The organism is Acetobacter sp. JWB, assembly GCF_003323795.1.
Lineage (GTDB): Bacteria > Pseudomonadota > Alphaproteobacteria > Acetobacterales > Acetobacteraceae > Acetobacter > Acetobacter oryzifermentans.
In genome coordinates this window covers 1,565,001-1,622,671 of sequence record NZ_CP030871.1, presented here as the reverse complement: position 1 = coordinate 1,622,671, position 57,671 = coordinate 1,565,001, and the positions used below count along the sequence as shown (strand labels likewise).

Below are 57,671 nucleotides of genomic sequence, written 5' to 3'. Positions count from 1 at the left end.
GCCAATATTTGCACCATAGGAGCGCAGGCGGCGGCGCAGATTAGGAGATGCTTGCCCCAGAATAGCCCCGGATTCTGCAGAATAACGGATTAGGCAGCCGGTTTTAAGTGCGTGGAGGTGGCGGACTTCTGCAAGAGGGAGTGCGCGGCCTTCGCCTTCCATATCAATCATCTGGCCGCCCACCATACCAGCAGCGCCAGATGCTTCGGCAAAAGCGGAAATCAGATCAATACGCACGTTTGCATCCGCATGGGTCTGGCTGGCCGCCAGAATTTCGAATGCTTTGGTCTGAAGGGCATCTCCAGCCAGAATGGCTGTGGCTTCATCAAACTTGCGGTGTGTGGAAGGTTGGCCCCGCCGCATATCATCATCATCCATGGCTGGAAGATCATCATGCACGAGGGAATAAGCATGCAGCATTTCAACAGAGGCGGCGACGCGTGCGGACTGGCTTTCTGGAACGCCAAAAAGGCTGGCCGTTACAATGGCAAGATAACCGCGTAACCGCTTACCTCCCCCAAGTGTTGCGTAGCGCATGGCTTCGATCAGCCGCGCATCGCCTCCTGTTGTAAGGGGGAGCAAGGTATCAATCGTGTGTTCAATGACACGGGCGCGCGCGCCCATATCCTGCTTAAGCAGGGCGCCATTATCTGATGCACGATTGATAGAAGGGTGTGTCGGGTTTGTCATCGACATCTCAGTCCATAGGTTTCATGTTCAGCGTTCCATCAGAACGCTGCACGATCGCCTGCACGCGGGCTTCAGCCTCGCTAAGCTTGGCCTCACAATGTTGCCGTAGGGCAGCCCCGCGTTCGTAGGCCGTTATTGCATCTTCCAGCTTTAGCTGCCCACCTTCCAAGCCGCGCACAATTTTTTCCAGCTCGGAAAGCGCATCTTCGAAAGACAGTGATTTGATGTTGTCCGACATGGCGCGGGGGTTCCTATCCGTCATGAGGGGCAGGCAATAGCCCGATATGCAGGGGTCTGCCAAGTCTTGGGTGGTGTGTGGCAGGCAGGATTTTTTTAGTTTGGCTTGTTTGCAGGCGCGCTGGTGCGGCATTTTACGGTAAAACAGAATACGCTGTTTTCATCCGTAAAAGCGATAAGGGCATGGCCGGTCTCACGGCAGAATACCTGAAAATCGGTTATGGAAGCGCGGTCTGTTGCTAATATTCGAAGCCGCTCTCCTGGCTGCATGGTTCGGAGAACACGGTTGGCCTTGAGCACGGGAAGTGGACAATTAAGCCCGCGTGCGTCAAGAACAGTTTCATTCATCTTGGCTGGTTCCTGCCGTAGGAGGTTGGTGGCATGTTGTTTGCAAAGTGTGCCATTTTCTTTTGCAACAGGAAACATTCTGTTAAAAGTTTAATAAAAACAGCAGGTTAAAAGTATGTCGGACTACCGTCTGGGAATCGATATTGGGGGCACCAAGATCGAAATCGTCGCTCTTGATGCCGAAGGGCAGGTGGTTTTGCGGCATCGTGTTAGCAACCCTGGTACGTATCAGGGTTTGCTAAGTGACGTGAAAAAATTGGTTGATGATGCGCATAGCCGCACAAATCCGTATGCCACTGTTGGGGTTGGCATTCCCGGTGCTGTAGATGCGCATACCCGCCTTGTAAAAAATGCGAATGCGACATGGCTGAATGGTCAACCTTTTGCAGATGATTTGCAGGATGTTTTAGGGTTTCCCGTTCGTGTTGAAAATGATGCCAACTGCTTTGCTTTGTCAGAAGCAACTGATGGAGCCGCAGCTGGACGCCATGTGGTGTTTGGTGTGATTCTTGGTTCCGGCATGGGCGGTGGTATTATTGTTGATGGTAAGCCCTTAAAAGGCTTGCATGATATTGCCGGAGAATGGGGACACATACCTTTGCCGTGGGTGAGGGAAGATGAATTCCCCATGCCAAAATGCTTTTGTGGTAATTCGGGTTGTCTGGAGCGTTTTCTATGCGGGCCAGCTTTGGCCGAAGCTTGGCAAGGGCCGGGGAACCGCAGCGTGCAGGGTATTGAGGATGCGGCTGCCGCTGGTGACATTGCGGCCCAACGCGCCTTGGATTTGTATGTAGATAGGCTGGGCCGCGCCTGTGCTCTTATCGTGAATATTATTGATCCGGATGCAATTGTTCTGGGTGGCGGAGTTTCAAACCTGAGCTGCCTGTATGAACGTGTGCCGGATGCTATGAAGCGCTATGTGATTACGCCTGAGTGCAAGACAGAGTTGTTGAAAAACAAGCACGGTGATAGCTCAGGCGTAAGAGGTGCTGCTTGGCTTTGGGGCTAATAAAGAGGTTGCAGACCGCGTAAAACTATGCGGTCTGCGCAGTGATGCGGTCTGGACGAAACCCTGTTGCAACCACGTAAAGCTCGCTAGAATCTTTACGGCTTGCGGGCGGTTTGGCGTGCCGAACCTGCGTAAAGGCCTGTTTCATGGTGTTGAGCATGGCTTTTTCGGAGCCGCCCTGAAACACCTTAGCAACAAACCCACCGCCTTCTGCCAGAATATCAAAAGCAAAGTGTAAGGCTTCTTCTGCTAACCCAATAATCCGTACATGGTCTGTTGGGGCGTGGCCCGTTGTATTGGGGGCCATGTCAGAAACAACCAGATCAGCTTTGCCGCCCAGCATGGAAATAAGGCGTGCATCCATTTCTGGGTCTGTAAAATCGCCTTCAATAATTTCTGCACCGGTTACGGGTTCCACAGGCAGAAGATCCACCCCTACAACTTGCGCCGCGCCGCGTTTAACCAGAACCTGTGTCCATCCACCGGGGGCTGCGCCAAGGTCTACAATGCGCATGCCTGGGCGAATAAGGTGGAAGCGATCATCAAGTTCAATCAGCTTGAACGCCGCGCGCGAACGCCAGCCCTGTTTATGAGCGGCCTGCACATAAGGATCATTCAATTGCCGAGAGAGCCAGCGTTGCTGGGCTGTCGTGCGGCCTCGTGCTGTGCGTAATGAAACCGATTGCGCACGCATTTTTTGCGGAGCATCAGAATCGTTTTGCACTAAACGGCTGCCGGGTGTTGCGCTGCTCTTGCGGGCACGGCCAGGCACGCGCAACGTTGAGCTGCCAGTAGGGAGGTTTTTCTTTTCAGTCATAAGCCTGTTGCCTGCATGGATTGGCGAAGGTGAGGGGGGATAGATAAAGACGCACGATTGCGGCGAGAAGCCATACCCGATTTGCCACGGATCATACGCAAAACCATGCCATCGCGCAGCCCTCTGTCTGCAACAATAATATCTTCTACTGGCCAGACATCATGAATGGCCTCAAAGATGGCGCAGCCGGGCAAAACAAAAGGCGCACGATCTGGGCCAATGCATGGGTGACGGGCAATGCCATCAGCACCCATTTTTTGCAAAGTGCGCACAGCCAATCTGGCGCTGGATGCTGGGAGTAGGGAGCCATCTACTGCTGCACGTGCGTAGCGCGGCAAATTTAAGATAAGGCTGGCAAGCGTTGTGACTGTGCCGCTGGTACCTATCAGGCGTGTTTGTTTGCGCCTGATTTCCGGTTTGATCCGATAGACGTTCTCAAACTCACGCAGATGGTGGCGCGTATGTTCCACCATTTTACGATAAGCCCGATCATCCGTGCTGTATGCGTGGCCAAACTGCTCGGAAAGTGTGATGACACCAACCGGTAAGCTGAGATAGCCGATGAGTTCTTCTGTCTGACGCGTGGAATCTGTGCGTACCCATGCAATTTCGGTTGAACCGCCGCCAATATCAAACAGTAAAGCCCGATTGCGGGGAGGCCCAAAGCGAGGGTTATGTAGCAGATTGGCGCAGCTTTCTACCGCAAGGCAGGCTTCTTCCCGTCCGGAAATGATCTTGATATCAAATCCCGTTTGCTGGTGAACCTGCTGAAGAAAGGTTTGTCCGTTTTTTGCGCGTCGGCATGCTTCTGTCGCCACGGCACGGATTTCTCGAACAGGCCATCTGCTTAAACGCTCTGCGCATGTTTGCAGTGCTTCCATGGTGCGTTCCATGGCAGCTTTATGCAGTTTTCCGGTGTGATGCAGACCTTCTCCAAGCCGCACCATACGGCTATAACTATCCACAACCCTAAATCCACCTGCTGTTTGGGTTGCAACCATTAAGCGGCAGTTATTTGTTCCCAGATCGAGCGCGGCAAAAAGATCTTCCTCTCCACTATAAGGTGGAGAGGCCGACACAAATCTACCAGACCGGCCGGTCCAGGGGGGGGGACGATCCATCTGTCCGGTCCTTAAACAAGAGGTTAAACCATATTGTTTCTTATTTTGGGCTCTCACGCGCAGGGAGCAAGACAAATATGTGACAAAATGAAAATTCTTTTGGAAAAGGGGGTTGCATGCCCTGAAGTGGAATGCTAGATGAGCCTCACCGAACGGGAGCGCTCTTTAAAGAGTTTCTGTAAGGCCCAGTTTGCTGGGGGATAGTTTAGCGGTAGAACTACCGGCTCTGACCCGGTCAGCCCTGGTTCGAATCCAGGTCCCCCAGCCAATTTTTTCTGAGAAATAATATTTATATTAAGCAATACTTCTCAATTCTAATATTTATTGGCGCTGCGGTCTTATTTGTTTGCCAAGTAATATTTGAGAATAGACAGAAATTTCATCCAGAAAAACAAAATAACTCTCTTGTGTTTCTGTAAATGGTGCTGTGTTTGGATATGCAGTATTCATTGGTTTTTATGGATTTTTAACTTAAATATTCAATAAGCATAAGATATTTAATTAAGTTGTTAGATGTCTGTATTCTTGTAAATACAGTTAAAAGATAAAATAATGTGATCCGGATCAAAGACGCTTCAGTAAGAAAAATGTAGATAACCTTCATTCTGTTTTTTAATAAAACATCAGGGTGGTTTACATGGCCTTGGGGCGCAGAGAGTTTTTACGGAATACTGGTGCATGTGTGGCGGGTGCCAGTGCTGTTGCGCTTGGTTTTGTGCCGCCAGTTAAAGCTTTGGCGCAAGAAACGCGCCAGTACAAGCTGCTGCGTGCCAAGGAAACCCGCAACAACTGCACTTATTGTTCGGTTGGGTGCGGGTTACTTATGTATTCATTGGGGGATGGCGCTAAAAATGCCAAGCCCAGCATCTTTCATATTGAAGGTGATCCAGACCATCCCGTCAGCCGTGGTTCTTTGTGCCCAAAAGGTGCGGGGTTGGTGGATTTCATTCACAGTGAAACACGCCTGCAATATCCTTCTTACCGTGCCCCTGGGAGCCGAGAGTGGAAACGCATAAGCTGGAAGGAAGCGACTGACCGCATTGCCCGCCTTTTAAAGGATGATCGGGATAAAAACTTCATTCAGCGAAATGAAAAAGGTGAATTGGTTAATCGCTGGCTGAGCACAGGTATGCTGGCATCTTCTGCCGCCAGTAATGAAACCGGACTGCTGGATTTTAAGTTTGCGCGGGCGTTGGGTATTCTGGGGCTGGATTGTCAGGCACGGCTTTGTCATGCGCCTACGGTTTCTGCATTGGGTGCCAGCTTTGGCCGTGGCGCAATGACCAACAATTGGGTGGATATCAAAAACGCCAACGTTGTTCTGATTATGGGCGGCAATCCAGCAGAGGCGCATCCGGTTGGTTTTAAATGGGTTATGGAAGCAAAAACCCGTAATGGTGCCCAGGTTATGGTGGTTGATCCACGGTTTAACCGAAGTGCAGCCGTTGCAGATTTTTATGCGCCAATTCGTGCTGGTTCTGATGCCGCTTTTATGTTGGGTGTTATCAATTATCTGCTGACGCATGATAAAATTCAGCATGAATATGTAAAAGCCTACACAAACGCCGCGTTGATAGTGCGTGAAGACTTTCAGTTTCATGAAGGCCTGTTTACCGGGTATGATGCCGCTACGCGCAGCTACAATACAACCTCGTGGGATTACGAGCGCGATGAACAAGGGTTTGCCAAACAGGACCCAACATTTCAAAATCCACGTTGTGTTCTAAATCTTTTACGTAACTATACGAACCGCTATACGCCAGAGCTTGTTTCCCAAATTACGGGCACGCCGGAAAAAGATTTTCTGCATGTATGCGAAACACTAGCATCTACGAGTGTGCCAGATCGTACGTCTACGTTCCTATTCGCTCTGGGTTGGACCCATCACACCAACGGGTCTCAGATCATTCGTGCGGCATCTATGGTGCAAATGTTGTTGGGTAACGTGGGGATGCCCGGTGGGGGCCTGAATGCTCTGCGCGGACATTCCAACATTCAGGGTTATACGGATCTTGGGCTGCTTTCAACGCGTCTGCCCGGGTATATGAATCTGCCTAAAGACAGCCAGCAAACATTGGATGCCTACCTGCTGGCAGTTACCCCAAAGGCGGATGAGCCCAAGGAGGTTAATTATTGGCATAATGCGCCCAAGTTTTTTGTAAGTCTGATGAAAACCCTATGGGGGGATCACGCCACAGCTTCCAATAACTGGGGGTATGATTGGCTGCCAAAGTGGGATCGCAGTTACGACATGCTGGCCTATTTTGAACGTATGCAGCAAGGCAAGGTCAACGGTTACATTGCGCAGGGCTTTAACCCGCTTGCTGCCATGCCAGATAAAAACCGTATGCGTGATGGCTTAGCTAAATTGCGTTTCCTTGTAACAATTGATCCGCTGGATACAGAAACATCCAATTTCTGGCAGAACGAGGGCGTTTACAATGATGTAAGGCCTGAAGATATCCAGACAGAAGTTTTCCGCCTGCCTTCTTCCTGTTTTGCAGAAGAAAATGGTTCAGTGGTGAATTCTGCACGTTGGTTGCAGTGGCATTATGCAGGCACGCAACCACCAGGAGAAGCTTGGAATGATGGACGTATTCTGGGCACCATCTTTACCAAGTTGCGCGCTTTGTACGCGAAGGAAGGGGGGATATGCCCAGAACCCGTTCTAAATATGCAGTGGAACTACCGAGACCCGGAAGATCCTACGCCAGAGGAAGTGGCGCAGGAAGCGAATGGTTATGCGTTGGCAGATATTCAGGATGCCGCAGGCAAGGTGGTTGTTAGAAAAGGGGAGCTGCTGCCTGATTTTTCTGTGCTGAAAGATGATGGCACAACAGCCAGCTATTGCTGGGTGTTTGCTGGTTCATGGACAGAGGCCGGCAACCAGATGGCGCGGCGCGATAATACGGATACAGGTCTGGGTAATACACCCGGTTGGGCATGGGCTTGGCCTGCAAACAGGCGCTTGCTTTACAATCGTGCATCGTTGGATCCACAGGGGCGCCCGTGGGACCCGCGCCGCAAGATTATTGAATGGAATGGCCAGCGTTGGGGCGGGGCAGATGTGCCTGATTACCCGCTTACATCTCCGCCGGGTAGCGGTGTTGGGCCATTTATTATGCAAAGTGAAGGTGTAAGCCGTCTTTTTGCGGGGGCATCGTTGGTAGATGGGCCTTTCCCCGAACATTATGAGCCAACAGAAAGCCCGGTATTGGCGCCAGCGTTGGGGAGCAAGGTGCGGCATAACCCAGTGGCCCGACAATTTGCAGATGAAATACCGCGTATGGGCAGCCCGTCAGAGTTTCCATATGTGGCCACAACTTATTCCATTACAGAGCTGTTTCGGCATTGGACAAAGCATTCACATCTAAACGCCATTATGCAGCCAGAGCAGTTTGTGGAAATAGGGGAGCGTCTTGCTGGCAAACTGGGCATTGCCGCGGGTGATACGGTGCGCGTGTCTTCCCGCCGTGGGTATATCGAGGCCAAGGCAGTAGTCACCAAGCGGCTTAAACGCCTGAATGTGATGGGGCAGGAAGTTGATCAGGTTGGAGTGCCCTGCCATTGGGGTTTTAAGGGTGCCACACGTAAAGGCTTTTTAGCCAATACACTGACACCAGCCATGGGCGATGCAAACTCTCAAACCCCAGAGTTCAAGGCCTTCCTTGTTAATGTTGAAAAAGTCTGAGGTGCGCTGATGAGTATGCAGTCACAGGACATCATTCGCCGTTCCGCCACCAATGGGCTTACACCATCACCTCAGGCGCGACGGCATGAGCAGGAAGTCGCCAAACTGATTGACGTTTCTCTCTGCACGGGTTGCAAGGGGTGTCAGGTTGCCTGTTCGGAATGGAATGATCTAAGGGACGAGGTTGGGCACAACGTAGGTGTATATGACAATCCCGCCGACCTAACAGCAGAAACATGGACCGTCATCCGCTTTGATGAAGTGGAGGATGAGGGGGGCAAGCTGGAATGGTTGCTGCGCAAGGAAGGATGTATGCACTGTGAGGATCCGGGCTGCCTGAAGGCCTGCCCAAGCCCCGGTGCTATTTTGCAGTTTGCTAACGGCATTGTGGATTTTCAGTCTGAACAATGCATTGGTTGTGGGTATTGTATTGCGGGGTGTCCGTTTGATATTCCGCGTATCAATACAAAAGATAACAAGGCTTACAAATGCACTTTATGCGCAGATAGGGTTGCTGTAGGGCAGGAACCCGCTTGCGTAAAAACCTGCCCGACCGGTGCTATATCTTTTGGTTCCAAGGCAGACATGAAAGATCTGGCGGCAACGCGTGTGGAAGATCTTAAAAGTCGTGGGCATGAAAGTGCAGGATTGTATGATCCGCCGGGCGTAGGCGGCACGCATGTTATGTATGTGCTGACCCATGCCGATAATCCAACCCTTTATCACAGATTGCCAGCCGAACCTCATATCAGCCCGGTTGTACGTGGCTGGAAGGAATGGCTGAAACCGGTTGGTGCGCTTGGCTTTGTTGCCACATTGGCAGGCGCCTTTGCGCATTACATGGCCGTTGGCCCCAATACCACGGATGAAACATTGCCGAAGGTTTCTGAACAGGAACTGATGGCGACAGATGAAAAGCCGGATCAGAACGGGAGTGATGCGTAATGGATACCCAAAATCTTATACTGCGCACAAAGTTTATGGATCGGCTTTGCCATTGGACAATGGTTGCCTGTTTTTTTCTGGTTGCGCTTTCTGGAATCTCATGGTTTTTCCCTAGCCTGAACTGGCTTGGATATGTGCTTGGGCCACCGCAGATGGCGCGGTTGCTACACCCGTTTCTTGGTATAACAGTATTTGTATTGCTGATGTGTATGTGTGTGCGCTTTGTGCACCACAACCTGTTTGTGCGCACAGATATCACGTGGTTTCGCCATATTGTTGATGTGCTGATGAACAAGCATGGTGAGAAATTACAGATCGGCAAATACAATGCAGGCCAGAAGATATTGTTCTGGGGCATTATGTCACTTATCAGCCTGCTTCTGGTAAGTGGGTTAATAATCTGGCGTGCCTATTTTGCCATGTATTTTCCCATCCCTGTGGTGCGGCTGGCTTTGCTGGCGCATTCTGTTGCAGGGCTTGGGCTTATTCTGTTGGTGTTGGGGCATATCTATATGGGCATATGGGTACGGGGTTCTATTGGTGGTATGATTACAGGCTACGTATCCCGTGCGTGGGCGCGGCAGCATCATGATCGATGGTATGAAGAGGAAGTATTGCCTGCTGAAACATCTTCTGCAAAGCGGCCACATTGATGCGTGCTGAAACCGATATTGTCCCGCTGGATAAACGCACGCCGGGCGTGCAGGCTATTGAGCCACTGATTTTTCCGGTTCTGGAAGCTGTATATACCCGCAGGGAAAAACGGCTACGTTTTCTGGCAGAACAACGGGGTGAGGCGGAGGGAGGATATTTTGAATTTCTTTCTCATCTTGTTTTGGCACAGCAGCAGATTTTGAAACATATGCCGCTGAGTGTGGCAGACGGTTCTGCTATTCGTGCTTTGCCAAAGCAGGGATGTGATCAAGATCAGCTTGAAAAGTTGTTGCTGGCAATACCATACTGGCAACAGGCGTTTTTATTTTTGGTGCAGCAAGTAAAATCTGTTGTTCCAGAAGAAACGCACATAATGTTGGAAAGCTACAGGCAGGATATGCCAGCTTTAAAAAAGTCGGCCATTCACCTGTTGTGCGGGAATTATACGCAGGTTGATGCCGGGTTAGCTGTTATACTATGGGCCGCTTTATCTGTTTCTTGGGCGCAGGCTGTTGGGCAAGACCAGAAGCATATTCAGCAGACACAACCTGTTGGAGAGGCCAGATTATGCCCTTGTTGTGGTGCCCAGCCGGTAGCCAGTCTTGTATTGGGCGGAGACCGTGAGGGGTTACGTTACCTTCAGTGCAGTTTGTGTGAGACACGTTGGCACAGAGTGCGTGGTATCTGCGTGGAGTGCGGTGCATCTGCTCATGTTGAACACTGGACATTTGAAGATTTAAAAGCCCCGGTTCAAGTCGAAAGCTGTGGAGACTGCAAAACATATCTAAAGGTTTTTCGGTTGGATTATAAGCCGGATCTGGATGCCGTTGCAGATGATCTTGATAGCTTTACTTTGGATACAGCTGTAGAACAGCAGGGGTTTTCGCGCGCAGGTTTGAATCCGTTCTCATTTCCGGGATAATGGCTGTATGGTTGGTTCTTTATTAGCCTCCGCCACTCCAGAACAAAAATGCACAGCGCCAGATATGGTGGGGTATGATGAAGCACAAGCATTTCTTGCCGCTTGCATGCAAAACATACCATTACTTCCAATAGAGTTTGTATCTATTGCGCAGGCAGATGGGCGTATTCTTGCAGAGGATGTAAGGGCAGTGATGCCGCGCCCAGAAGCTGATATTTCAGCAATGGATGGGTATGCCTTCCGTTGTGCTGATATGGAAAAAGCGGGGAACACAGGTCTGCCTCTTGCTGGGCAAATAGCGGCGGGGGATACTCCACCACCCTTGGGTCAAGATGTTGCATACAGCATTCTTACGGGGGCACGCCTTCCTGTAGGAGCTGATTGTGTTGTGGCGCAGGAACGCGCATGCATAACGGATGGACGTGTACATCTGCGGGATCAGACCGCCCGAAGTGGTTTGAACATTCGGCGGCAGGGGGAGGAGTTCTGTAAAGGTGATATGCTGCTCGAACACGGCCAAAAACTGGATTGGCGGCATTTACCTATATTGGTGCACCAAGGTAAGAAACAGGTGGCTGTATATAAACGCCCCAAAATTTGTGTTGTGGCCAATGGAGCAGAATTTGGCGCAACAGCAACAGATTACCGAACGGAACTGAATACACAGTTATTAGCAGCAATGCTGCAAAGTAAAGGTGCATTGGTCACGCGTTATGTATGTGGCTCAGACAGTGCGGAGGATTTACATAAACTCCTTGATCAGTGCGTGCAGGAAGCTGATATTCTTATCACCACAGGGGGTATTTCTGTTGGGCAGACTGATCATGTTTTGTCTGTCCTTAACCAGATGGGGGCTAAATGTCTTTTTCGACGTGTTAAAATACGTCCCGGCAAGCCCATGACAGTCATGCAGCTCGGCCAGAAAATGGTATTCTGTCTGCCCGGAAATCCAGCAGCGGCAGCTATATGTGCCCAACTGTTTGTTGTGCCATTTTTGCATTGTCTGGTGGATGAAAAGTATGAGGCAAATGCAAGTATAGCAGCAGAAGGGCAAAGCCGTTTTTCTTATGTTGCGGCAACAGATACAACCTGTTTTCTGCCAGTGCATTTTACAGAAAATAAGGGAGAAAACTCTATTAGCCTTGTGCCGTCTGTTGGGGCCTCTGATATTCTTTGTCTCACACGGGCTACTGGTTTTGTGAAAGTGTCGGCTGGTGAAACTCTACAGGTAGGGGATATGTGTCAGATGATACCTTTTACAAGTTAGTTTGGTAATTTGAACGCATAAGCGTGCGCACGAATATATGCTGCAATAGCCATTGTATCATTCAGATCCAGAACAGTAAGATTGTTTGGAATATTTGGTATGTTGGAATTGTCAGATGCCACAGCAACAACCCCCGGCGTTTGCGGGAATAAAGGGGTTTTCCCTATGGTGGGCCTCCATACTTCCATGCATATAGGCATAGTTGCATGAAAGCCTTCTACCAGTACCAGATCTACCGGTTCCATACGCTGGAGCAAATCAGATATAGTGGGAAGAAGGGTATTGCATTCATGCTGAAGCACCCATCGTTCAGGGGTGGCTAGCATAACTTCTGTAGCGCCATTTTGCCTGTGTACAAACGTATCTTTGCCGGGTTTGTCCATATCTACACCATGATGCGTGTGCTTGATGGTTGAGACGCGCAAACCAAGATGGCAAAAAGCAGGAAGCAACCGTGATATTAAATGCGTTTTACCGGCCCCACTGCGGCCGATAATGCCAAAAATAAGCTGCGTACGTTGAGATGTCATGTTTGCAAAACCAATAAGGCATATAAAAATCCTTTAGATTTTAGAATGTGTAAAAAGTAAAAAGTAAAAACTAGAATCAACAAGAAAGATATTTTCAAAAAGGGTGGAATGGACATGAAAATAGCCGGACTGGTGTTGGCAGGCGGACAAGCGCGCCGAATGCATGGGCAGGATAAGGCATTTTTAGATACAGGGAATGGCTTTTCTCTAGATCGTGTTTTTGCACGGTTGCAGCACGAATGCAGCGCCGTAGCGATTAGCGCTAATGGTGATTTTGCACGCTTTAGTGCCTGGCAATGCCCTGTTTTGCCAGACAGCATACATAATGTAGGGCCATTGGCTGGGGTGTTAAGCGGATTGGAATGGGCAGAAAAGTGCGGTTACGATACACTCATAACAATACCGGTGGATACGCCGTTTATTCCTGTGGGGCTTGTGGCTGCACTTGTGCCAGCCCCTTCGTATGCGTGTTGTGGGGGGCAATCTCACCCATTGGTGGCTGCATGGCCTGTTTCTGCCAAGCCAGTGTTGGCGGCACAGTTATCTTTCCTAACGGCGGAGAATAAAAAGCATCAAACACGTGTGCGTACACTTGCCCATGTTTTGGAAGCACGTGCTGTAGATTTTCCTCTAATAGAGGGAGTGGACCCTTTTATGAATATCAACACGCCTGAAGATCTTATGCGTGCACAAAAATATTGCGCTTCTGTATGTAAGGTTGGTGCTGCAAGAGGAAATGGGTGATGGCAGAAAATATATCCTTTTCTGTAGCGCTTCCGTATGAAGCAGAGCGGATAAGCTGGCCGCAAGGGCATGAAAGCGTAGTTGTGGCGCGAGAGCGCAACTCGCTTATGTTAGCAGAGGAAACACCTCTCGCGTTAATATACAATGGTATTGATTATGCGGTCATGATGATAACACCGCATGATATAGATGATTTTATTGTAGGTTTTTCTTTTACAGAAGATATTATTTCTTCCGGTGCAGATTTACGACAAATAAAAATAACAGCACAGCCTGATAGCTTGCGGGCTGATGTGCGCGTAAATGCAGAATCCTTGCGCAAGGTACTGGCACGCACGCGCCGCCCGATAGCAGGGCGGACAGGGTGTGGGATTTGTGGTGCCGACATGGAAAGCATAACAAACCGTAAAATATGTGGTGTAATAGGGCAGGAGCCTGATGCAAACGCAATCCATAAAGCATTGGAAAACTTACGAAACCATCAGGTTTTGAATAAAGGCGTTGGTATGCTGCATGCTGCCGCGTGGTGTTTGCCTAATGGACATATTGTGCATATGCGAGAGGACGTTGGCCGCCATAATGCCTTGGATAAGCTGATAGGGTATGGGCTCAGGCATCAACTAGATTTCACGCAGGGGTTTTGTTTTTTAACGAGCCGCTGTTCTTATGAGATGGCCGCAAAAGCTGTTGCTGCTGGCATGTCCGCTGTGGTGACTCTTTCTGCGCCTACGGCGCTTGCTGTGCGTACCGCGCGTGCCGCAGGATTGGTGTTGATTTCTCCAGCACGTACAACCGGTATGTATATGGTTTCTCCTGCCCCACAGGATCAAGAAAGTATCTAGCAGGGCAGGAGAGTTGCTGGTTTACACTAAACCTTCTGTCTTAAGGGCGGCCTGTGTGGCAGGGCGGTTAAACACTTTATCTCGTAATGCGCGTGCTTTGGGGTAAGCGGCAAGATCAATATCCAAAGGGGCGGCCCAACTTAAAATCACGGCCATAAGGGCATCAGGCTGACTAAACCCAGCAGGAAGTAAATAGTCTGTGCCATTGCTTTCTAGCAATTGCTCAAGCTGTTCCAACCGCCGGGTTACTGTTTTTTGGCAAAGTGCGCGTGTGGTATCAGGCAGATCGGGGGTGAAGAGTATACCAAAAGCACTATGCACATCTTCACAAAAACCCAGAGCTTCCAGCAGACGTGAGCGATCTAATGAGCCTTCTGCTGGCCGGAAGGCGGCAATATCAGAAAGGTTGCCAATATAGGGGAGAATAGCCACGTTTTGGGTAAGCACTACGCCGGGTGAAATTTCGATGGCAGGAACAGCACCACGTGGATTGATCTTAAGATAATCTCGACCATCTTCCAATGTCTTGGTTTTCAGGTTTACTTTTTCCAGACCGAAGGGCAGGCGTGTTTCATTTAAAATAATATGCGATGCTAAAGAGCAGGCACCCGGAGTGTAATATAATTTTATCATAGTGTTTTTGTCCTTTTTATCGAGTTTATGTCACGCAGAATTTGGCTTCAGCATACTAACGGCTATTTTTGCCCAGCGTTCACCTTCTTATTTCGAATTATCATGAATGCTTCATATGTTGCGTGAAAGCCTTCGGTTTTTCAGGCTCTTGCGGAATGTCGGCGATATTGATACAGAGGCCCCGTTCATTGGGGAGTAGCCACCCTCTGTTGCAGAGGGGTCTTCGTCAACACACTTGGCCAGCAGGCCATGGCGGAGACAGCGTTTTAGAAAAAACGCCCAGCAAGACCAACGGCATCATTGCCTCAACTGTGGCCGGGGGGGCGGTGCGTGCTGTTTTGCGTTTTGCGGCCCTTGGACAAGCTCATGACTGGTATTTTTACACTTGGCGTTTTGGGGCTTTCTCTTTCTGTGGATGCTTTTGCTGCTGCGGTTGGCAAAGGGGCCAGTGTTAAACACGCACGTTGGAATGATGCCCTGCGTATTGGTGCTGTGTTCGGGTTTTTTGAGGCCATTACCCCTGTTGTGGGGTGGGTGCTGGGGTTAGCTTTAAGCACGTGGATTGCCGCAGTAGACCATTGGATAGCCTTTGCACTGCTCTGCGGTATTGGCGGCAACATGATCCGCTTGGCAATGAAAGATGCATCAGAAGAAGCGGCTGAAGTTGAACAGCCTAAAGCTGTAAGCCGTGGCGTGTTGGGGTTGGTTGGAACAGCTTTGGCAACCAGCATAGATGCAACAGCGGTAGGGGTGAGCTTAGGCGTTATGCAGGTGAATATTTTATCGGCCTGCTTGGTTATTGGTGCCGTTACCACGGTTATGGCAACGGCAGGGGTTATGCTAGGGCGGCATGCTAGTGTGTGGATTGGCCGCTATGCAGAGATCTGTGGTGGGATAGCGCTTATACTTATTGGCTGTTCTATCCTATACACACATCTTACCTCTGCTGCCGGGTAAGATAAAAAATTAGCCGGCAGCCGCAGCAGCAGCACGGATACCTGCCGCTGCCATACCCGCTGTAAGATGGGATGTTTGATCAATATCAACCAAAGGGTTGCGCGCAATATACAGTAACCCTTCCAGAGCTGTTGTTAAAACAGCGGCTGCAATAAAATCCATGCGTTCGGGAGATGTATTTTTCATGGGGACCAATCTGAGCAGGTTCTGCTTCAGGTCATCCAACATTTCCCGTGTTTCACTCATATTAAAAAGCTTGGCTCTGATATGGTGCTGATTCAGCTCCAGAAAATGCGGAGCACCATGAATACTGAGAAGTTCCCGGAAAGCTGCGCACTGACTTTTCTGGAGCATTGCATCCAGATTATCTTCTTCGCTCCGTGCCTGGCGTGCTGCACCTCTTACGCGCTGCGCAACTTTTACGAGGATAATATCAAAAATGGCTTCTTTGGTTTTGTAATAATTATAGAAACTGCCCGGAGAGACATTGCTAAGAGCAACAATATCTCTAACCGTCGCTGCATCTAAGCCAATGCCAGAAAAAACTTTCCATGCCGCGCTTTCAAAGGCATCTTGCTTGAATGCGCGTGTCATTTCGCGTTTTTGAGAAGCGCGATAGGACTTTTTGGGTCTGGTTGTTGTTGGTTTAGCCTTGGTAACGGGCTTTTGCGGGTGTTCCGTCAATTTTTTACAAACTCCAGTGTCCTTCTCGCTCTTTGTTTACAGTAAAATTCCTCCGTCTGAAAGCGGCAATAAAATAAGATTAAAAAAAGAGATATTTTTTAATACATTGTAGAGGGGAGTATAATATTTTCATCAATCAAAAATATAACATGAAAAATAACAAACAAACAAAAAATATTATAAATTCAGTATTAAATGGGTATGTAATTTTCATTAATTATTTTTATTCTTATTATTGGTTTGTTTTTAAATAACTATTATAGGTCATGATCCGTTGTGTGATGTTCATCAAAAAAGAGGAGGTCGTTAGGAGTTGGCACTTGCATCATTGCAGTCTTCTTGTTCGGAATTAAGTGTTGAAAATGAGTTTTGTGGAAAACAAAAATGAATAATACGTCAAATTATTATTTTTTAAAATACAGCACTATTTTGGTTCTTATTTTCTTTATGAATAGGAATTATTGTCGAATAATAATTTTTAATGAAAATTATTTGCAAGAAAAATAATTTAAATGAGAAGATATTTCCATCAATTTAAAGTTGACGGATTATTCGATTTTTGTCTTCCTGCACAAAGCGCATTACGGTTCACACATGTGTTTCAGAAATCTGTTCCGTAAATGTGCGTTGCATGCGCACGGCCACTTTGAAATGGCCACGGGGTCGGGAGAGAACCTACATGACTATAAAGCTGCACGACATGACACAGGTCATGCAGGATACAACACGTAGAGGTGTTGGGAGTTCTCGATGGCAAAGACCTGTTTACAAACATTTTTTGCCGCCTTGTAACCATGCCTGTCCTGCGGGGGAGGATATTCAAGGTTGGTTGGCACATGCACAGGCTGGAGATTACGAAAAAGCATGGTACGCACTTACAGAAAATAACCCGATGCCAGCAGTACACGGCAGAGCCTGTTACCACCCATGCGAAGGTGGGTGTAACAGGGGCAGTTTGGATGATGCGGTTTCCATTCATGCTGTAGAGCGCTTTTTGGGTGATTTGGCAGTGCAGAATGGATGGCGTTTTCAGTCTGCTCCATCCACGGGCAAAAAAGTGCTGATTATAGGCAGTGGGCCAGCAGGGCTCTCCTGCGCTTATCATCTTGCCAGACTAGGGCATCAGGTTGAAATACGAGAAGCTGCAGCAGAGCCGGGGGGGATGATGATGCACGGCATCCCGGCCTACAGGTTGCCGAGACAGCCTCTGAAAGATGAAATTGCCAGAATAACGTCTATGCCGGGCGTTACGCTGCGATGTGGTGTGCGGGTTGATGATATTTCTCAAGCGCGTCAGCAAGGCGGGTTTGATGCTGTGTTTGTGGCCGTAGGGGCCCAGTTAGCCAACCATCTGAATATTCCAGCAACAGATGGTAAAAAATTGGTGGATGCCGTGAGCTTGCTGGATGATGTGAGTAAAGGTGAAAAGCCCCAGTTGGGCCGCAGTGTTGCCATTCTTGGCGGGGGTAACGTGGCAATGGATGCCGCCCGTACAGCAGAACGTTTGGGTGCCAAAGATACGGTTCTGCTTTTCCGTTATGATCCCAAGCACATGGAAGCCTTGCCAAGCGAAGCAGATGCAGCCTTTGCAGAAGGAGTTAAAATTGAATGGTTAAGCGTTGCAGACCATTTTGGTGCAGATGGGGTCACAGTTGAAAAAGTGACCATGAACCCAGATGGCAGCGTAACCCCAACGGGGCAGACAACACATTTGCCAGCGGATGCAGTGGTTATGGCCGTTGGAGAGCATAGTGATCTGGCTTTGCTTAAAACAGCGCCAGCTATCACCATAAGTAAGAGTGATACGGTTGTTGTAGATGCCGCAACGCTCATGACTGGGCAGGATGGCATTTTTGCCGGCGGAGATTGCATAGGTGGCGCACGCACCATGACAACCGCAACAGGTCACGGTAAGCTTGCAGCACGTGCCATAGATGCTTATTTGGCCGGGCGTCATTATATGCACCCTGCGGCACACCCGCTTGTCTCATTCGATATGCTGCATTTGCCAGATTACGCACAGGCAGACCGAAGCAAGCAGCCCGAACGCCCCTTAACGGAACGGGCCGGGTTTGATGAAATATTCGCCGGTTTGGATGAAAAAACAGCACGTTATGAAGCCGGTAGATGCCTTTCCTGTGGCAATTGTTTTGAATGCGACAATTGTTATGCCTCTTGCCCCGAACAAGCCATTACGCGGCTAGGGCCGGGGAAGGGATATGCGGTTAGCATGGACCTGTGCACCGGTTGCGCAGTTTGCGCAGAACAGTGCCCTTGCCATGCCATTGAGATGGACCCTGAACCAGTAGAGGCCACGCCAACAAAGGGAAGTTTGGGTGAGCCAACTATGCCTACACGCTTCAAGGTGCGTGCATAAAATGGAGAATGTCATGGCTGAACAACTCCAGACAATGGATGGCAATACATCTGTTGCGCATATTGCTTATCGTGTGAACGAAGTTTGTGCGATTTACCCCATTACGCCGTCTTCCCCTATGGCAGAGCTTGCAGATACGTGGTCTGATCAAGGCGTGCAGAATATTTGGGGGGAAGTGCCCGTTGTACAGGAAATGCAGGCAGAAGGCGGCGCTGCTGGGTGTGTGCATGGTGCTTTGCAAACCGGGGCACTCACCACAACTTTTACGGCCTCTCAGGGTCTCATGCTCATGCTGCCCAACATGTTCAAAATTGCAGGTGAGCTCACATCAACTGTGTTCTATGTGGCAGCGCGCGCATTAGCTGCGGGTGCGTCCTCTATTTTTGGTGATCATCAGGATATCATGGCGGCCCGTACAACAGGGTTTGCTATGCTGGGTGCGGGGTCTGTGCAGGAATCTCACGATCTGGCGCTGGTTGCACAGGTCGCCACTTTGGCTGCACGTATTCCTTTTATCCATTTTGCAGATGGCTTCCGCACTTCGCACGAATACAACAGCCTTTCTGTGGTGCCGGATAATGTTATCCGCCAGATGATAGATGATCGGCTGGTGCATGCGCATCGGCAAAGGGCGCTTAACCCGGAACATCCGTTTATCCGCGGGACGTGGCAAAACCCGGATACCTATTTCCAAACCAGAGAAGCGGTTAATCCGTTTTACGAGCGTGTACCTGCCATTGTGCAGGAAGCCATGGATAAGTTTGCATCGCTAACAGGCCGTCAATACGATCTGTTTCATTACACAGGTGCGCCAGATGCGGAACGTGTGGTTATTTCCATGGGGTCTGGTTCTGAAGTGGTGCGGGAAACTGCAAAATGGCTGAACGCGCATGGCGAGAAAGTGGGGGCGTTGCATGTGCGCCTGTTCCGGCCATTTTCTGCGGAGCATTTTTTAAAAGCCTTGCCAGCAAGTGTAAAATCTATTGCCGTGCTGGATCGGACAAAAGAGCCCGGCGCCCCTATGGAGCCTTTGCATGCAGATATTGTGGGCGTGCTGGCAGAAGGGGTAGGGAATGGCCAGTTCTCGCATATGCCGCGCGTAATTGGTGGGCGCTATGGGCTTTCCTCGCGTGATTTCAGCCCGGCTATGGCGCGAGCCGTTTTTGATGAATTGAAGAAGCCCACACCCAAAAATCATTTTACGGTGGGGATTATAGATGACGTTTCCCATACTCATCTGGAATATGATGAAACTTTTGACATAGAACCAGAAAGCACAGTGCGCTGTCTGTTTTATGGCCTTGGTGCGGATGGCACAGTTGGGGCTAATAAGAACAGTGTTAAAATTCTAAGCGAAAAACCGGGCTGGTATGCTCAGGCTTATTTTGATTATGATTCCCATAAATCTGGGGCAGAAACAGCATCTCATCTGCGGTTTGGTAAATCTCCCATTCAGGCACCTTACCTTATCCGGCATGCTGACTTTGTAGCCTGCCATAAGTTCGATTTTCTGTTCAGGCGCGATATTCTGGGTGCTGCTAATAATGGAGCTACTTTTCTGCTGAACAGCCCCTATGCAGCCGATAAGGTTTGGGAGCAACTGCCGCGTAAAGTGCAGGATCAGATCGTTAATAAAAAACTGCGGTTTTTTGTAATTGATGCCTCAGACGTTGCGCTTAAGCTTGGTTTGGGGCCACGCGTTAATACTATTTTGCAAACATGCTTCTTCCATCTCTCCAACGTTTTGCCATCTGATGAAGCTATTACAGAAATTAAAAAGTCTATTCAGAAAACATATGGCGCAAAGGGTGATAGTATTGTGCAGCTTAACTTCCGTGCAGTAGATGCCGCTGTAGCGGCGCTGCATGAAGTTGCTGTGCCCGCCAAGGCTGATGGCACATTGCCCATGCCGCCGGTTGTGCCTCCATCAGCGCCATTGTTTGTGCAGCAGGTGACTGCAGAAATTATGGCGGGCAGGGGCGAGAGTATTCCTGTAAGTCATATTCCGGCAGATGGCACTTTCCCCGGTGGTACAACGCAGTACGAAAAGCGAAATATTGCCGTAGAGGTGCCAATCTGGAACCCGGATACATGTATCCAGTGCGGCCAGTGTAGTATTGTATGCCCCCATAGTGTCATTCGTGCCAAAACTTACGAAGACAAGGATCTGACAGGCGCTCCGGCAAGCTTCAAATCTGCTCCGGTGAATGCCCGTGGTTATCCAGATGCCCGCTTTACACTCCAGTTTTATGTGGAAGACTGCACAGGCTGTGGTGTGTGTGTTGAAAACTGCCCGGAAATTAGCCCAGATGGTAAAACGCGTGCCATCAACATGGGAGAAAAATTGCCTATTCTGGAACAAGAACGTGGGAATATTGCGTTTTTTGAACACCTTCCAGAAGTAAACCGGGCAGCCATTAACGAAGCCAACGTACGCGGCGTGCAGTTTTTGGAACCTCTATTCGAATTCAGCGGAGCATGCGCAGGATGTGGTGAAACACCTTACCTGAAACTGATCTCTCAACTGTTTGGAGATAGGTTGCAGATTGCCAACGCCACAGGTTGTTCGGCCATTTATGCGGGAAATACTCCAGCACATGCATGGAAATCCAACGCCCAGGGGCGTGGGGTTGCTTGGTCGAACTCATTGTTTGAAGACAATGCAGAATTTGGCCTTGGCTTTCGTCTGGCCGCAGATAAGCAGGAATCTTTGGCACGGCAGTTGTTGCAAAAACAGGCTCAGGTCGTGGGGCAGGATCTGGCAACGGCTATCCTGAATGCGCCTCAGATAACAGAAAGTGAATTTGCGCTACAGCGTGAGCGCGTAGGCGCGCTGCGTAGCAAGTTAGAGGGTGTAAACACGCCTGATGCCGCCATGTTACTTTCTGTGGCAGATTTTCTAATCCGACGTTCTATCTGGATTGTTGGAGGCGATGGCTGGGCGTACGATATTGATTACGGCGGCCTAGACCATGTGTTGGCACAAGGGCGCAATGTAAACGTTATTGTGCTGGATACGGAGGTGTACTCCAACACGGGCGGGCAATCCTCCAAAGCAACACCGCTGGGTGCCTCTGCCAAATTTGCGGCAGGTGGCAAACGTGTGCCGCGGAAGGATCTGGCCTTGCAGACCATTGCTTACGGCAATGTGTATGTGGCCCAAATTGCACTAGGGGCTAATCCGGAGCAGGCTATTATCGCAATGCGAGAAGCAGAAGCGTATGAAGGGCCATCTCTTATTCTGGCGTATTCGCAGTGTATTGCACATGGCATAGATATGCGCACGGGTATGAAGCAGCAGGCTCGTGCCGTGGCATCGGGGTATTGGCCGTTGTTCCGGTTTGATCCCACCATGCGCAAAAGTGGGCTTAATCCGTTCCGGCTTGATTCAACCCGCCCACGTATTCCACTGGAAGATTATGCGTATCGGGAACTGCGCTACAAAACGCTTACTCGCACGCATCCACAAAGTGCCGCGCATTTGTTGCAGCAGGCGCAGGCGGCAGCCAATGAGCGCTACCGGATTTACGAAGATATGGCTGCCCGTGATGGCAGCCGCTTCCTTCCGCATTGGGAAGATGTGAACTGAGGCGATACGGGAGCATTATGGTCATGGATATTCGTACACACTATCTTGGGCTGGAATTGGCCCATCCCGTTGTAGCTTCTGCATCTCCGTTAACGGCAGATCTGGAAGGCATTTTGCGCGTGGCAGATGCCGGGGCTTCTGCCATTGTTATGGCCTCTGTGTTTGAGGAAGACATTCGAGCGCAGGAACTGGCAGAAGCTGCTTTGTGGGAAACGGGAGAAAACTCTCATCCAGAAGCGGCAGGGTATTTTCCTGTCATGCCTCATGCTTCTCCGCTGGATGGAAGGCTGGCTGTGTTGCGCAGTGCGTCAGAAAGGGCGGGCGTGCCTATTATTGCCAGCCTTAATGGCTGCACACCAGCGGGTTGGCTGCGTTTTGCCAAGGATATGGAGCAGGCGGGGGCATCTGCAATAGAGCTGAACTTTTGGCATATTCCAACCAATCCGGATGAAACAGGCGCACAGGTGGAAGAACGTTGCATACAGATATTACGGGATGTACGAGCACAGGTTAAGGTTCCAGTCAGCGTTAAGCTTTCTCCCTTTTTCAGCTCACTGGGCAATATGGTGAAGCGATTATCGGAAAACGGAGCGGATGGTATAGTTCTGTTCAACAGTTTTTATGAGCCGGGGTTGCGTTCCTTAACAGATAGCGCAGAGGTGGATTTTATTCCCAGTTCTGCTTACGAATTACGGCTTCCGCTGATGTGGGCTGTGCTGCTTTCAGAACATTGTCAGGCTGATTTGGCCATTTCTGGTGGCGTGCATTCTGGTATGGATGTTGCCAAATGCCTGCTGGCTGGGGCTGACGTAGCGATGGTGACATCCGTGCTGTTGCAGCAGGGGCCGAGCTATATCTCAACCCTTCTGGAAGAACTGCGTGAATGGATGTCTGTGCAGAAACTGGGGTCTGTAAAGGAGTTTAAAGGGCGCATGGCAGCCAGAGGCACAGCAACCCAAGCTGAAGATTTTTTGCGCACGCAGTATAGGCACATTTTATCTGCTCATTTCACTGATATTGCCGGATAATTGTGAAGATGAATGATATGCACAAGATCCTTTCCAGCAAGACGCAGACTTCACAATATGCGCATGATACTGCGGAAATGCCGGGCAGTGCAGCGTCAACCAGCCATCAGGCATTTGAGCAATTGGTCTCACGCGCTGTTCAATTGCCGGGGCAGGTACCTGTCGGTATTGTCTGGCCGTGTGAAGAACACGCCCTTGAAGGTGCAATGGATGCGGCACAACGGAATATTATAGAGCCTGTCTTGATAGGTGATAAAAGCGCAATCGTATCTGTGGCACAGGCAAGTGGTATTGCATTGGATAAGGCTGTTTTTATTGATGCCACAACACCAGCAGAAGCTGCCCAGAAAGCAACGGCTTTGGTAAAGGAAGGGCGCGTAAAAGCGTTGATGAAAGGCAGCCTGCATACAGATGTTTTTATGCATGCAATTGTTGAGGCCGAGAGTGGTTTACGCACCAACAGGCGTATTAGCCATGTTTTTGTATTAGCTGCACCCGGGTATAAAGATTTACTGTTTGTAACAGATGCAGCCATCAATATTTTCCCAGATCTGAATGTAAAGCGCGATATTGTTCAAAACGCGATAGACCTACACAACGGGCTGGGTTTGGGTGTCCCACGCGTTGCTATTCTTTCTGCGGTGGAAACGGTTAATTCCAAAATACCCGGAACAGTTGATGCGGCATGTTTATGCAAGATGGCAGAACGCGGGCAAATACAAGGGGGTGTTTTAGACGGCCCTTTGGCGATGGATAACGCAGTAAGTATTGAGGCTGCAAAAATAAAAAACATTGTTTCACCCGTAGCAGGACGTGCGCAAATTCTGGTGGCCCCGGATCTGGAATCCGGTAATATGCTGGCAAAAAACATGATTTTTATGTCTGGCGCAGATTCCGCAGGCATTGTTTTGGGGGCAGCCGTTCCCGTATTACTCACCAGTCGAGCAAACAGTGTACAGGCGCGTCTGGCTTCCATAGCCATTGGGGCGCTTTATGCTCATCATCTTACTGGTGGGCAGGGCTGAACGTCGCCTTATAACAAGGAAAAGTATCCGTGCAGGATGTAGTTGTTGTTTTTAATAGTGGTTCTTCAAGCCTGAAGCTGACGATTTACGCTTTCTCAGGCACGCGAGATCCGCAGGTTCTGCTGCACGGAGAAATTGAGGAGTTTCCTGATTATTCTCAATTTACGGCCAAAGATGCGGAGGGGAAGCTTCTTGCGCAGGAAAGATGGCAGGAAACGGGATTGTATATTTTTAGCCATCTTTTCCATTGGTTTGAGCAATATTCCGGCCAAGGACAGGTGCGGGCTGTAGGGCATCGGATTGTGCATGGCGGGGCAGAATTTCTGCAACCCGTTAAAATTACGCTGGATACGCTTAAGCAATTAGACAAACTTACACCGTTTGATCCGCTGCATCAGGCGGCCACGTTGGCCCCTGCAAAAGCTATTTTTGAAAAGCGTCCTGATATTTTGCAGGTGGCCTGTTTTGATACCACCTTTCATCAAACTATCCCGGAAATGGCACGACTGTTACCACTTCCGCGCCGTTATGCAGATCGTGGCATTCGTCGTTACGGGTTTCATGGCATTTCATACAGCTATATTGCGGGCCAATTGGCAGAGGTTGATCCTAAACTGGCGCAGGGGCGTACTATTGTTGCGCATCTGGGAAGTGGTGCGAGCTTGTGTGCGTTGCAAGCAGGCAAAAGTTTGGAAACAACCATGGGGTTTTCTGCTCTGGATGGGTTGATGATGGGGACACGCTGCGGGGCGATAGACCCGGGCGCATTGCTTTACATGGTTCAATCTGAAAAAGCGGATTGGAAAACCCTAGTTAGCACGCTTTATCATCAATCGGGGCTTTTGGGAGTTTCGGGCATATCGTCCGATATGCGCATTTTGCGTGCAACATTGGCGCAAAGTCAGGATGCCGTCCAACGTAAGAATATTTCAGAAGCGCTCGGGTTGTTTGTTTATAGGATTGTACAGGAAATTGGAGCATTAACTGCCATTATGGGTGGTTTGGACGGCATAGTTTTTACCGCAGGTATTGGTGAGCATGATCAGAATTTGCGTGCCGATGTGTGCGAGGCGTTGGCATGGATGGGTGTGCAGATTGATGAAGCCGCCAATGCAGCCCATGCGCGGGTTATCAGCGGAGCAGGTAGTAAAATAAAAGTTTGTGTCATACCTACAAATGAAGAACTACAAATCTACCGCAGTGTTCTTCCTTTTCTTGATACAGAAAAATATATTTAAATATATTTCTGGTTTAGAGAAATATATTTCCATAGAATTTTTTATAATATTTCTGCATTCTACGTCCTCATAAAGGATTGGGAAAGGTACTTGTATGCCCCGTTGGGTATGGTTAGCCGGAAGTGTTCTGGCCGTTTCTACTGTGGCTATTGGCGTGCTGCTTGCTGGCCTTCCACACTATAATCTGGCGCATATTGCTTCAGATAAAATAAGTGCGTCACTTGGACGAAAAACCCAAATAGGGGCATTGCATGTGCGCTTTGGCCGGTGGGTTACGGTGGATCTAGATAATCTGCATCTGGCCAATATCCCCCAAGGTAGTCGTGCAGATATGATAAGTTTGAAGCATCTGCACGCTCAAATCCTGCTTAGTTCCTTATTTAATGGGCAAATGCAGGCGCGAGATGTGAAAATTGATGGATTTTCGGGCTTGTTCGAGCGTACGTCTACGCGCGAACCCAACTGGAGGTTTGGTAAAAAGGCATCTTCTGCGCCAGCCAAGCCAAAGGAACCCAGTGGCAAAATATGGTTTCCCGGCCTGCGTGATGCAGCCATTACGGATAGTGAGGTTATTTACCGTTCAGCGCATGGGCATAGCTATGTAACAGGCCTGAAGGCAGTTGCCCTGCACTCAACAAGTGACACCGCGCCATTGGTGATGAACGTTAACGGGGCGTATAATGGCACGCCCGTAACATTGCAGGCCAATATGCAGCCGATAGATGTTTTGCGCCAAGCGGGTAAGCCTTACGGAACGGATATTCACGCGGCATCAGGGGATTTATCTCTGCATCTCAACGGCACCATGACAGATCTATTTGATTTTGATGGTATTGATGCAAAGCTGGATTTGCAGACAGCAACATCTCGCCCGATCATGGCTTTTGCTGGCGAAGCTGATAGCAAGATTACGCAACCTGTTACGCTATCGGGGCACTTTACGCATAAAGGGGATGTTTGGCATCTGGACCATACAACTGGTTCGCTCAATGAAAGTCCGATTAGCACTGCGGATGTAACATTTACAGAAGGCGCGAAAGGGCAACCTGATAAGGTTGCTGGTTCCATGGCGTTTTCCCGCCTAAATCTGAATGCTCTTTTGGGAAGCCCGTCCGAAAACCCCAAAACATCTACGAGCGGTATTGATGTGCCGCTGTTGGTGCCTTTACACCCTGATCCGCTTATTAATGTTACACTCGCGGCAGATACGGTGCTGTATAATACGCTTGTTTTCAATCAAGCCCAAATCAGCGTAAGCCAAATGCCAGGCCGGGTGGATGTGAACTCCATGAAAATGAATTGGCTTGGAGCCAGTATTCAGGCTTCCGGGCACTTGTTGGCTGGTCAGAAAGGCACGCGCGTACAGGCTACAGTAAATGTAGATAATGGGGATATTGATCAGTTTCGTAAGCAGGCAGGTTTTTCACCTTTTCCGGTGGGCGGAAAGCTGAATATTCGCGTTCTTACGCATGCAGATAATATCCAGACTTTAAACGAAGCCTCGCGCCAGGCCAATGTCACGGCGGCAGTGGGCATGAACACAGGAACAATCTCTCGCGAAGTGATGGATATTGCGACAACAGATGTTGGTGCTCTCTTTCGCCAAAGCAAAGGCAAGGCGAGTGTATCATGCCTGTTGGGAGCGCTCAAAATGCAACAAGGTAAAGGTGTTGTGCAGCCATTACGTATAAAATCGGATGCAGGTAGTATTGTGGGAAAAGCCGAGTTTGATTTGAACAAAAAGGCATTTGAATTGGTTTTTGCCAGCAATGGTGCCAAAGGCATGTTGGCAATGGAAATTCCCGTTATGGTGAGCGGCTCTTTTAGCAACCCACATGTGGGGCTGGCCAAATGGTCTGGCCGCGGACGAGAGCTTTTGAAAGAAGCAGACATGGCATCCTTTTTACCCCCTGAACTGAAAAGCTTTACGGCTGGTTCGGCCTGTAGTCATGGGATGAGCGTAAAACAATGATACCAGAGACATCTGTTTCCGAACAAAAGCCTGAACTTGCTACAGGAACGCGGCCTGTGCTGGTGGCTTTGTTTGCCTGCACCCTTGTGCTGGGGGCAGTGTGGATTTTAGAACCTTTTATTCCCGCTCTTATTTGGGCGGGCACCATTGCTGTAACCATGTGGCCATTATTGCTGCGGTTGCAAGGCTGGTTACATGGTAGCCGTAAAATGGCTATTTCCTGCACGCTTCTGGTTGCTCTGGCCTTATTTGTTCTGCCATTCTGGATGGCAGTTTCTACAGTGGTGAAGCATGCTGATGCGTTCAGTAATATTATTCCCTACATTAAATCTCTAAAATTACCCGATCTGCCAGAAAAACTGCTCCATCTGCCTATGGTGGGTGAGTATCTGGGCAAATGGTGGCAACATCTGCAAAACATGAAGCCAATGGATATTGTGCAGCAGGCTGTGCCGCAACCAGACCAGATTATGCATTATCTTATGTCTTATGCGGGCAGTATTGGTATGCTTGCAGTGCAGTTTTTGCTTACTCTTATTATACTTACAGTGTTTTTGGCAAAAGCTGAATATCTGATTACAACATCAGAAAGGTTGGTAGGAACGTTATCTGGCAAGCGTGGGCAGAATATGCTGGAACTGGCCGTGCGTACTATCAGAGGGGTTGCATTGGGCGTTACCCTTACCGCCATTGTTGAAAGTTTGGTAGGGGGCGGTGGTATGTACCTTACAGGTGTGCCATGGGCCAGCATTCTTACGGCTGTTACCTTTATGGCCTGTTTATTGCAAGCAGGGCCGGGGGTTACTCTTTTCCCGGCGGTAATCTGGGTTTACTTTGATAAGGGAGTGATGCCAGCAATTGTTCTGCTTGCCATAACTTTTTTAACTATCTTTCTAGATAACATGTTGCGGCCTTATCTGATCCGTAAACAAGCAGACGTTCCATTAGTTCTTATCATGATGGGCGTTATTGGCGGATTAGCGGCTTTGGGTTTGGCCGGTATTTTTGTTGGCCCGATGATCCTTTCCATTACCTATACATTGATCAAGCAATGGATGGAAAGTAATCAGGAAGCCTGATTTTAAAATCGAATAACAACCCCAATATCTTAATAAGGATACAAGATATTGGGGTTTATTTAAGAGTTATTTATTTGGCTTTGTGGTGAATACACAAGCGGCCAGAATAATCATAACAATCTGCAAGATACCGCTCTGCACCGCATCCTTTTTATCCTGATGTTGAACAGCTTTACGGCTACGCACACCGGCAATCCCGTGGCTGGCAATAAGGCTAAGGCCTAACCATGGGCGGTATGTTTTGCCCCATCCATCCTTACGCAGGAGACAAAAACCTAGAATACCAACCAGACCAGCAGAGCCCATGGTGGCGAGATGGACGGATTTTTCTTGGCCATCCAGTTCCTTATCCTTGCTACATGCTGCCATAGCTGTCCATGCAGCGCTCAGGCCTATGGCGCTAACTTTAAGTGCGGGGAATATACATTTTTTAATAAGGCTCATGTAAATACATCCTTTTAGCATAATTTTGACCTACTAAAATTTGGGGCTTTGATGCGGCATTTACAAGATTATCAAAGATACCCTGCTATGGCCTGGGAACAAGGCAGGTGGGAAGGTTGCTCCATGAAGGAGGGGAGTAACGGATAACTGCAAAAAATTATGTTGATAATGATTCTTAATAATGTATTTGTGCAACGAGTTCTCCTTTAACTTGTCTGAAAGATAGCGTGGCTTTTCCGCATGAGGTTCATGGCTTTATATAAATGCATACATGGGGCAAGCATAACCATATTTTTTCAGCCCGATCGTAATATTGAGGGGCAGCATGTTGCCTGAATACGTGATGTGGATTGCAACAGGAGCCACTGTTTTTGGGTGCTGTATGCTTTATGCCACTTGCCAGAATCAATATGTATTTACGGTTCCTTTGCGCCCCAAAGGTTTGTTCAGAATGGCGGGGTGGGCAGTGCTGGGGCTTTCTTTTTGTTGTCTTTGGCAGATCAAAAGCGTAGCAACTGCATTATTCATGCAAATACTGTTGATGATGCTTGTATGGCTTCTGTTTCCATTTGCTGTTGCTTTGCTGAGGCAACGGTAGGCATTATGCGTAAATATACTTACACAAGCCAGAACTGGTTTGCCAAAGTTACTGCGGCTGTCGTGCCGGGTAATATTCTTACATTTGGCCTTGTTGGGGTAATTGGCGTTCTCTCTCATGTAGATAGTGACCCAAGAACGGCATCTGCTCAGTTTTTAACATGGCTCACGGTTTTGCTGTGGTGCATTATTTTACCAACCTGCTTTTTGTTTTCTAACGGCAGGCGGGCTTGGAATTACCTATCCATATCTGCCTTATGTGTCTGGGGCCTGTTTTTTGTTTTAAGGGGCCTACAGGCATGAAAATACGCGCAGATATTGTACAAATGTATCGGGATATTCATAGTTGGGTGGGTATTCTGGCAGGGTTGTTTCTTTTTGTGGCGTTTTATGCTGGAGGCATCAGCGTTTTTGAAGGGCCTCTTCAAAACTGGCTCACAAAGCCAGCGGCTTTGCCTGCACCAGTAACTGTGCAGCAGGTGCCGGATCTGATGCAAAAAGCATTTGCAGCTTACCCTGAGGCACAGCAGGAATATACGGTTGTACTGTCGCCCACCGCTTCTTTGCCTGCTAGGCTGATGTGGCCCGTAAAGGCTGGGCAAAGGCATGCCGGACCAGTGGATATGATAGCGGCCTCACTAGATGCACAAGGGCATCTGGTTACGGTAAGACACAAGCCATCTGAAGTGGCGCATTTTATAGATGAGCTCCATGAAAATGTGGGGCTACCCGTTTTTATGCCCTACAGCAGATGGTTCATGGGCAGTATTGCACTGTTGTATGCCGTTGCGCTGGTATCTGGTGTGATTGTGTTTTTGCCTATGCTGGCAAAAAATCTCTTTGCCTTGCGGCTGATCAAAGGGGCATGGAAGAAATGGCTGGATATTCATAATCTTCTAGGCCTCTTTAGCCTGCCTTTTCATGTGGTTATTGCTCTTTCATCCGTGCTTTTTGCTTATCATAGTGTCATTCATAATGTGCAAACCATGATGTTTTCTGCTCCGACGGCTATTCATGATCATCACTTACACGCACGGAATATGAATCATGAGCCGGTTGCGCAGACTTCTATAATGCCTCTTGCTCCGGCAGAGATTGTGCAAGCGTTGCAAAAGCAGGCTCCGGGATTTGTGCCAGATGTTTTAGATTATGCTTCAACAGATAAAGCGCAACAGACTTTACGCGTAATCGGGCATGATGAGCACTATATGATGCGTGGCCCGGCTGGTGGCCTTGCCGAACTTGATCCAGCTTCTGGAAAAATACTTTCCACAGAATATATGCCGGGGCTCCAATCTGAGTCCTTTAGTATTTTAACCACATTTTTTGCGCTGCACTTTGGAAGTTTTGGCGGAAATACAATTAAGTTTGGATATTTGATACTGGGTTTTATAGGGGCATTTCTTTTCTATTCTGGCAACAGATTGTGGCTGATATCGCGGTATCGAAAGGAGCAGAAAAACGGAGCAACAGAGCCTGGAGCGGGTACAAAATTTCTTACGTGTTTAACATATGGCAGTATTTTTGGATGTATTTCCGGCATTTCTGTTCTTATCAGCACAGCGCTTTTAACACCTTATTTCGGAAGTTATTTAAGTGTCAGCCTTCTCTATTATGCTATTTTTTGTATCTGCCTTGGGGGAGCTTTTATAATGCCAGATACAGCGCGCATACGTGTATTGGGGATGTGTGCTGTTATAACAACCTTTGCCATTCCCTTAATTTATGTTTGTAAATGTTTTGTATTTTAGATTTGTGAAGCTGCTGGTGTATATACACCAGCAGCGCGCATTGCATTTTTGGCCTCTACCGCAGGAGGTATTGGTTTAACGCGGCGCCAGCAGGCGGAAAAGTGGCCCGGTTAAAACGGTGGAAACAACTGCCAGCACCATTAAAGATGCAAAAGCAAAATCAGACAACATACCCTGTTCATGCAAAATAGTGGCGGCAACAATTTCCATCAGCCCTTTGCATTGTAACAGCGCTCCAATACCCAAGGCTTGTCTGGGTTTAAGCCCCGGAGCAGGTGGAAACACATAAACTGCGCCAATCTTGCTCAGAATGGAAATACCAACCAGAGCAAAAGACGCAATAATGGAAGGCCATGTCAGGGCGTCTCCGTTTATTCGTAGCCCGCTATGGCCAAAGAACATTGGCGCCAGCCAGATAAGAGCAAACGTTCCAACCTGTTCTATGGGCAGGCGTCTTACCCAACTGGGCGGCATGATTGCACCGGCAAAATATGCGCCTATCAGTTCGTGCAATCCAAGCTGCATGCTGGCCCATGATCCGGCAGCCAAATAAATAGGAACAGTGACCCAGATAACCCATGTGGGAGGGTGACGAAAATGGCGAGAGGCCCAGTTGCCAGCAGAAGCCAGCCCAACCAGCAACGCAACGGCCAGAAACTCCAGCCCTGTCCAGCTATGCAGAGCTGCGGTGCCTCTATGAGCAAACTGTAAAACAGCAAGGCCAACCCATAAGGCAGCATCATCCACCACAGCAAGCTTAAGTGCTAATTGCCCCAACGGACGTTGGGACGCATCAAGTTCTCTTACAACACCAATCAGAACCGGGAGAGCGCTTACGGAAATGCACAAACCGATAGACGCTGCGGCAATAAGAGGTGAGGCCAGAGGAGCTTGCCATCCATGCAAAGGCAGAAAACAAGTGTAGGCCAAGATGGCCCCGAGCAAGAAGGGAATACCTAAAGCAACGCCCGCACCGGCTAACAGACGACCGAAGGTAGGGGAGGCAATGGCATGAACAGATGTATCACCCTCAGGGTGCTGCCACATTTCCAAGCCAGCAGTAAACGCCAAAACCAATACGGCAACCCACCCAATGGTATCACCATAAGAAGAGGGAATGCCCAGTTCTTTTATGGGAGCGTGCCATACAGCCAGCAGAATGCCAATAAGGATAGGTAATACAACAATAGGCAGTGCTTTGTGCAGAAGGCGCCACAGCACCCAAGGAAGGAAAACAAAAATTGTGGCATCTGTGAAAAGCGATGTCATTGCTGTGTCGTTCCGTCCTTTGTTGTTGAAGAGTGATCCTTTGTAATCGAAAACCACGATGGTATGCAAATTGCGCATATCAGTAAGTGTTGATATGTTTTATATGCGCAGGTTTGTGATACATTGCAACAGCATATGCATAAGGAATATATCAAAACTATATTATGAATATAGATATTTGTAATATATGAAAAGCACATAAGTATTTCAGTTTATTCGATTTTTGGAAAATTTTTTAAATACATAATGAATTTGCAAATACCATTATTTCATAATGGGTGCAAAAGTTTCTAACCAACGCACTAGGTAGAGCTGAGGTTGCCTGCGTATTGAACGCGCAAATCCAATATTTTAGCCTCTAAAGAGACAGAGAATGCATTCAACAGAGTAAATTGTGCTGAAATCCATGTTTATTTTGTGGTTAGAGGATTGCCATTTTGCGCACGGCATATTATTTCTAATTCGAAACGTACGTGTTGGTCTTACAATTGCGGTGAAGGCATCATGCTGCTGAATACTTTATTTGTGTTCGGCTGGTGGCAAGTGTGGATCAATACGTTTCGTATTCGTCACTATTTCTGATGCGCAAGAGAAGTGATACATGCGACAGACCAAAACCGATCGAAGTGCCTTCAAATTTGTATTGCTATCATGTTGCGCTGCATTTTTGTGTGAAACAGGTACATCCGTAGCTCACGCACAAACATCTGCGCCTGCACAGGTTCAGGTGGGAGACATCGCCAAAACCCTTAAGCCCGAAGAGGCAGAAAAGGGGGCAGGTACCCCAACAGATGGAGAAGAGCCGCCTGCCACTTCTCTTTCTGAAGAGGAAGAGGCCATGAAGCCCAAGGCAGGCAACCTGTTCCATGTTAAACCCGGGCACACACCTACATACTGGGAAGGTCTGGAAGGGCATGTCTCCATTGAAGCAGGGATTTCAGGAAACCCCTGGACCCGTTCTGGCCGCAACTTTGCGCAGTATTATTCAGATCGTGCCAATACGGTCACGCTGAACCAGATCATTGGCTCTCTGTCTCATCCTGTTACGTCTGTAGGCAGCGGATACGGCATCGGTTTTGTGCTGGAGGCCATGTATGGTTCCGATGCACGGTTTGACCCCACAATCGGGATGGGGTCTGGGTCTTTGCATGGTCTGTATCAATGGGCACCCACACAGGCGCATCTGGATGTACATCTACCGTGGATCTTCAAGCGCGGCATTGATGTGCAGATCGGTCAGATGTACGGCATTATGGGGGCAGAAGGCACACCCGCTCTTGCACGGCCATTCTACACATATAACTACGCCTCAGATTATATCGTACCGTTTCAGACGGTAGGCATTCTGGCCACCATGCATCTGACACGTCATATGGACTGGATTTTGGGGGTGGATGCAGGGAACTCCACAACCTTTGGTGCTTCTGGCAACAACAACAAGCCCAAGGGTTATTTTGGTCTGGCGTGGAACAAGCTGATGGATGGCAAGCTGGATGTGCATGCCATTGGGCATTTTGGGCCGCAGGGCAACAATGGCCGCACCATTGTTTCACCCACAGGGTGGGTGAGTGCAGGCATTGGCAAGCAGGCCAACAGCCTTATGCAGTATAATGCGGATGTGATGGCCTCGTATCATATCAATGATAAGATGACTGTTTCTGTGGATGGTACCTATCTGCACGATGATTCTTCGCGTGATGATGCTTATGGGGTGACAACCTATTTTTCTTACGACATTCATCCTTGGCTGACATTTAATGCACGCGGCGAAATCTTTCGTGACAATACAGGTGGGGTGATTATGGAATATTCCAGCTTTAACTCTCTCACGCAGGCTCTGAGCAACCAGCCTTTCCCATATTACAATGCCTTGCCCACAACCTATGGGGAGCTGACGGTGGGTGTCTCCTACAGGCCCGAGTTCGTGAACAAAAGGCTGGCGCTGGGCGGCTTTACTATCCGGCCTGAAATTCGGCTGGATAAATCCCTTAACGGCACGCATCCATTCAACCAGGCAGGCACTGTGCAAAACCCAACTGTTAATAACGGCACAAACAACATGCTCTGGTTCAGTTGCGATGCAACATGGTCGTTCTAAGGTGTTTTTAAAAATATAGAGGTGATAAGAATACGGGAGATATAAAAACAAAATCTCCCGTTTTTTGAGCTTTCTATTTTATACAGCAAAAGAATGATGCATCTGCCTGAATATGTCGGGCATTGCTATTTTGGCTTCAATAGAACAGTCAGTCTCACCAACTGTCTCACCCATGAGACAATTGGTAACATTTTTTACAAACTCGCGTGAAAAACAGGACAAAAGTGTGACGGCATTGTGTCCTTTTATGTTGTGCAGGGCCATTGGCCGCTGCGTGAGCATGGTATCTCAGGATCATGCCGCCGTAACGGCTCGTGAAACTGTAGAAAGAGCACGAGTATGCGAGAGAGTCAGGCGAGGTTATTCTCGCTCATAACCTCTATTCTGCTTGCCATTGTGGGGCTTTTCCTCTTCTTTGGCGGCGCGGAACTTCTGTTCCTTGGTGGTTCCTGGTTTTATATTATTGCTGGCGGTGTCATGCTGGGGGCCGCTATCAGCGGCTTTCGCAAGCCTGCTCTGGCTATGCGGCTGTATGCAGCTTTGCTGCTTGTGGCCACTATTTGGTCTTTATGCGAAGTCGGGCTGAATATCTGGGGTCTGGAAGTTCGTCTCTTTACGCTTATCGGGCTAGGTGTTTGGCTTCTGCTGCCAGGTGTTTGGCGCTCGGGCAATAGCTGGCTGGGTGATAAGCGCGAAGTTCTGGGTTCTTTGGTGGTTTCCTGCCTTGTTGTTGTGGCAAGTTGCTTCAGTTCTTATTCCATTGATGGCACCGTACCGGCAGACCGCATGGCGGCAAGCGGCCAGTCTGATGAAACATCAGCAGGTGTGCCAGATGGAGATTGGACGGCTTATGGCCGCACTGTTGGCGGGGACCGTTATACTCCATTGGGGCAGATTACGGCTTCCAATATCTCGCACCTCAAACGTGCATGGGTTACCCGCACGGGGGATGTGCAGCAGCAGGGTGAAGGCACTGTAGCTGGGCCAGACCAAGGGCATGAGTTTAATCTGGAACTTACGCCCATTAAAGTTGGTGATACACTTTACATGTGCACACCCCATAGCTGGGTGATGGCGCTGGATGCAGCCACAGGTAAAGTGAAATGGAAGTTTGATCCGCACCCTGCAACGGCAGATTTGGACAAGAACGTCTATCTGGCTTGCCGCGGTGTTTCTTACTACCATATTCCTGATGAAATTCAGACAAGCTGCCGTAACCGCATTTACTCACCCGTTGCTGATGTGCGCATGGTGGCGGTAAACGCAGAAACCGGCAAACCCTGTGAAGATTTTGGGGATCACGGCTTTATCTCCCTGCGCCAGTATCTGGGCCATGTGCCGCATGGGTTCCATTTTGTAACCTCTCCGCCAATGGTAGCCAAAAACCGCGTGATTACTGGCGGGTGGATTTTTGATAACCAAGCCAATTTCGAGCCCTCCGGCGCTATCCGTGCGTTTGACGCCACAACAGGTGAAATTGCCTGGGCGTGGGATGCAGGGCATCAGCCAGAAACATGGAAACCCGGCCCGAATGATGAGCTAACGCGTGATACACCCAATGCTTGGGGTGTTTACACGGCAGACCTCAACCTTGGGCTTGTTTACATTCCTACGGGCAATTCTCCGCCAGATAACTGGGGCGGAACCCGTCGTCCGTTTGACGATGCAACATCCTCTGCCACAATTGCGCTGGATATTGTAACGGGTGAACGCCGCTGGACCTATCAGACCGTGCATCACGATCTGTGGGATATGGATCTGCCCTCCGGCCCATCCATGGTTGAACTTCCCGGCGCGAATGGTGAGCAAGTTCCGGCACTGGTGCAGAGCACCAAGCGTGGTGAGTTTTTTGTTCTGGACCGCCGCACCGGCACGCCTGTTCCGGGTTATCCGGTTGAAGAAAAGCCAGTTCCCACAGCAGGCCATGCGCCGGATGACCGTGTCTCTCCTACGCAGCCTTATCCTGTTGGCATGCCTTCTCTTACACCGGCCAATCTTAAAGAGTCTGATATGTGGGGGGCAACGCTGCTGGATCAGATGATCTGCCGTATCCAGTATCGTCAGTCTGCTTACGAAGGGCAGTTCACACCACCGCATGTGGGTCAAACAACCATTGTTTATCCTGCATTTTACGGTGTTGTAGACTGGCAGGGTATTACCATTGACCCGCAGCGTAAGATTATGCTGGCCAATGCAAGCTATCTGCCTTTCCGTATCAAGCTGGAAAAACGTACGGGAATGGAGCAGGCCGGTACGCTGCCAAAATGGACCGGCAGTGGGGAAGAACCTGCGCCTAAAGGTGATGCCCTTTCTGTTTCTCCAGATTACGGAACACCCTATATTGCGCTTACCAACCCTTGGCTGAACCCACTACAGATCCCTTGTAAGGGGCCGGTTTGGGGCACGCTGACGGCAATCGATCTGGTTACCAAGAAGATTGTCTGGCAGCATCCTGTTGGCACAACGCGTGATACCGGGCCTTTCCGTACCCATAACAACCTGCCTTTGCCTACCGGTATGTATAATATTGGCGGCAATATTGTTACCAAAGGTGGCGTTGTGTTTATGGGTGCCACAGCAGATGATTATCTGCGGGCATTTGATCTGGCGAGCGGTAAGGTTATCTGGCGTGATCGCCTGCCAGCAGGCGGCCAGGCTACCCCCATGAGCTACGAAGCTGGTGGCAAGCAGTATGTGCTGATTGCAGCCGGTGGCCACGGTGGCCTTGGTACCAGAAGCGGTGATTATATTATCGCTTACACGCTTGATGGTGAGAAAGCTTCTCCCGCTCAGTAACGCGTTAACACATTGGGGTTCCAGTTTATCTGGAACCCCGCATCACGCGTTTATTTGATTGTTATTGTTGCTTATCGGAATATTCAGATGCGTTTGATAGAAGGCGGGGAGCGTCTGCTTTCCCTCGTGCGTTTCGTCATGCCTACAGTGATTGTGTGTCACGTAGTTCCTGCGCGAGCTGCGGATATCACGTTGGGCATTATTGGCCCCCATGAATATGACCTACCTGTGGATTTCAAGCCATTTAACGTGCTGGTGCAGTATGGTGATGGAAACGCCGCAGGCCATAGTTACGGAAGTGGTGGACAGCGTACGCCAACTGGCGGCAGCCATACATGGTCGGGTATGACAAAATATGTGCACTTTCGTAGTTTTGAGGCCATTCCTCATGTCGGATTTGCTTTTGAGTTGATCCAAACCGAAAGCTACAAACTGGCAGATGGCACAAATTACGGTGGGCTAGGGCCTACTATTGTTGGGCCAGCAGCATGGTTTAAGCCCAATAAGCACAGTACTTTTGGTATACAAACCTTTATGCAAACGCCATATGGCACAAGAGATGCAACATCTACAAATTATTGGTCAAATATATCCAGTTTAATATTTGATTATGAATGGAAACACTTCAGTTTTGATGGTGATGCCGGCACGGTTGTTGGGTCTACAAAACATCAAAAAGACCAGCATAGCTATTCACCCGGCGTGGTGTTTTACACCAACTTGCGATTTAGCTGGAAAGCGACCAAGAAGTTCGAGCCATTTCTTGCATTTGACTGGCAGAATGTAACAGGAACGCGCGATAATACGCTACGTCAGTATCTGGATAATTCTAACAGCCGTGAAATCGCTCTGGGCCCGGGGCTTATGTATAATATTAACCAGCACTTTTCGCTAACAGCCCGCTACTCGCATTCTCTTGAAGGGCGAAATACACCAGAAACGAATGCCTATTACGTAAAGTTTGTTTACCTCTGGCAGTAGGCTTTGTTTTTGAATAACAAAAAGTTTACTTGGAGAGGATAGGTAAAAAATAAAATACACAATATCCCTATGAGAGTTATATTTTTTATGTATAAGAGAAAAGCAACGTTAGAAAAGCCTTTAATATGTCCTTGCCGGATATGGTAGAGCCCTCGCGATGAATATACGGCCTTTTTCTCAACACACTGTTTCCAAAGCAGAAAGCCCGGAAGAAACAGTACAGAAATCTTGGATACGTTGCGAGACATCCTACCAGCTTGATCCTTCCCAAAAATGGAAGGCAGACGTTCTGTGTGGTGCAGAATTTCGGCATGTTAGCAGCCGGTCCGCATTGCTTTTGCGCCAAGCTTCGGAAGAAATGCAGCACCTTTTTACTTTGGTGCAAGGTTTGGGGCTTATGGTATTGTTGGCCGATCCAAACGCCATGATTCTGGCACGCTGCGCAGATGAAACACACCTTTCCGTTTGCCGCCGCCTTAATCTGCGTGAAGGCGCCATCTGGAGCGAAGAGATAGCAGGCACTAATGGTATTGGCACATGCGTAGAGGATAGATGCCCAGTTTTTCTGGGGCGAGGCGCGCATTGGCGCTTTTGTTTTTCCTTGCTGATTAGTTATGCTGTGCCGATATTCGATGCACAGGGGCGTGTTGCAGGAGCCCTAAACCTTGCCTCCATGAATGGCAAAACAGTCCAGCCTATTGACAAACTGCTAATGGAAACACTTGCGCAATCTGGCCGGCGTATTGAAGAACAGCTTTTCCGTAACAGTTATGCAGGGCAAAAAATACTTACCTTGGGTTCTGTAAGGGGGTGCTCAGCACCTTTGGTTTCTATTAACGACCAAGGGGAGATTACAGGTGCCACGCATGCAGCGCGTGAATGGATGGGCTGGACAGATCAAACTATTGCCCAACATCCCAACCTGTTAACCGAACTGGAAGAGGGTTCGGAAATAAGTTTCCAAAAGGCGGAAGAAAACGTTATCCGCTCCGCTTTGGCGGTTTCTCAGGGAAATGTTACGCAGGCTGCACGTGGTTTGGGAATTAGCCGTGCAACACTTTACCGCAAGATGAAGGGTTTTGGAATTAACTAAAAGTCTTTACTGGAACGGGAAGTACCGGAAAGTTACGTAAACTGTGTTGCCTGATGTTGCCGGGTCTACGCTATCGCCATGCCCGTCATTACCCTTAAAGGCGAACTTGCGCACAAAGGTATATTGCAAGCCTGCCATCATGCTTCCGTAACGGCCTTGCAAAAAGTGCCACCAGCCGCCAGCGGTAAAGGAGGCAAGGGTGTGTGTTTGCGCACTGCATACTCCAAATTCCACATCGCACCCAGCCAGATCCAGATCGTTTACGCCGTAACCATATTGCTTGCCATCTGCGCCAATATAACGTTTGCGACCAGAAGCTTCTACACCCCCATAAGTGTAAAGCAGCACGGAAGAATTGGGGTGCCCCACCAAGCCGAGTGAGCCCATAATTTCGGGAACAGGCGTAAGCTGCCCACGGCCGTTGAATGTTGTATCTGGTATCTGGGTTGGTCCATAACGGCCAATGCCATCACCAGCCAGAACATCGCCGGTAAGGTGTAGGCGGTTCGTGCCCAAGGGGGCTGTCATACCAGCACCTACGCCGCCACCAAAATGGGTATGCTTTTTGGTTGTTGTTGTTCCCGGCTCCACAGCAAGAGAGCGGAACCAGCGCGCAAGGCCGAACACTTCATAATGACCGAAGGATGTATCTGCCGCTGCCTTCAGAATCATATCTGGAACAGGGTTGTAAGAGTAATTTGTGGCTGCGTTTAGCAGCATTCCCCCGGTATTGGCATAGTAAACACGCGCACCTTCTGCTTGCCCCCGCGCAGCAGGAATGGTGCTGCCAGAACTGACAGTGGAAGAGAAACCAACGGTCGCCTGAGGGTCTTCAATAGAAAGGCCAAGCCAGTATTTCTGATTCCAGTCCTTGCCAATTCGGATTTGAGGTACGCGTGTAAAGACAATACCGGGCAATTGGTTGTTATCTGTAACTGCGGGCAATTCTTCTTGGCGGGGAATAATGCCTTTGGCGTAGTTTGTAGCCAAGCTCCATGCTTGCCCCATAAGAATATGTAAGCCCCAATCCTTTTGGGTGAACGTAAAGTAACCTTGCCGCAGACGCGGCGTGTAGCCGTTAATTTGCACGCTGTTGGTTGTGCTGCCAGAACCCGCAAAATCACTTTCAACATAAGCCTGCAAGCGGGAAGACTTGCTGGGGTTAGCTTCCATTAAAATAGACAGGCGGCTGAGCTGAGCAGAAAGCCGTTCTTCAGACAACCCATGGTTGGGGCTGTTGGCATAAGGAAAATTGCCCCAGCCCGTTGCCGGACCGCTGGTCATGTTGGAACTACGCCAGATATTGGACATATCTATAAAGCCACCCAGCTTTACAGATATGCCACCAATACTGAAAATGGGCGGTAATCTATCAACTTCTGTTTGCGTAATGGCAGTAGGGCTGGAAGATGAAAGATCGATTGAGGAATGGCTTTTTTCTTCTGCATCTGCGCCAGAGGGTAAGTCAGAGCTAGTGGCTCCGGGCAGCCACTTAAAGTTCACACCGTTTTTTGCAGTTCCGCCTTGCGTATTGGAGGCAGTTTTAACTGGGGCCTCATCTGGTGAGAAGCGGATGGAAGGATCTTCCCGATCTGCTTGATTTGCGTAAGCAGTGGCAAGCTTATTGCCAGTATGTGCGCTTGCAGGTGTATTGGCGCTATGGGCAACATTACGAGCGGGGGCAGAGGTGCCTGTATGCCGCTTGGCCTGACGGGATTCAATTGCTTCCACCTGCGCAGCCAACCGGCGCATTTCCGCCTTAATGGCTGCCAGTTCCTGCGCATCATCTGCCAGAGCGGGGGCAGAAAGCAGTATGGTGCAGGTAAATACGCTCCCTGTCAGTAACAGTTTTCTCATATTTCCCACGGTATGTGCATGTTGAATGCTGTACCATTGCACGATGAAATTATTTGCATGATAATTTTTTATGGAATCATGCATTGAGCCAAGTTCATGAGGGCGCAATATGTCACGCCCTTTTGAATGATGTAAACAAAGCGTGTAGAATAAACATTTGGCGATAGCAAGTCTATGAAGTGGCCAAATTCATAGCAGAAATGCATCTTGGTTTTTCTAGCCCTTACTTAGTAAAGGAGTTAGTGAAACGATATATATAAGTAAATTTCAAAAATCTTATAAATATCTGGTTGAAAATCATCATCGTCTAAATGTGATGGGCGTGGCCTCATTTTTAGATGCGGAAGAGGTCTATGCTGCTCAAACCAGAAAGCTGGCTGAACGTCACGAGCCAGCAGGGAGGTCATGTATCATGAGCAATAATCCGCAAATTCGTTTTTGTCCTGTAGGCATTCAGGCCACAGGTGTCCGGCAGGAACGGGATTCAATGGGAACCATAGATGTTCCGGCAGACAAATACTGGGGAGCACAAACCCAGCGCAGTCTGGTGCATTTTTCCATTGGCACAGAGCGTATGCCTCTACCGCTGTATCATGCATATGGCATTGTTAAAAAAGCGGCTGCGTTGGTGAACGCGGCAGAAGGGCGTATGCCGCAATGGAAGGCAGATCTGATAGCTACGGTTGCAGATGAAGTTACAGCAGGTAAGCTGGATGCACATTTTCCGCTGTTTGTTTGGCAGACAGGGTCTGGCACCCAAACAAATATGAATGTGAATGAGGTTATTGCAAACCGTGCCATTCAGCTTGTAGGTGGCAAAATTGGCTCTAAAACACCCATCCATCCCAATGATGATGTGAACATGGGCCAATCCAGCAACGATTCATTCCCAACGGCCATGCATGTTGTCACATTGCTGGAAATTGAAAACCGACTTTTGCCCAGCGTAGAAAAGCTTATAGAAGCTTTACGGCAAAAGGCCGAACAATGGATGGACGTTGTTAAAATTGGCCGCACCCATTTACAAGATGCTGTACCTTTAACAGTAGGGCAGGAATGGTCTGGCTGGGTGCAAATGCTAGAAGATGCGCTTTGTGGCCTGCGTAAAGATCGTGAAGCTTTGTTCGAGCTTGCTGCCGGGGGTACTGCTGTTGGCACGGGGCTGAATGCGCCAGTAGGTTTCAGCAAAGCTATAGCTGCGCGTATAGCAGAGCTAACAAAGCAGCCATTTGTTACGGCGCCTAACAAATTTGCTGCGTTAAGTGGGTTGGATGCCATGGCCAGAACATCTGCGGGTTTGCGCGGCCTGGCGGTGCCATTGCTGAAAATTGCCAACGACATGCGCTGGCTGGCCTCCGGCCCACGTTGCGGGTTAGGTGAACTGCATCTGCCCGAAAATGAACCTGGCTCTTCTATCATGCCCGGCAAAGTGAATCCCACCCAATGTGAAGCAATGGTGATGATTGCAACGCAGGTGTTGGGGAATGATAACACCATTGCTTTTGCGGCTAGTCAGGGCCAGTTGGATCTGAATGTTATGCGGCCGGTAATACTGGCCAACTGTCTTGCCAGTATCCGTATTTTGGCCGATGGCTGCCATAACTTCCGCATTTTTTCTGTTGAAGGTACGCAACTAAACGAAAAGCGGCTCAAGCAGAATGTGGGTGGGTCCGTTATGCTCGTTACCGCTTTGGCCCCTGTTATTGGCTATGACAAGGCTGCGGAAATTGCGCACATTGCCATGGAGCATGATCTTTCCCTCAAGGATGCGGCCCTTAAATCTGGTTACGTAGATGCAGCTACTTTCGACAAGGTGGTAAACCCACTTGATATGGTGGGAGAAGGCGTTGCCGGGGCCTGAATACTAAATATTTAAGCCTTAACGGAGTGGGGAGGGGTTTTTCTCTCCCCTTCATTTTACGGTAAAATCAAAAACCACCACATTGGCCAGAAATGGTGCAGCAAATTTTTTAAAGGCATCATGCGCGGGGTCAAAACATCCGCTCGTGTGTACAATCGGGCGACCTACATAGTAATTACGATCACCTTCTGAACGGAAGGTAACAAGATACCCATAATCCAGCCCGTGATCTGCATTTTCACCACTATTTTGTGGCCCAGATTCCAAGTTGGCAACAACCGGTTTGCCATTCGGTCGGCGTGAGTGTGTCGCCAGTTCCAGAAAACGACGTGTGACTTCCTGCCTTTCGGCAGCAGTTGCTGTGGTGCGGAATTGAAACATCACCATATGCCGCACAGTGCCGGGGCGAAAGTCTGGCGCAGTAAAGCGCTGTTCACCTATCTGTTTCACCAACGCATACGTGGCCTGTGCGGCTGCATCCAGCGTGAGGGTTTCATTTGCACAGGCGCGGGTAGAGTAAATGCTTGATCCGGCAAAAAACAAACCTGCTATCAAGCCCAAGCGGATGGAAAGAGGAGATGTTATGGTCATCTGTCTTTCATAACACAGATTGCTGCTGGCTCACGTAATGCTACAGGCTACCTCTCTCTTAAATATGGAAGTACGTTTGGCTTTTTGACAAGCAAGGCTTGTGTTGCGTAACAGGACGACCGTGAAGAGAGATTTTGTATCCGCCGCAGCCAAGAAAGGAGGCAGATAGCGTGACACAGCGTTTTACGCCGCCAGAGGTTAAAGGGTGGTGTCCGGGTCTGTTTGCCCCCATGCAAGCCAAAGATGGCTGGTTGGTGCGTGTAAGGCCACCATTGGGCCGGATAACTGCGGCGCAGGCTGTTTTTCTGGCACAGATTGCAGAGCGTGAAGGCAATGGGCTGATCTGCCTTACCAACCGCGCCAGCTTGCAATTACGTGGGTTCTCTCATAACAACGCCTTGCGTTTTCCCGAACTGGCCGTTCTGGCAGGTTTAGGTATGGCCAATCCTGAGCATGAAAAGCGCTTGGCGTTATTGGTATCCCCTTTGGCGGGGTGTGATCGATCCTGTGCTCCAGATACGTTGGAATGTGCCGCAGCTTTGCGCATGGCCTTGTGCCATGCCGATAATCTTTCCGTATTGCCGGATAAGTTTGGCTTTGCCGTAGATGGCGGAGGGCTGTTTACTGTTGGGTTGTTGAAGGCAGATATCACGTTGCAAGCCAATGGGGCGGGGTTGTGGTCTGTTGTATGTGGCAATCAGAAAAGCAAAGCTGCCCCAATTCAGACCATAGTTGAATTGGCTGTAAAGCTGGCCGCGGCTTTTACCGCCATCCCGGAAGGTAAGCGGCCAGCACGGTACCCATCAACGGGTAAAATGCTCTTTCAGGCCATTCATCAGCCTTATTATCCAGCAGAAGTTACGAGTGCAGTCGTGCCGGATCCGGCTTTATTAGCAGGCTCAATAGGTTCTGCCTTATATGCCCTTAATGCGCCATTAGGCATTTTAACATCCACTATGCTGCGTAGCTGCGCGCATCATGCACGAAACGGAGATGGCATCCTGCGGCTTACGCCGTGGCACAGTATTATTCTGCACGGTATGCCGTACGCGCCGCATGTGGCGGATATGGTGGATACAAGCACCAATCCTATTTTACGAGTTTCTGCCTGCATGGGAAATGCAGGATGTGCGCAAGCAGAAGGTGCAACACAAGCATTGGCAAAAACACTGGTGCATAGTTTGGGGGCAGGGGAAAGCCTGCATGTATCTGGATGCAGTAAAGGCTGTGCGCACCCTGCAAAAGCAAGCTGGACGGTTGTTGCCGCCCAAAATGGCTATGGGCTCATCCACAATGGCACGACATCGGGGCCTGTCATGCGCTTTTTCCCAGATGACACAGCAGTCGAAGACTATTTTATAGGCACCAAGCCACAGGAAAGGATAATGAATGGCCGCGTATGAGTATATCAAGGATGGAGCAGCTATTTACGAACGCTCCTTCGCGACCATTCGGGCGGAAGCCGATCTGTCTGCCTTTGCGCCGGAAGAAGCGCAGGTTGTCGTACGTATTATTCATGCCTGCGGCATGGTGGAAATGGCGCAATCTGTTAGCATGACGGCTGATTTTGTTACGGCTGCCCGCACGGCTCTGAAAAAAGGCTGCGATGTTTTGTGTGATTCCGAAATGGTGGCGCATGGGGTTACGCGGGCGCGACTGCCTGCTGATAATGCCGTAACCTGCACGCTGCGCGATAGTCGCACCCCGGAATTGGCGCGTCAGATTGGCAACACCCGCTCAGCCGCAGCGCTGAATTTGTGGGGTGAAAAGCTGGCTGGAGCAGTGGTTGCAATTGGCAATGCACCGACAGCACTCTTCCACTTGCTGGAAATGTTGGATGCAGGCGCACCGTACCCTGCGGCCATTATCGGGCTGCCGGTAGGTTTTGTGGGGGCCATGGAATCTAAGGAAGCTCTTTCCCTCCGCAAGGATGTGCCTTGGCTTGTTGTGCGCGGTCGGCCGGGGGGCAGCGCCATGGCGGCGGCTGCTGTAAATGCTCTGGCTTGTGAGCGTGAATAAATGACACGCGGCAAATTGCAGGTTGTTGGCGTAGGCCCGGGTGATCCCGAACTCATGACAGTAAGGGCTGTTCGGCTGGTGCAGGCGGCAAAGGTCGTGGCGTATTTCTGCCGTCATGATAGGCCGGGCCATGCGCGTACTATTGCACGTGCACATATTACGCCCGATGCTGAGGAGTTGCGGCTGGAATATCCATTCACAACAGAAGTTTCCGTTGCCAATCCGGCGTATCATGGTGGCATGAGCCAGTTTTATGATAACTGCGCGCGCAATCTGGCTCAACGGCTGGAAAAAGGGCAGGACATCGTTCTGTTATGTGAGGGCGACCCCTTTCTGTATGGTTCGGCCATGTATCTTTTTGATCGGCTGAAAGCCGGTTTTGAAACCGAAATTGTACCCGGCATTATGGCTATGAATGGCTGCTGGACACAGGCACATCTGCCCATAACGCACGGAGATGATGTGTTGTGCGTTCTCCCTGCCACATTGCCAGAAGAAAAGCTGACCAACTGGCTGGAACAGGCAGATGCCGCAGTTATCATGAAAACAGGCCGTAATATGCCACAGGTCAAGCGGGCGCTGGAAAAAGCGGGGCGTTTGGCAGATGCCGTATATGTTGAACGCGGCACGCAGGAAAATACCCGTATGTGTGCCTTGCAAGAGCAGGCAGATAACGTGCCTTATTTCTCGCTGGTTCTGCTGCCGGGTCGGAAAGGTGTGAGATGAAGGGTAGCGTTACCATTATAGGGTTAGGGCCAGGTAATAGCCTCCAGCGTACGCCACAGGCAGATCAGGCCTTAGCTCAAGCAACAGATCTGGTTGGCTATGGCCCGTATGTAAATCGGGTAGAAGCCCCTTCGCATGTTGTTCGTCATGCCTCAGACAATAGGGTAGAACTTGATCGCGCTCGTCATGCGTTGGAAATGGCAGAGCAAGGGCGACATGTGGCAGTTGTTTCTGGTGGAGATGCAGGCGTATTTGGCATGGCCAGCGCTGTGTTTGAAGCATTGGAGCAAGGGCCAGATAAATGGCGTGCGCTGGATATTAACGTTGTTCCTGGCCTAAGTGCTGTTCTGGCTGCGGCTGCGCGGCTGGGTGCCCCGTTGGGTGGGGATTTTTGTGTGATGTCCCTTTCAGATAACCTCAAGCCCTGGGATGTCGTGCTGGAACGGTTGCAGTTGGCTGCACAGGCTGGATTTGTGATTGCGCTGTATAATCCTCGGTCTCATGCCCGCCCGTGGCAGTTGGGTGAGGCATTGGAGCATTTGCGCGGTGTGTTGCCAGCCACTATTCCCGTTGCTTTCGCGCGCGCCATTGGGCGACCTGATGAAGCTGTGCGGCTTTCCACCCTGCAGGATGCCAATGCGGAATGGGCCGATATGAGCACATTGGTGCTGATAGGTTGTAAAGCCAGCCGTTTGGTGGATCGGCCCAATGGTGAACCGTGGTTCTATACTTTACGGCGGGTTGATGCAGCTTGATGCGCCTGTAACCATGCCATGGCTTGTTGGGCAGTTTCTACTGTAGGGATATGAGGGCAGGCCACTGGGCGGTCAATCATCAGGACGGGAATACGCAACAGGCGTGCAGCTTCCAGTTTGGGGTATGTAGCACTGCCTCCAGAGTTTTTGGAAACCAGAAGTGTGATGCCGTAATCCTGCATCAGCTTGGCTTCACTGTTCACATCAAAAGGCCCGCGATCCAGCAGAATGGTTGCATTTGGAGGTAAGGAGGCAGGATCGGGCGCATCAATAGAGCGAATGAGGTAATGATGTTGGGGCGCAATTTTAAACGGCGCTAATTCCTTACGGCCTGTTGTTAAAAAAATGCGCTGTGGTGCTGTTCTCCATTTTGGGGAATTGGCTAACAGGCTGGCGGCTTCTTTCAGATTAGCTGCATGGAACCATCTATCGCCTGGCATTTCCTGCCAATCAGGACGTTCAAGACGTAACAGTGGCGTTTGCGTAGTGCCGCAGGCTGTGGCGGCGTGTTGGCTCATAGTGGCAGCAAAAGGGTGGGTGGCATCTATGAGCGCGCTGATGCCATGTGTTTTAAGCCATGTGCTTAATCCATCAACGCCTCCAAAGCCACCAATCCGCACGGATAGCGTAGGTAAATGCGGCTGTTTGGTTACTCCGGCAAGGGAAAGCGTGGTACTGATGGAGGGGGTCTGCTCCAGATCACGGCACAAGGCAGAAGATTCTGTGGTGCCGCCGAGAACAAGAACGCGAAAATTATTGGAAGATGAAGGCATACGGGCAAGCTTTACAGCGTAAAAAATAAAACTGTTGTAAAAGCCCAGCCCATTAGCGTGCAAGTATGTGCCAAAAAAGGAATGGATAAATGACCGAGCAACCCCAACATGCGCCACACCCCCCGTGGCTCACCCTGATCGGGATTGGGGAAGATGGTGTGGAAGGTCTTTCTCCTGTTGCGCGTTCCATTCTTACACAAGCGGTTTTTGTGGTCGGAGGGGCTCGCCATTTGGAACTGGCGGCTTCATTAGTGCAGGGGAAAACACTTGCTTGGCCCACACCCTTTGAACGCGGAATAGATGCTATTCTTGCCCGAAAGGGTGCGCCAACTGTAGTGTTGGCCTCTGGTAATCCATTCTTTTTTGGCGTGGGTAATACACTTGCGCGTTCTATCCCACCACAGGAAATGCTGTGCTTACCAGCTCCATCTTCCGTGGCTTTGGCATGTAGTCGGCTTGGGTGGGCAGAGCAGGATTGCCGGGTGATTTCTTTATGTGGCCGCCCCATAGAGCAGCTTTATCCAGCTTTGCAGCCATCTGGCCGTGTGATTGTACTGTCTGCTAATGAAAATACGCCGCGTGTTTTGGCCAACTGGCTTAGTAATAAAGGGTTAGGGGCAACGCGCTGCCATGTGCTGGAGCGGCTGGGTGGCCCACATGAAGCCATGCACAGTTTTTACGCCAGCAAAGGTGCGCCGGATAAGATACAACGGCTTAATCTGATCGGGTTGGAAATAGATGCCCAAAGCGCTCCGCACACATTGCCCCTTACCAATGGGTTGCCCGATACGTGCTTCGAACATGATGGCCAGCTTACAAAGAGGGAAATTCGCGCTGTTACACTGTCATCCCTAGCGCCTCGGGCAGGGGAGTTGTTGTGGGATATTGGGGGGGGAGCTGGTTCCATCAGTATTGAGTGGATGTTGGCATCTCCCTCCTGCCGCGCTGTGTGTGTTGAAGCGCAGCCAGAGCGGGTTGCACGCATTGCACGCAATGCTGTGGCTCTTGGTGTGCCGGGGCTAGATATAAGGCAAGCCCGTGCGCCAGAAGGCATGGAAGATTTGCCAAAGCCTGATGCTATTTTTATTGGCGGAGGTGCAAGCCGTGCTGGTGTGTTGGAAACTGCATGGCAGGCTCTTAAACCCGGTGGTCGTATTGTTGTGAATGCCGTGGTGGCCGAAACAGAAGCGCGCTTGCTACGCGCTATGCAGGAGTGGGGTGGAACGCTTACGCGTATCTCTGTGTCTCGGTTAGAGAAGATAGGTTCTCTGCACGGTTTCCGCCCTGCCATGCCGGTAACGCAATGGATTGCACAAAAGCCCGGCACCGCATGATATTTCTAGGTATGGGCTGGAACAGCAGGGCTATCTTAGCACAGGCTCAGGCGTGTATTGAACTCGCCTTGGCGCGGCAGTTTGGTAAAGAGTTGTCAGCTCTTGCTGTGCCTGCATTTCGGCATACAGAAAATCTGCCGTTACAGGCAGCAAAATGGCTGGATATCCGAATTATCTGGGTAGAGCTTGCCGTCATGCAGCAGATGAATGCGCAATGCCAGACAGTATCAGCCCGTAGCATGCAGCATACTGGCGTGGCCTCGGTATCTGAAGCCTGTGCATTGGTTGCGGCTGGCCCACAGGGCAAACTTATTGTACCGCGTTGCAGCATGAGTGGTGTGACATGCGCCGTGGCAGAAGGAGATATTTGAATGACCGTGCATTTTATAGGGGCAGGCCCCGGAGCAGCTGATCTGCTTACCATACGCGGAAGGGATATTTTGGCATCCTGTCCAGTATGTTTGTATGCAGGATCTATTGTGCCGCCGGAAATGCTGCAATTCTGCCCGCCTGATGCGCGTAAGGTTGATACAGCCCCCATGACATTGGACGAGATTGAAGCCGAATACGTAAAAGCCCATCAGCAAGGGCAGGATGTGGCACGCCTGCATTCAGGTGATCTGTCTGTGTATAGCGCTGTGGCAGAGCAAATCCGCCGCTTGGACAAGCACGGTATTCCGTGGAGCATGACACCGGGCGTACCAGCCTTTGCGGCAGCGGCTTCCATATTAGGGCAGGAATTAACCATACCAGGCGTTGCCCAAAGTGTGGTGCTTACGCGTGTAAACGGGCGTGCTTCCGCTATGCCAGAAAAAGAAACGCTGGCAGCGTTTGGCGCTACAGGGGCTACATTGGCTATTCATCTGGCAGTGCATGCGCTGGATAGAATTGTAGAAGAGCTGACACCCTTTTATGGGGCGGATTGTCCGGTAGCCATTGTGGCCCGAGCGACATGGCCAGATCAGCTTGTGCTACGCGGAACACTTGCTAACATTGTAAATAAATTAAAAGAAAACCCCATAGAACGCACCGCACTTGTGATAGTGGGCTGGGTATTGGGGGATAAAGATTTTAGGGAAAGCGCTTTGTATAACCCTGATTATCGGCGGCGTTTTCGCGGGCAAGACTAAGCTTTCAGGCTTGCCCAACCAGATTGCCTGCACGGTCAAACACCAGCACATCGGCTTGTATGGGGGCGGGGTGTAGAACGTCCTTAACGGTTTGCAAGGCCGAGCGGGCAATGAGGTTGCCTAGCGGAAAACCCTGCTGACTTGCGTGCAAAAAGGCCTCTGCTACTGTGGGGCTGCGCGCAATAGTGTCTGCTATATCGGGTTTTCCGTTATGTGCGAGAACAAGCGCAGCCAACTGGCGCATGTCTGCTGGGCCTCGTTTAGAATGCAGGTCCATAAAGCCTTGGCCAAGCTTGGTCATTTTGGCGATACCGCCAGAGATCGTAAGGTGTGGCACAGGATGTTTGCGAAGGTATTTTAACAGGCCACCAGCAAAATCCCCCATTTCAATAAGCGCACTGTCGGGCAGATTATAGAATTTCTGCACGCCTTTTTCAGAAACATTTCCGGTGCTTCCTGCCAAATGAGTCAAGCCTTCAGCGCGCGCAACATCCACTCCTCGATGGATGCTTTCAATCCATGCCGAGCATGAAAAAGGCACTACAATGCCGGTTGTGCCCAGAATGGACAAACCGCCCAGAATGCCTAGCCGACTATTTAACGTACGTTCAGCCAGTTTTTCTCCATTTTCTACACTGATACTCACCTCTGCATCTGGGCAGATACCGGCATTTGCTTCGGTTAAAGCTGCACGGATCATGGCCCGAGGTGTTGGATTTATGGCTGGCTCCCCCACCGCTAGCGGCAAGCCGGGGCGGGTGACAGTGCCTACACCGGAGCCTGCTTGAAATGCGATGCCGTAACCAGCAGGTAAAGCTTTGACGGTTGCACGGATAAGCGCTCCATGCGTGATATCGGGGTCATCTCCCGCATCTTTAATAACTTCAGCAAAAGGTGCCTCTAGCGTGCCACCGGTACGGGCAATGGCGAAACCAACATGTTGGCCGGAGGGAAGGGTGATATTTACGCAGGCCGGGGCCGAATGGCCGTTTAGGATCAGCCACGCTGCCTTTGCGGCGGCTGTTGCGCAGCTGCCTGTTGTCCAGCCTCGCCGGAGGGGATGAGTGTTGGGTGCCATGCTGCGTGATGTAATTCATCTGCGTGTTGCAGAACATAAAAAAAAGCCCCATCCATTGCTGGACGGGGCTTTTTGCCAGCTTTGCATATAAAGCAGAGCGGATTCAGGATTGTTTGCTGAGGGAAAGTTCTTCAGCAATATCACCACGGGCAGCGGCTGCGCGTTTCTGTTTCTCCCGTTCGGAGATTTTTTTCAGGTAACGACGTGCTTCGGGTGAAATGGTCAGGCACATGGTCATCAGGGCAGAGGCAACATACAGACCAGAGAAGATCCAGATAATACCTTCAACGCCGTGCCAGGATTCAAACCACGTTACAATGGCCGGGCCAACCCATGTGCTGGCGCCAGCGCCCAGCCCAAGAGCTGAAAGAGCCGCAGCTTTTTCCTTCGGGCAAATCTGGGGCACCAAACCGGACAGAGGCACAAAAGCAGCTAAGGAAGCGCCATACAAAGCGCCTACAATAGCAGCAATCATAAAGTTGCCGGGGAACATCTGCGGCACATAATAGAAAGCAGGCACCATAATGGCTGCCCCAATGCCGCCACCAAAAGCCACAACTTCGCGATGGCCGAATTTGTCTGCTGAGATACCGGAAAACAGGTTTACCAGAATATTGGACAGGAACACGATGGACAGCAACTGCAACCACTGAGAAAGCGTAAAGCCAATAACCTTGGTAAAGAAGGTCGGCATAATCACCAGAAACGCATATTCGGATGATGTGTTGATTGTGCGTACCACCATGGCCACAAAGGTTTTGGGTTCGCGCCATAGAATACTGATAGAACTGAAGAAGATTTCCTTGGCTGGAGTGCCAGGGGCTGCCAGACGCTGAGAGCCTGTGGGTTCACGCGTAAGCAGCAGAGCCAGCAAGCCACCAAAAACAACCATCCCCAGAGAAGACCAGAAAGTGGCCATTTCTCCGATAACGGGGATGGCAAAGCTGGCGAACAGAGAGCCCAAGGTAGGCAGACCACCAGAAAAGGCAAACCAGAACCAGCCTGCTGCAGAACCAAGCTGGCGCGGCGGCGTGGCAGCAGCAATCCAGACCAGAAAGCCGTAGGTGAACAGCGGATACCCTAAACCACGCAGGGAATAGGCCAGCAGCATAATGGGATAGCTGTTAACGGCAACACCACAGGCCAGAAAGATAACTTCAAAAACGGCCCAGATCGCCAAGCCAATCCACATTACCCGCTTGGGGCCCCATAGATCAGACAGTGGGCCAGATAGCCATGCGGAGATAGAAACAGTAACGCCGTAAATAGTGAACAAAAGTGCGGTATTACCGGCTGATGTACCATGCCCTTCCAGATAAGGGGCAAGGTAACCGGCTTCTACACCATCACCGATCATGAAGAACAGAAGCCCCACAAAGCCCCAGAACAGGGGCGCGGGAATTCCAAGACGATCTGCAAAAGATGCAGGCGGAGGCGACAGGGAGTCTGTCTGTTTCAAGGGGAGATACTCCTCTTTACACAGGCAACCGTCATTTTGACGGGATATTCCACCGAAGTGCGGAATATGCTGGCTGACTGCAATTCTCCGGGTGATGCCAAATGGCCGTTCACTCCGGAATCTTGTGGAAAAATACGGTTCGGAGGGAAGTCCGCGCCTGAATGGTAAGAGCCAATAGGGGCTTCTAACCATAAAAAGCCTCAGGACATGTGTCTGAGGGAAAAAAGCGCAGCGGGTCTGCGGCACTATGCGATAGCTGGATGTATCTGCTTGCCAGATGGGAGAAAAGGAAAAATCTGAGAGTAAACAGATTATGGTTTTATATTATTGCAATAATATAAAACAGGCACCCATCTAAAGACCACAAGAAAACGAAACCATTTGATGTTAGGGAAGAATTACAATTCTAAAGGAAAGGCCTCTCCTTATGCCAGTTGTCATAACATTGCCTTGATAATATTTTCTGATAAAATTTTCAACGGAAAATTTTTGCAATATATTATTATGGCGTAATTATAAAATGTGAAAATAAATATATAATTTTATAATAATTGAAAAATTACTTTTTAAAATCATAAATTTATAAAACAAATACTCATGTATTATTTTTCATTTTTATTTATATACAAACCTTTCCTGTGTTTATGATTATGAATTCTCACAAAATGTAACACAGGAAAAGTTTTTTATAATCAGACGGCTATAGCATCCAGCAAGGCAATGCCCGAACGCTTGGAAAGAGCCTGCCTATAGTTCTCTACTGCAGCGGGATAGGTAAGCCCTTTGATAATGGAAAAACTGTGCAGATGCGCAAACAGATGAATATCATCATAAGAAAGCGCCCCCTGAAGAGCAGATGGTTCAGGCAGGAGAGAGGCCAAATCTTCTAACAATGCATTTAACGGGAGAAGGGCCTCTGGGCCTTCATTAAAAATCGTGCAGAATGGGCCAGTTGAAGCCTCTTTTTTGCGAATAAAGTATGCGCGTCCAGATGTGGTGGAAAACTCCGCGAAAGGGGCCGCTGCGGCGCGAGGCAAAAACTGCCTATACAGCAGCGAACTGGAGCGGCTGATCCAATCAGAAACTTCTGGCCGGGAAGGAACTGTAAGGAGAGGTGTTCCTTCCCGGTCTATCTGCGCAATAATATCCAGACTTTCCCCCAGATAGTGCCCGTTTTCTTCCAGAATGGGCAGCATTTTCTGGCCGATCATACCTATGGGTGTTGCTTCATCATCATTTTGAAGAACAACAATCTCGACAGGAATGTTTTTGAGACCAAAAATCATTCTGGCTTTAATGCAGAATGGGCAATGATCATAAACATAAAGTTTACGCATAAGAGACAACTTTCTGATACAGAGTGTAGGATCGAATATCCTGCAAAAACAGGGTGTTCGCTTTGCTGTTTACGCACTAAGCATAAAACCTATCATAAATGATTTTATAGCAGAAAGAGGCCAAAATGGATGCACAATTCTGGGACATGAAATGGCAGAAAAACCAAATTGGCTTTCATCTTTCCGCTGTTAATCCGCTTTTGGTCAAATATTTCCCTATTTTGGAGCTTAAGGAGGGCGCACGTATTTTTGTGCCATTATGTGGCAAAACGCTGGATATTCATTGGCTCCTACAACGTGGCATGAAGGTGGTTGGAGTAGAGCTTAGCCAGATTGCGGTAGAACAGCTTTTTTCTGAACTTGGTATAACGCCACAAATATCTCAAGTGGCCTCCAATATGCTGTGCTTTAAGGCTGAAAACCTAAGCATATTTGTGGGTGATATTTTCGCGCTCTCTCGTGCATTACTCGGTTGCGTGCAGGCAATTTACGATCGGGCCGCTTTGGTGGCCTTGCCGCCCGCCATGCGTATAACTTATGCAGAGCATCTGATAGATATTTCGGGCAAGGTAGAGCAACTTCTTGTTACTTTAGGTTATGATCAGTCTTGCATAGCGGGGCCACCGTTCAGTGTAACCCAGCAAGATATTCAGCGGTATTATGGGGCAGATTATGCCATAACGTGTTGGGATAATACTTCGGTAGCAGGAGGTCTAAAAGGCGGTGTGCCAGCTACCGAGAGCGTATGGCTTTTGAAACCTGAATAGTCTGTATCAGGAATTTACCAAAAAACGGACAGGTAATCATTTATATTGTTAAATAAAGGATACGGTTAAGAAATAATTTTGCTTATTCTTACAGCTTTGACCTCTTGCGTCTTCTTCCCTATATGAGCCTTCTTTTTGACAAGTTTCATGCTCCAGAGGGAGAAGAATGACAGATGGCAGAGGTTGCTTCACCTACTAATACCAAACGGCGCACCTACGCTATCCTGATTGCCCTTGTGCTTGGCATTCTGTGCGGGCTTGCGGTGCATGATCTGTTTCCGGCCTATATTTCGGCTGCGCATCAGGTGGCAACCTTGTTAACAGGGTTTTTCCTGCGGCTTATACGCATGATTATTGCGCCATTGGTATTTGCAACATTGGTAAGCGGTATCGGCAAGCTGGGGGACGATACCTTGGTGGTGCGCGTGGGTGGGCGCGTTTTGCTGTGGTTTATCACCATGTCCTTTATTTCGCTGCTTATTGGCTTGTTTGCAGCCAATATTTTGCAGCCAGGTCATGGGTTTTCTGCGCCTCTGCCGTCTGATATTTCATCCTTAAAGCATCCTTTTCAGCCTGTTGAATTTTTACTGCATGTGGTGCCAACCAGTGTCATGGATGCCATGGCGCGCAATGATATTCTTCAGATCGTGGTATTCTCGGTTCTGTTTGGTGTGGCCTTGCCCGCAGCGGGCAAGGCCGGTGAAACCATGCTGAAATGGACCGAAGAGCTGGCGCATATCATGCTGCGTATGACAGACATGGTGATGGTGCTGGCGCCACTAGCCGTATTTGGCTCCATTATGGGCACTGTAGCGCAAAGTGGCGCTGGCATGTTGCTGCATTTTGGACGGTTTTTAGCAGAATTTTATGGCACGATTTTTGTGCAGTGGGGCGTTCTTACCTTTATTGCTTTTCTGGTTCTGGGGCGCAGCATTAAAAGGCTGGTGAGCGAGCTTGTGCAACCTGTGCTGTTAGGTTTTGCCACGGCCAGTAGTGAATCTGTTTATCCGCTGCTGCTTGAAAAGCTGGAAAATTTTGGTGTACCTACTCGGATCAGCGGTTTTGTGCTGCCGCTAGGGTACAGCTTCAATATGGATGGCTCCATTCTGTTTCAGTCTTTCGGGGCCATTTTTATTGCACAGGCTTATGGCATCCATATGCCGTGGTCTCAGCAGTTTCTGATGCTGTTGGTGATGATGCTAAGCAGTAAGGGTATTGCGGGCGTACCGCGAGCCTCACTTGTTACGCTTGTGGCTGTGCTGCCTCAGTTTGGTCTGCCGGAAGCAGGTATTGCGCTCATTCTGGGTATTGATCATTTTCTGGATATGATGCGCACAGCAACCAATGTGCTGGGCAATGGGTATGCCGCTGCAATTTCGGCTAAATGGGAAGGTGCGCTTTCTGATGGGCCAACAGAGGATACGCTTTAAGCTTTAATAAGTGCCCGATTGGCCGCGTTAAACGCCAGAAAACGCTATATGCAGGGCACCTATTCTTTTTTCCATACCACAGGGCAGAAATAGGGGGCGTATAATGCCCCCATGAAAACACAGTCTTCTGCCAGCAGCCCAGCCGATATGATTTGCGTCCGCGGGGCACGTGAACACAATCTGAAAAACGTTTCTGTTTCTGTGCCGCGCGATAAATTTGTTGTAATGACCGGCGTTTCAGGGTCAGGCAAATCCTCGCTGGCATTTGGCACAATTTATGCAGAAGCCCAGCGTCGGTATCTGGAATCTGTTTCTCCTTACGCACGTCGGCTGTTTAATCAAATGCCAGTGCCGGTTGTGGATACCATAGAAGGCCTGCCCCCAGCCGTAGCATTGCAACAGCAGCGCGGAGGCAGTAGCAGCCGATCTTCTGTTGGCAGCCTGACCACACTCTCAAACCTCTTGCGCATGCTGTATTCGCGGGCTGGCACGTATCCTGCTGGCATGAGCCGTTTGGAGGCAGAAGATTTCTCGTCGAACACGCCAATGGGGGCATGTCCACGCTGCCATGGGCTAGGGCGTATTTACGATGTAACAGACAAAACATTGGTTCCGGATGATACGCTCAGTATCAGGCAAAGGGCCGTTGCGGCATGGCCGACTGCATGGCAGGGCCAAAATTTGCGGGATATTCTGATCACGCGTGGTGTGAATGTAGATATTCCGTGGAAAGATCTTCCCAAAGCCACGCGGGACTGGATACTTTACACAAAGGAAACCCCAACAGAACCCGTTTACCCCGGTCGCACGCATGCGCAAGTGCTGGAAGCTATCAAGCACGGTGTTCCCGCAGATTATAACGGCACCTTCACCGGTGCACGCCAATATGTGCTGAACACATTCACCAAATCGCAAAGCGCTAAAATGCGGGCGCGGGCTGCATCGTTCATGGTTAGCAGCGTGTGCCCAGAGTGTCATGGTCAGAAGCTTAAAGTTGAAGCGCTTCAGGTGTTATTTGCAGGACGCAATATTGCCGAGCTTTCATCTTTACCGCTCAAGAAAATTACGGCCATTTTGCGCGAACAAAGCCAGCAACTCAAAAAGCAGACCGATGCGACGGGGCTGG

Annotated in this window: 49 protein-coding genes, 1 tRNA gene and 1 riboswitch (2 of these 51 cut by a window edge); of the genes, 34 read left to right on the top strand and 16 right to left on the bottom strand. The window is 49.6% G+C overall.

Features of this window, described 5'->3' with window-relative positions:
* From DS739_RS07730 to DS739_RS07720, 3 genes are all read right to left on the bottom strand, one after another.
* A protein-coding gene (locus DS739_RS07730) for a polyprenyl synthetase family protein (RefSeq protein ID WP_006117205.1) crosses the window boundary here: on the bottom strand, window positions 1-696 show its 5' portion. The gene continues 243 nt to the left of window position 1, outside the view; only the first 696 of its 939 coding nucleotides appear in the window; the start codon lies at window positions 694-696; its stop codon lies off the left edge, out of view.
* Window position 697: 1 nt separating this feature from the next.
* On the bottom strand, window positions 698-952 hold the full coding sequence (locus tag DS739_RS07725) for an exodeoxyribonuclease VII small subunit (protein WP_003630879.1): 255 nt from the start codon (window positions 950-952) through the stop codon (window positions 698-700).
* A 71-nt stretch (window positions 953-1,023) separates the two neighbouring features.
* A complete protein-coding gene (locus DS739_RS07720; RefSeq protein ID WP_035350809.1) occupies window positions 1,024-1,275 on the bottom strand; it encodes a sulfurtransferase TusA family protein in 252 nt (83 codons plus the stop codon).
* A 115-nt stretch (window positions 1,276-1,390) separates the two neighbouring features.
* On the opposite strand from DS739_RS07720, the gene DS739_RS07715 reads away from it, so the two are divergent.
* Window positions 1,391-2,284, top strand: coding sequence for an ROK family protein (locus DS739_RS07715; RefSeq protein ID WP_006117203.1), 894 nt, complete (start codon window positions 1,391-1,393; stop codon window positions 2,282-2,284).
* Between the two features lie 25 nt (window positions 2,285-2,309).
* Here DS739_RS07715 and DS739_RS07710 read toward each other — a convergent pair whose 3' ends face one another.
* Window positions 2,310-3,101 carry an RlmE family RNA methyltransferase gene (locus tag DS739_RS07710; RefSeq protein WP_006117202.1) on the bottom strand — a complete coding sequence of 264 codons (792 nt, stop codon included), beginning with the start codon at window positions 3,099-3,101 and terminating at the stop codon, window positions 2,310-2,312.
* Window positions 3,098-4,222, bottom strand: coding sequence for a Ppx/GppA phosphatase family protein (locus DS739_RS07705; RefSeq protein ID WP_231621153.1), 1,125 nt, complete (start codon window positions 4,220-4,222; stop codon window positions 3,098-3,100). Before DS739_RS07705 ends, DS739_RS07710 begins: the two co-directional genes overlap by 4 nt.
* Window positions 4,223-4,416: 194 nt before the next feature.
* On the opposite strand from DS739_RS07705, the gene DS739_RS07700 reads away from it, so the two are divergent.
* From DS739_RS07700 to DS739_RS07675, 6 genes are all read left to right on the top strand, one after another.
* Window positions 4,417-4,490 (top strand) — tRNA-Gln (locus DS739_RS07700).
* 369 nt (window positions 4,491-4,859) lie between these two features.
* On the top strand, window positions 4,860-7,913 hold the full coding sequence (fdnG, locus tag DS739_RS07695) for a formate dehydrogenase-N subunit alpha (protein ID WP_081461464.1): 3,054 nt from the start codon (window positions 4,860-4,862) through the stop codon (window positions 7,911-7,913).
* A gap of 9 nt (window positions 7,914-7,922) precedes the next feature.
* Entirely contained in the window at window positions 7,923-8,858 is a 936-nt protein-coding gene (gene fdxH, locus DS739_RS07690) for a formate dehydrogenase subunit beta (RefSeq protein ID WP_006117199.1), read from the top strand.
* Window positions 8,858-9,511, top strand: coding sequence for a formate dehydrogenase subunit gamma (locus DS739_RS07685; RefSeq protein ID WP_006117198.1), 654 nt, complete (start codon window positions 8,858-8,860; stop codon window positions 9,509-9,511). Before fdxH ends, DS739_RS07685 begins: the two co-directional genes overlap by 1 nt.
* On the top strand, window positions 9,511-10,434 hold the full coding sequence (gene fdhE, locus DS739_RS07680) for a formate dehydrogenase accessory protein FdhE (protein ID WP_035350773.1): 924 nt from the start codon (window positions 9,511-9,513) through the stop codon (window positions 10,432-10,434). The genes DS739_RS07685 and fdhE overlap by 1 nt, the downstream gene beginning before the upstream one ends.
* Before the next feature lie 7 nt (window positions 10,435-10,441).
* Entirely contained in the window at window positions 10,442-11,701 is a 1,260-nt protein-coding gene (locus tag DS739_RS07675) for a molybdopterin molybdotransferase MoeA (RefSeq protein WP_006117196.1), read from the top strand.
* Here the strand turns inward: DS739_RS07675 and mobB are convergent.
* Complete coding sequence (gene mobB, locus DS739_RS07670) at window positions 11,698-12,231, bottom strand: molybdopterin-guanine dinucleotide biosynthesis protein B (RefSeq protein ID WP_006117195.1); 534 nt, start codon at window positions 12,229-12,231, stop codon at window positions 11,698-11,700. The genes DS739_RS07675 and mobB overlap by 4 nt on opposite strands.
* Before the next feature lie 114 nt (window positions 12,232-12,345).
* On the opposite strand from mobB, the gene DS739_RS07665 reads away from it, so the two are divergent.
* Entirely contained in the window at window positions 12,346-12,975 is a 630-nt protein-coding gene (locus tag DS739_RS07665) for a molybdenum cofactor guanylyltransferase (RefSeq protein WP_035350801.1), read from the top strand.
* A complete protein-coding gene (fdhD, locus tag DS739_RS07660) occupies window positions 12,975-13,817 on the top strand; it encodes a formate dehydrogenase accessory sulfurtransferase FdhD (RefSeq protein WP_035350770.1) in 843 nt (280 codons plus the stop codon). The genes DS739_RS07665 and fdhD overlap by 1 nt, the downstream gene beginning before the upstream one ends.
* Before the next feature lie 21 nt (window positions 13,818-13,838).
* Here fdhD and DS739_RS07655 read toward each other — a convergent pair whose 3' ends face one another.
* Complete coding sequence (locus DS739_RS07655; protein WP_006117192.1) at window positions 13,839-14,450, bottom strand: glutathione S-transferase family protein; 612 nt, start codon at window positions 14,448-14,450, stop codon at window positions 13,839-13,841.
* 178 nt (window positions 14,451-14,628) lie between these two features.
* A riboswitch (yybP-ykoY riboswitch) is annotated at window positions 14,629-14,806 on the top strand.
* A 10-nt stretch (window positions 14,807-14,816) separates the two neighbouring features.
* Between DS739_RS07655 and DS739_RS07650 the strand changes: the two genes are divergently transcribed.
* Window positions 14,817-15,407, top strand: coding sequence for a manganese efflux pump MntP family protein (locus tag DS739_RS07650; RefSeq protein WP_035350768.1), 591 nt, complete (start codon window positions 14,817-14,819; stop codon window positions 15,405-15,407).
* A 9-nt stretch (window positions 15,408-15,416) separates the two neighbouring features.
* Here the strand turns inward: DS739_RS07650 and DS739_RS07645 are convergent, their stop codons facing one another.
* Window positions 15,417-16,091: a TetR/AcrR family transcriptional regulator gene (locus DS739_RS07645; protein ID WP_006117190.1), complete on the bottom strand. Its 675-nt coding sequence runs from the start codon at window positions 16,089-16,091 to the stop codon at window positions 15,417-15,419.
* Between the two features lie 679 nt (window positions 16,092-16,770).
* Here DS739_RS07645 and DS739_RS07640 point away from each other — a divergent pair.
* From DS739_RS07640 to DS739_RS07610, 7 genes are all read left to right on the top strand, one after another.
* The gene (locus DS739_RS07640; RefSeq protein WP_035350766.1) at window positions 16,771-18,468 is read left to right on the top strand and encodes an NAD(P)-binding protein; all 1,698 of its coding nucleotides are present in this window, start codon (window positions 16,771-16,773) and stop codon (window positions 18,466-18,468) included.
* Between the two features lies 1 nt (window position 18,469).
* Window positions 18,470-22,057, top strand: coding sequence for a pyruvate:ferredoxin (flavodoxin) oxidoreductase (nifJ, locus tag DS739_RS07635; protein ID WP_035350764.1), 3,588 nt, complete (start codon window positions 18,470-18,472; stop codon window positions 22,055-22,057).
* Window positions 22,058-22,074: 17 nt separating this feature from the next.
* Window positions 22,075-23,085: a dihydroorotate dehydrogenase-like protein gene (locus tag DS739_RS07630; protein ID WP_035350762.1), complete on the top strand. Its 1,011-nt coding sequence runs from the start codon at window positions 22,075-22,077 to the stop codon at window positions 23,083-23,085.
* An 8-nt stretch (window positions 23,086-23,093) separates the two neighbouring features.
* Window positions 23,094-24,110: a bifunctional enoyl-CoA hydratase/phosphate acetyltransferase gene (locus DS739_RS07625; protein WP_035350760.1), complete on the top strand. Its 1,017-nt coding sequence runs from the start codon at window positions 23,094-23,096 to the stop codon at window positions 24,108-24,110.
* Between the two features lie 29 nt (window positions 24,111-24,139).
* The gene (locus DS739_RS07620; protein ID WP_006117185.1) at window positions 24,140-25,348 is read left to right on the top strand and encodes an acetate/propionate family kinase; all 1,209 of its coding nucleotides are present in this window, start codon (window positions 24,140-24,142) and stop codon (window positions 25,346-25,348) included.
* 94 nt (window positions 25,349-25,442) lie between these two features.
* On the top strand, window positions 25,443-27,320 hold the full coding sequence (locus DS739_RS07615; RefSeq protein WP_006117184.1) for an AsmA-like C-terminal region-containing protein: 1,878 nt from the start codon (window positions 25,443-25,445) through the stop codon (window positions 27,318-27,320).
* Window positions 27,317-28,399: an AI-2E family transporter gene (locus DS739_RS07610; RefSeq protein WP_006117183.1), complete on the top strand. Its 1,083-nt coding sequence runs from the start codon at window positions 27,317-27,319 to the stop codon at window positions 28,397-28,399. Before DS739_RS07615 ends, DS739_RS07610 begins: the two co-directional genes overlap by 4 nt.
* A 66-nt stretch (window positions 28,400-28,465) precedes the next feature.
* On the opposite strand, the gene DS739_RS07605 is transcribed toward DS739_RS07610, so the two are convergent.
* Window positions 28,466-28,843 carry a hypothetical protein gene (locus DS739_RS07605; protein WP_170315338.1) on the bottom strand — a complete coding sequence of 126 codons (378 nt, stop codon included), beginning with the start codon at window positions 28,841-28,843 and terminating at the stop codon, window positions 28,466-28,468.
* Between the two features lie 552 nt (window positions 28,844-29,395).
* Here DS739_RS07605 and DS739_RS07600 point away from each other — a divergent pair.
* On the top strand, window positions 29,396-29,743 hold the full coding sequence (locus tag DS739_RS07600) for a hypothetical protein (protein WP_035350795.1): 348 nt from the start codon (window positions 29,396-29,398) through the stop codon (window positions 29,741-29,743).
* Window positions 29,740-31,191, top strand: coding sequence for a PepSY domain-containing protein (locus DS739_RS07595; RefSeq protein WP_006117180.1), 1,452 nt, complete (start codon window positions 29,740-29,742; stop codon window positions 31,189-31,191). Before DS739_RS07600 ends, DS739_RS07595 begins: the two co-directional genes overlap by 4 nt.
* 75 nt (window positions 31,192-31,266) lie before the next feature.
* Here DS739_RS07595 and DS739_RS07590 read toward each other — a convergent pair whose 3' ends face one another.
* Entirely contained in the window at window positions 31,267-32,538 is a 1,272-nt protein-coding gene (locus tag DS739_RS07590; protein ID WP_006117179.1) for a cation:proton antiporter, read from the bottom strand.
* 523 nt (window positions 32,539-33,061) lie between these two features.
* Here DS739_RS07590 and DS739_RS07585 point away from each other — a divergent pair.
* From DS739_RS07585 to DS739_RS07565, 4 genes are all read left to right on the top strand, one after another.
* A complete protein-coding gene (locus tag DS739_RS07585; protein WP_006117178.1) occupies window positions 33,062-34,558 on the top strand; it encodes an outer membrane beta-barrel protein in 1,497 nt (498 codons plus the stop codon).
* Between the two features lie 339 nt (window positions 34,559-34,897).
* Window positions 34,898-37,354, top strand: coding sequence for a membrane-bound PQQ-dependent dehydrogenase, glucose/quinate/shikimate family (locus DS739_RS07575; protein WP_006117177.1), 2,457 nt, complete (start codon window positions 34,898-34,900; stop codon window positions 37,352-37,354).
* A gap of 87 nt (window positions 37,355-37,441) precedes the next feature.
* Complete coding sequence (locus tag DS739_RS07570; protein WP_035350792.1) at window positions 37,442-38,335, top strand: transporter; 894 nt, start codon at window positions 37,442-37,444, stop codon at window positions 38,333-38,335.
* Window positions 38,336-38,492: 157 nt separating this feature from the next.
* Window positions 38,493-39,428 (top strand): helix-turn-helix domain-containing protein, encoded by a 936-nt coding sequence (locus DS739_RS07565; protein WP_006117175.1) that lies wholly within the window; start codon window positions 38,493-38,495, stop codon window positions 39,426-39,428.
* 6 nt (window positions 39,429-39,434) lie between these two features.
* Here DS739_RS07565 and DS739_RS07560 read toward each other — a convergent pair whose 3' ends face one another.
* The gene (locus DS739_RS07560; protein WP_035350754.1) at window positions 39,435-41,369 is read right to left on the bottom strand and encodes a hypothetical protein; all 1,935 of its coding nucleotides are present in this window, start codon (window positions 41,367-41,369) and stop codon (window positions 39,435-39,437) included.
* Window positions 41,370-41,697: 328 nt separating this feature from the next.
* Between DS739_RS07560 and fumC the strand changes: the two genes are divergently transcribed.
* On the top strand, window positions 41,698-43,146 hold the full coding sequence (fumC, locus tag DS739_RS07555) for a class II fumarate hydratase (protein ID WP_035350750.1): 1,449 nt from the start codon (window positions 41,698-41,700) through the stop codon (window positions 43,144-43,146).
* A 51-nt stretch (window positions 43,147-43,197) separates the two neighbouring features.
* On the opposite strand, the gene DS739_RS07550 is transcribed toward fumC, so the two are convergent.
* On the bottom strand, window positions 43,198-43,737 hold the full coding sequence (locus tag DS739_RS07550) for a Dabb family protein (protein ID WP_006117172.1): 540 nt from the start codon (window positions 43,735-43,737) through the stop codon (window positions 43,198-43,200).
* Window positions 43,738-43,907: 170 nt separating this feature from the next.
* Between DS739_RS07550 and DS739_RS07545 the strand changes: the two genes are divergently transcribed.
* From DS739_RS07545 to cobJ, 4 genes are read left to right on the top strand one after another with little or no spacing between them, the layout of a single operon-like run.
* Entirely contained in the window at window positions 43,908-45,140 is a 1,233-nt protein-coding gene (locus DS739_RS07545; protein WP_035350789.1) for a cobalamin biosynthesis protein CobG, read from the top strand.
* The gene (locus DS739_RS07540; RefSeq protein WP_006117170.1) at window positions 45,127-45,756 is read left to right on the top strand and encodes a precorrin-8X methylmutase; all 630 of its coding nucleotides are present in this window, start codon (window positions 45,127-45,129) and stop codon (window positions 45,754-45,756) included. The genes DS739_RS07545 and DS739_RS07540 overlap by 14 nt, the downstream gene beginning before the upstream one ends.
* Window positions 45,757-46,482 carry a precorrin-2 C(20)-methyltransferase gene (locus DS739_RS07535; protein WP_006117169.1) on the top strand — a complete coding sequence of 242 codons (726 nt, stop codon included), beginning with the start codon at window positions 45,757-45,759 and terminating at the stop codon, window positions 46,480-46,482. It begins immediately after the preceding gene.
* Entirely contained in the window at window positions 46,479-47,237 is a 759-nt protein-coding gene (cobJ, locus tag DS739_RS07530; RefSeq protein ID WP_006117168.1) for a precorrin-3B C(17)-methyltransferase, read from the top strand. Before DS739_RS07535 ends, cobJ begins: the two co-directional genes overlap by 4 nt.
* Here cobJ and DS739_RS07525 read toward each other — a convergent pair.
* Window positions 47,207-48,010, bottom strand: coding sequence for a cobalt-precorrin-6A reductase (locus DS739_RS07525; RefSeq protein WP_035350785.1), 804 nt, complete (start codon window positions 48,008-48,010; stop codon window positions 47,207-47,209). The two genes, cobJ and DS739_RS07525, sit on opposite strands and share 31 nt — an antisense overlap.
* Before the next feature lie 89 nt (window positions 48,011-48,099).
* On the opposite strand from DS739_RS07525, the gene DS739_RS07520 reads away from it, so the two are divergent.
* From DS739_RS07520 to cobM, 3 genes are read left to right on the top strand one after another with little or no spacing between them, the layout of a single operon-like run.
* A complete protein-coding gene (locus DS739_RS07520; protein ID WP_006117166.1) occupies window positions 48,100-49,344 on the top strand; it encodes a bifunctional cobalt-precorrin-7 (C(5))-methyltransferase/cobalt-precorrin-6B (C(15))-methyltransferase in 1,245 nt (414 codons plus the stop codon).
* Complete coding sequence (locus DS739_RS07515) at window positions 49,341-49,715, top strand: cobalamin biosynthesis protein (RefSeq protein ID WP_035350747.1); 375 nt, start codon at window positions 49,341-49,343, stop codon at window positions 49,713-49,715. The genes DS739_RS07520 and DS739_RS07515 overlap by 4 nt, the downstream gene beginning before the upstream one ends.
* Complete coding sequence (gene cobM, locus DS739_RS07510; RefSeq protein WP_006117164.1) at window positions 49,716-50,474, top strand: precorrin-4 C(11)-methyltransferase; 759 nt, start codon at window positions 49,716-49,718, stop codon at window positions 50,472-50,474.
* Window positions 50,475-50,478: 4 nt separating this feature from the next.
* On the opposite strand, the gene DS739_RS07505 is transcribed toward cobM, so the two are convergent.
* From DS739_RS07505 to grxB, 3 genes are all read right to left on the bottom strand, one after another.
* Window positions 50,479-51,552 (bottom strand): cobalt-precorrin-5B (C(1))-methyltransferase, encoded by a 1,074-nt coding sequence (locus tag DS739_RS07505; protein WP_035350744.1) that lies wholly within the window; start codon window positions 51,550-51,552, stop codon window positions 50,479-50,481.
* Between the two features lie 103 nt (window positions 51,553-51,655).
* A complete protein-coding gene (locus tag DS739_RS07500) occupies window positions 51,656-53,011 on the bottom strand; it encodes an MFS transporter (protein ID WP_035350741.1) in 1,356 nt (451 codons plus the stop codon).
* 692 nt (window positions 53,012-53,703) lie between these two features.
* Window positions 53,704-54,348 (bottom strand): glutaredoxin 2, encoded by a 645-nt coding sequence (gene grxB, locus DS739_RS07495; protein ID WP_035350738.1) that lies wholly within the window; start codon window positions 54,346-54,348, stop codon window positions 53,704-53,706.
* A 125-nt stretch (window positions 54,349-54,473) separates the two neighbouring features.
* On the opposite strand from grxB, the gene tmpT reads away from it, so the two are divergent.
* From tmpT to DS739_RS07480, 3 genes are all read left to right on the top strand, one after another.
* The gene (gene tmpT / locus DS739_RS07490) at window positions 54,474-55,115 is read left to right on the top strand and encodes a thiopurine S-methyltransferase (protein WP_006117160.1); all 642 of its coding nucleotides are present in this window, start codon (window positions 54,474-54,476) and stop codon (window positions 55,113-55,115) included.
* A 173-nt stretch (window positions 55,116-55,288) separates the two neighbouring features.
* Window positions 55,289-56,545 (top strand): dicarboxylate/amino acid:cation symporter, encoded by a 1,257-nt coding sequence (locus DS739_RS07485; RefSeq protein ID WP_006117159.1) that lies wholly within the window; start codon window positions 55,289-55,291, stop codon window positions 56,543-56,545.
* Between the two features lie 111 nt (window positions 56,546-56,656).
* Window positions 56,657-57,671, top strand: partial view of an excinuclease ABC subunit UvrA gene (locus tag DS739_RS07480; protein ID WP_006117158.1) — the 5' portion only. The gene runs 1,499 nt beyond the window's last position; only the first 1,015 of its 2,514 coding nucleotides appear in the window; its start codon is at window positions 56,657-56,659; its stop codon lies beyond the right edge, outside the window.

Excerpts from the sequence above, each read along its gene's own strand:
- DS739_RS07725 (WP_003630879.1), bottom strand. The coding sequence starts at position 952 with ATGACGGATAGGAACCCCCGCGCCATGTCGGACAACATCAAATCACTG.
- DS739_RS07720 (WP_035350809.1), bottom strand. The coding sequence starts at position 1,275 with ATGAATGAAACTGTTCTTGACGCACGCGGGCTTAATTGTCCACTTCCC.
- DS739_RS07715 (WP_006117203.1), top strand. The coding sequence starts at position 1,391 with ATGTCGGACTACCGTCTGGGAATCGATATTGGGGGCACCAAGATCGAA.
- DS739_RS07710 (WP_006117202.1), bottom strand. The coding sequence starts at position 3,101 with ATGACTGAAAAGAAAAACCTCCCTACTGGCAGCTCAACGTTGCGCGTG.
- DS739_RS07705 (WP_231621153.1), bottom strand. The coding sequence starts at position 4,222 with ATGGATCGTCCCCCCCCCTGGACCGGCCGGTCTGGTAGATTTGTGTCG.
- fdnG (WP_081461464.1), top strand. The coding sequence starts at position 4,860 with ATGGCCTTGGGGCGCAGAGAGTTTTTACGGAATACTGGTGCATGTGTG.
- fdxH (WP_006117199.1), top strand. The coding sequence starts at position 7,923 with ATGAGTATGCAGTCACAGGACATCATTCGCCGTTCCGCCACCAATGGG.
- DS739_RS07685 (WP_006117198.1), top strand. The coding sequence starts at position 8,858 with ATGGATACCCAAAATCTTATACTGCGCACAAAGTTTATGGATCGGCTT.
- fdhE (WP_035350773.1), top strand. The coding sequence starts at position 9,511 with ATGCGTGCTGAAACCGATATTGTCCCGCTGGATAAACGCACGCCGGGC.
- DS739_RS07675 (WP_006117196.1), top strand. The coding sequence starts at position 10,442 with ATGGTTGGTTCTTTATTAGCCTCCGCCACTCCAGAACAAAAATGCACA.
- mobB (WP_006117195.1), bottom strand. The coding sequence starts at position 12,231 with ATGACATCTCAACGTACGCAGCTTATTTTTGGCATTATCGGCCGCAGT.
- DS739_RS07665 (WP_035350801.1), top strand. The coding sequence starts at position 12,346 with ATGAAAATAGCCGGACTGGTGTTGGCAGGCGGACAAGCGCGCCGAATG.
- fdhD (WP_035350770.1), top strand. The coding sequence starts at position 12,975 with ATGGCAGAAAATATATCCTTTTCTGTAGCGCTTCCGTATGAAGCAGAG.
- DS739_RS07655 (WP_006117192.1), bottom strand. The coding sequence starts at position 14,450 with ATGATAAAATTATATTACACTCCGGGTGCCTGCTCTTTAGCATCGCAT.
- DS739_RS07650 (WP_035350768.1), top strand. The coding sequence starts at position 14,817 with ATGACTGGTATTTTTACACTTGGCGTTTTGGGGCTTTCTCTTTCTGTG.
- DS739_RS07640 (WP_035350766.1), top strand. The coding sequence starts at position 16,771 with ATGACTATAAAGCTGCACGACATGACACAGGTCATGCAGGATACAACA.
- nifJ (WP_035350764.1), top strand. The coding sequence starts at position 18,470 with ATGGAGAATGTCATGGCTGAACAACTCCAGACAATGGATGGCAATACA.
- DS739_RS07630 (WP_035350762.1), top strand. The coding sequence starts at position 22,075 with ATGGTCATGGATATTCGTACACACTATCTTGGGCTGGAATTGGCCCAT.
- DS739_RS07625 (WP_035350760.1), top strand. The coding sequence starts at position 23,094 with ATGAATGATATGCACAAGATCCTTTCCAGCAAGACGCAGACTTCACAA.
- DS739_RS07615 (WP_006117184.1), top strand. The coding sequence starts at position 25,443 with ATGCCCCGTTGGGTATGGTTAGCCGGAAGTGTTCTGGCCGTTTCTACT.
- DS739_RS07610 (WP_006117183.1), top strand. The coding sequence starts at position 27,317 with ATGATACCAGAGACATCTGTTTCCGAACAAAAGCCTGAACTTGCTACA.
- DS739_RS07605 (WP_170315338.1), bottom strand. The coding sequence starts at position 28,843 with ATGAGCCTTATTAAAAAATGTATATTCCCCGCACTTAAAGTTAGCGCC.
- DS739_RS07600 (WP_035350795.1), top strand. The coding sequence starts at position 29,396 with ATGGCTTCTGTTTCCATTTGCTGTTGCTTTGCTGAGGCAACGGTAGGC.
- DS739_RS07595 (WP_006117180.1), top strand. The coding sequence starts at position 29,740 with ATGAAAATACGCGCAGATATTGTACAAATGTATCGGGATATTCATAGT.
- DS739_RS07590 (WP_006117179.1), bottom strand. The coding sequence starts at position 32,538 with ATGCGCAATTTGCATACCATCGTGGTTTTCGATTACAAAGGATCACTC.
- DS739_RS07585 (WP_006117178.1), top strand. The coding sequence starts at position 33,062 with ATGCGACAGACCAAAACCGATCGAAGTGCCTTCAAATTTGTATTGCTA.
- DS739_RS07575 (WP_006117177.1), top strand. The coding sequence starts at position 34,898 with ATGCGAGAGAGTCAGGCGAGGTTATTCTCGCTCATAACCTCTATTCTG.
- DS739_RS07570 (WP_035350792.1), top strand. The coding sequence starts at position 37,442 with ATGCGTTTGATAGAAGGCGGGGAGCGTCTGCTTTCCCTCGTGCGTTTC.
- DS739_RS07565 (WP_006117175.1), top strand. The coding sequence starts at position 38,493 with ATGAATATACGGCCTTTTTCTCAACACACTGTTTCCAAAGCAGAAAGC.
- DS739_RS07560 (WP_035350754.1), bottom strand. The coding sequence starts at position 41,369 with ATGCATGATTCCATAAAAAATTATCATGCAAATAATTTCATCGTGCAA.
- fumC (WP_035350750.1), top strand. The coding sequence starts at position 41,698 with ATGAGCAATAATCCGCAAATTCGTTTTTGTCCTGTAGGCATTCAGGCC.
- DS739_RS07550 (WP_006117172.1), bottom strand. The coding sequence starts at position 43,737 with ATGACCATAACATCTCCTCTTTCCATCCGCTTGGGCTTGATAGCAGGT.
- DS739_RS07540 (WP_006117170.1), top strand. The coding sequence starts at position 45,127 with ATGGCCGCGTATGAGTATATCAAGGATGGAGCAGCTATTTACGAACGC.
- DS739_RS07535 (WP_006117169.1), top strand. The coding sequence starts at position 45,757 with ATGACACGCGGCAAATTGCAGGTTGTTGGCGTAGGCCCGGGTGATCCC.
- cobJ (WP_006117168.1), top strand. The coding sequence starts at position 46,479 with ATGAAGGGTAGCGTTACCATTATAGGGTTAGGGCCAGGTAATAGCCTC.
- DS739_RS07525 (WP_035350785.1), bottom strand. The coding sequence starts at position 48,010 with ATGCCTTCATCTTCCAATAATTTTCGCGTTCTTGTTCTCGGCGGCACC.
- DS739_RS07520 (WP_006117166.1), top strand. The coding sequence starts at position 48,100 with ATGACCGAGCAACCCCAACATGCGCCACACCCCCCGTGGCTCACCCTG.
- DS739_RS07515 (WP_035350747.1), top strand. The coding sequence starts at position 49,341 with ATGATATTTCTAGGTATGGGCTGGAACAGCAGGGCTATCTTAGCACAG.
- cobM (WP_006117164.1), top strand. The coding sequence starts at position 49,716 with ATGACCGTGCATTTTATAGGGGCAGGCCCCGGAGCAGCTGATCTGCTT.
- DS739_RS07505 (WP_035350744.1), bottom strand. The coding sequence starts at position 51,552 with ATGGCACCCAACACTCATCCCCTCCGGCGAGGCTGGACAACAGGCAGC.
- grxB (WP_035350738.1), bottom strand. The coding sequence starts at position 54,348 with ATGCGTAAACTTTATGTTTATGATCATTGCCCATTCTGCATTAAAGCC.
- tmpT (WP_006117160.1), top strand. The coding sequence starts at position 54,474 with ATGGATGCACAATTCTGGGACATGAAATGGCAGAAAAACCAAATTGGC.
- DS739_RS07485 (WP_006117159.1), top strand. The coding sequence starts at position 55,289 with ATGGCAGAGGTTGCTTCACCTACTAATACCAAACGGCGCACCTACGCT.